General features: G+C 58.5%; 56 protein-coding genes (2 of these 56 only partly in view). 35 read left to right on the forward strand and 21 right to left on the reverse strand.

What is annotated here, in order from left to right; all coding sequences use genetic code 11:
- From rimJ to murJ, 4 genes are all read left to right on the forward strand, one after another.
- Nucleotides 1-273, forward strand: the final stretch of a protein-coding gene (gene rimJ / locus ACYF6X_RS06240) for a ribosomal protein S5-alanine N-acetyltransferase (RefSeq protein ID WP_063990360.1). 312 nt of this gene lie to the left of the window's left edge; the window shows 273 of its 585 coding nt (coding positions 313-585); its start codon lies beyond the left edge, outside the window; it ends in the stop codon at nt 271-273.
- Between the two features lie 9 nt (nt 274-282).
- The gene (locus ACYF6X_RS06245) at nt 283-930 is read left to right on the forward strand and encodes a YceH family protein (RefSeq protein ID WP_063990167.1); all 648 of its coding nucleotides are present in this window, start codon (nt 283-285) and stop codon (nt 928-930) included.
- Nucleotides 923-1,843: a Gfo/Idh/MocA family protein gene (locus ACYF6X_RS06250; protein WP_130017589.1), complete on the forward strand. Its 921-nt coding sequence runs from the start codon at nt 923-925 to the stop codon at nt 1,841-1,843. The genes ACYF6X_RS06245 and ACYF6X_RS06250 overlap by 8 nt, the downstream gene beginning before the upstream one ends.
- A 106-nt stretch (nt 1,844-1,949) precedes the next feature.
- Nucleotides 1,950-3,485, forward strand: a complete 1,536-nt coding sequence (gene murJ / locus ACYF6X_RS06255) for a murein biosynthesis integral membrane protein MurJ (RefSeq protein WP_063990165.1) — start codon at nt 1,950-1,952, stop codon at nt 3,483-3,485.
- Between the two features lie 62 nt (nt 3,486-3,547).
- Here murJ and argS read toward each other — a convergent pair whose 3' ends face one another.
- On the reverse strand, nt 3,548-5,278 hold the full coding sequence (argS, locus tag ACYF6X_RS06260) for an arginine--tRNA ligase (RefSeq protein WP_107226334.1): 1,731 nt from the start codon (nt 5,276-5,278) through the stop codon (nt 3,548-3,550).
- Between the two features lie 828 nt (nt 5,279-6,106).
- Here argS and ACYF6X_RS06265 point away from each other — a divergent pair.
- The gene (locus ACYF6X_RS06265; protein WP_130017590.1) at nt 6,107-6,673 is read left to right on the forward strand and encodes a VOC family protein; all 567 of its coding nucleotides are present in this window, start codon (nt 6,107-6,109) and stop codon (nt 6,671-6,673) included.
- Here the strand turns inward: ACYF6X_RS06265 and ACYF6X_RS06270 are convergent.
- A complete protein-coding gene (locus ACYF6X_RS06270; protein WP_130017591.1) occupies nt 6,670-7,818 on the reverse strand; it encodes a MalY/PatB family protein in 1,149 nt (382 codons plus the stop codon). The two genes, ACYF6X_RS06265 and ACYF6X_RS06270, sit on opposite strands and share 4 nt — an antisense overlap.
- Before the next feature lie 101 nt (nt 7,819-7,919).
- Here ACYF6X_RS06270 and cutC point away from each other — a divergent pair, with 101 nt between their 5' ends.
- The 3 genes from cutC to ACYF6X_RS06285 all read left to right on the forward strand — a co-directional run bounded on the left by cutC (nt 7,920) and on the right by ACYF6X_RS06285 (nt 11,611).
- Nucleotides 7,920-8,678: a copper homeostasis protein CutC gene (gene cutC / locus ACYF6X_RS06275; protein WP_063990161.1), complete on the forward strand. Its 759-nt coding sequence runs from the start codon at nt 7,920-7,922 to the stop codon at nt 8,676-8,678.
- Between the two features lie 429 nt (nt 8,679-9,107).
- Complete coding sequence (locus tag ACYF6X_RS06280; protein ID WP_130017592.1) at nt 9,108-9,512, forward strand: hypothetical protein; 405 nt, start codon at nt 9,108-9,110, stop codon at nt 9,510-9,512.
- A complete protein-coding gene (locus ACYF6X_RS06285) occupies nt 9,509-11,611 on the forward strand; it encodes an FKBP-type peptidyl-prolyl cis-trans isomerase N-terminal domain-containing protein (RefSeq protein ID WP_406879979.1) in 2,103 nt (700 codons plus the stop codon). The genes ACYF6X_RS06280 and ACYF6X_RS06285 overlap by 4 nt, the downstream gene beginning before the upstream one ends.
- A 37-nt stretch (nt 11,612-11,648) precedes the next feature.
- Here the strand turns inward: ACYF6X_RS06285 and cmoB are convergent, their stop codons facing one another.
- The 5 genes from cmoB to ACYF6X_RS06310 all read right to left on the reverse strand — a co-directional run bounded on the left by cmoB (nt 11,649) and on the right by ACYF6X_RS06310 (nt 15,409).
- Complete coding sequence (gene cmoB, locus ACYF6X_RS06290; RefSeq protein ID WP_130018102.1) at nt 11,649-12,620, reverse strand: tRNA 5-methoxyuridine(34)/uridine 5-oxyacetic acid(34) synthase CmoB; 972 nt, start codon at nt 12,618-12,620, stop codon at nt 11,649-11,651.
- Entirely contained in the window at nt 12,617-13,360 is a 744-nt protein-coding gene (cmoA, locus tag ACYF6X_RS06295) for a carboxy-S-adenosyl-L-methionine synthase CmoA (RefSeq protein WP_063990156.1), read from the reverse strand. The genes cmoB and cmoA overlap by 4 nt, the downstream gene beginning before the upstream one ends.
- Before the next feature lie 103 nt (nt 13,361-13,463).
- Nucleotides 13,464-13,859, reverse strand: a complete 396-nt coding sequence (locus ACYF6X_RS06300) for an MAPEG family protein (RefSeq protein WP_004932387.1) — start codon at nt 13,857-13,859, stop codon at nt 13,464-13,466.
- 102 nt (nt 13,860-13,961) lie between these two features.
- Nucleotides 13,962-14,777, reverse strand: a complete 816-nt coding sequence (locus ACYF6X_RS06305) for a DUF72 domain-containing protein (protein WP_107226584.1) — start codon at nt 14,775-14,777, stop codon at nt 13,962-13,964.
- 53 nt (nt 14,778-14,830) lie between these two features.
- Complete coding sequence (locus tag ACYF6X_RS06310) at nt 14,831-15,409, reverse strand: hydrolase (RefSeq protein ID WP_063990359.1); 579 nt, start codon at nt 15,407-15,409, stop codon at nt 14,831-14,833.
- A gap of 254 nt (nt 15,410-15,663) precedes the next feature.
- Here ACYF6X_RS06310 and ACYF6X_RS06315 point away from each other — a divergent pair, with 254 nt between their 5' ends.
- The 7 genes from ACYF6X_RS06315 (at nt 15,664) to ruvB (ending at nt 21,254) form a co-directional block, all read left to right on the forward strand.
- A complete protein-coding gene (locus ACYF6X_RS06315) occupies nt 15,664-15,855 on the forward strand; it encodes an FmdB family zinc ribbon protein (protein ID WP_033632845.1) in 192 nt (63 codons plus the stop codon).
- Between the two features lie 74 nt (nt 15,856-15,929).
- Entirely contained in the window at nt 15,930-17,714 is a 1,785-nt protein-coding gene (aspS, locus tag ACYF6X_RS06320; RefSeq protein ID WP_063990154.1) for an aspartate--tRNA ligase, read from the forward strand.
- Nucleotides 17,714-18,160, forward strand: a complete 447-nt coding sequence (nudB, locus tag ACYF6X_RS06325) for a dihydroneopterin triphosphate diphosphatase (RefSeq protein ID WP_019452808.1) — start codon at nt 17,714-17,716, stop codon at nt 18,158-18,160. The genes aspS and nudB overlap by 1 nt, the downstream gene beginning before the upstream one ends.
- A gap of 20 nt (nt 18,161-18,180) precedes the next feature.
- Nucleotides 18,181-18,924, forward strand: coding sequence for a YebC/PmpR family DNA-binding transcriptional regulator (locus tag ACYF6X_RS06330; RefSeq protein ID WP_033647638.1), 744 nt, complete (start codon nt 18,181-18,183; stop codon nt 18,922-18,924).
- A 57-nt stretch (nt 18,925-18,981) separates the two neighbouring features.
- Entirely contained in the window at nt 18,982-19,503 is a 522-nt protein-coding gene (ruvC, locus tag ACYF6X_RS06335; protein WP_004932367.1) for a crossover junction endodeoxyribonuclease RuvC, read from the forward strand.
- A gap of 112 nt (nt 19,504-19,615) precedes the next feature.
- Nucleotides 19,616-20,230, forward strand: coding sequence for a Holliday junction branch migration protein RuvA (gene ruvA, locus ACYF6X_RS06340; protein ID WP_063990153.1), 615 nt, complete (start codon nt 19,616-19,618; stop codon nt 20,228-20,230).
- 19 nt (nt 20,231-20,249) lie between these two features.
- Nucleotides 20,250-21,254 (forward strand): Holliday junction branch migration DNA helicase RuvB, encoded by a 1,005-nt coding sequence (gene ruvB, locus ACYF6X_RS06345; protein ID WP_063990152.1) that lies wholly within the window; start codon nt 20,250-20,252, stop codon nt 21,252-21,254.
- Between the two features lie 59 nt (nt 21,255-21,313).
- On the opposite strand, the gene znuB is transcribed toward ruvB, so the two are convergent.
- Nucleotides 21,314-22,099, reverse strand: coding sequence for a zinc ABC transporter permease subunit ZnuB (gene znuB / locus ACYF6X_RS06350; protein ID WP_063990151.1), 786 nt, complete (start codon nt 22,097-22,099; stop codon nt 21,314-21,316).
- Entirely contained in the window at nt 22,096-22,854 is a 759-nt protein-coding gene (gene znuC, locus ACYF6X_RS06355) for a zinc ABC transporter ATP-binding protein ZnuC (protein WP_063990150.1), read from the reverse strand. Before znuC ends, znuB begins: the two co-directional genes overlap by 4 nt.
- A 78-nt stretch (nt 22,855-22,932) precedes the next feature.
- On the opposite strand from znuC, the gene znuA reads away from it, so the two are divergent.
- The 3 genes from znuA to lpxM all read left to right on the forward strand — a co-directional run bounded on the left by znuA (nt 22,933) and on the right by lpxM (nt 26,340).
- Nucleotides 22,933-23,877, forward strand: coding sequence for a zinc ABC transporter substrate-binding protein ZnuA (gene znuA, locus ACYF6X_RS06360; RefSeq protein ID WP_107226583.1), 945 nt, complete (start codon nt 22,933-22,935; stop codon nt 23,875-23,877).
- Between the two features lie 21 nt (nt 23,878-23,898).
- Complete coding sequence (gene mepM, locus ACYF6X_RS06365) at nt 23,899-25,221, forward strand: murein DD-endopeptidase MepM (protein WP_028127477.1); 1,323 nt, start codon at nt 23,899-23,901, stop codon at nt 25,219-25,221.
- A 150-nt stretch (nt 25,222-25,371) separates the two neighbouring features.
- Nucleotides 25,372-26,340 (forward strand): lauroyl-Kdo(2)-lipid IV(A) myristoyltransferase, encoded by a 969-nt coding sequence (lpxM, locus tag ACYF6X_RS06370; RefSeq protein ID WP_130018101.1) that lies wholly within the window; start codon nt 25,372-25,374, stop codon nt 26,338-26,340.
- A gap of 49 nt (nt 26,341-26,389) precedes the next feature.
- Here the strand turns inward: lpxM and ACYF6X_RS06375 are convergent, their stop codons facing one another.
- The 3 genes from ACYF6X_RS06375 to ACYF6X_RS06385 form a co-directional block, all read right to left on the reverse strand.
- On the reverse strand, nt 26,390-27,271 hold the full coding sequence (locus ACYF6X_RS06375; RefSeq protein WP_130018100.1) for a leucine-rich repeat domain-containing protein: 882 nt from the start codon (nt 27,269-27,271) through the stop codon (nt 26,390-26,392).
- Between the two features lie 85 nt (nt 27,272-27,356).
- Nucleotides 27,357-28,799: a pyruvate kinase gene (pyk, locus tag ACYF6X_RS06380; protein WP_019452801.1), complete on the reverse strand. Its 1,443-nt coding sequence runs from the start codon at nt 28,797-28,799 to the stop codon at nt 27,357-27,359.
- Between the two features lie 190 nt (nt 28,800-28,989).
- Nucleotides 28,990-29,862: a MurR/RpiR family transcriptional regulator gene (locus ACYF6X_RS06385; protein WP_016927443.1), complete on the reverse strand. Its 873-nt coding sequence runs from the start codon at nt 29,860-29,862 to the stop codon at nt 28,990-28,992.
- Nucleotides 29,863-30,308: 446 nt separating this feature from the next.
- Here ACYF6X_RS06385 and zwf point away from each other — a divergent pair, with 446 nt between their 5' ends.
- The 4 genes from zwf (at nt 30,309) to mdtI (ending at nt 33,816) form a co-directional block, all read left to right on the forward strand.
- Nucleotides 30,309-31,784: a glucose-6-phosphate dehydrogenase gene (zwf, locus tag ACYF6X_RS06390; RefSeq protein ID WP_063990147.1), complete on the forward strand. Its 1,476-nt coding sequence runs from the start codon at nt 30,309-30,311 to the stop codon at nt 31,782-31,784.
- Nucleotides 31,785-31,938: 154 nt separating this feature from the next.
- Nucleotides 31,939-32,580, forward strand: coding sequence for a bifunctional 4-hydroxy-2-oxoglutarate aldolase/2-dehydro-3-deoxy-phosphogluconate aldolase (locus ACYF6X_RS06395; RefSeq protein ID WP_063990146.1), 642 nt, complete (start codon nt 31,939-31,941; stop codon nt 32,578-32,580).
- Nucleotides 32,581-33,131: 551 nt separating this feature from the next.
- Nucleotides 33,132-33,500 carry a multidrug/spermidine efflux SMR transporter subunit MdtJ gene (gene mdtJ, locus ACYF6X_RS06400; RefSeq protein WP_004932327.1) on the forward strand — a complete coding sequence of 123 codons (369 nt, stop codon included), beginning with the start codon at nt 33,132-33,134 and terminating at the stop codon, nt 33,498-33,500.
- Nucleotides 33,487-33,816 carry a multidrug/spermidine efflux SMR transporter subunit MdtI gene (mdtI, locus tag ACYF6X_RS06405; protein WP_046687242.1) on the forward strand — a complete coding sequence of 110 codons (330 nt, stop codon included), beginning with the start codon at nt 33,487-33,489 and terminating at the stop codon, nt 33,814-33,816. Before mdtJ ends, mdtI begins: the two co-directional genes overlap by 14 nt.
- A gap of 62 nt (nt 33,817-33,878) precedes the next feature.
- On the opposite strand, the gene ACYF6X_RS06410 is transcribed toward mdtI, so the two are convergent.
- The gene (locus tag ACYF6X_RS06410) at nt 33,879-34,223 is read right to left on the reverse strand and encodes a RidA family protein (RefSeq protein WP_033634838.1); all 345 of its coding nucleotides are present in this window, start codon (nt 34,221-34,223) and stop codon (nt 33,879-33,881) included.
- 133 nt (nt 34,224-34,356) lie between these two features.
- Here ACYF6X_RS06410 and ACYF6X_RS06415 point away from each other — a divergent pair, with 133 nt between their 5' ends.
- The 5 genes from ACYF6X_RS06415 (at nt 34,357) to rnd (ending at nt 40,846) form a co-directional block, all read left to right on the forward strand.
- The gene (locus ACYF6X_RS06415; RefSeq protein WP_130018098.1) at nt 34,357-36,273 is read left to right on the forward strand and encodes an ATP-dependent DNA helicase; all 1,917 of its coding nucleotides are present in this window, start codon (nt 34,357-34,359) and stop codon (nt 36,271-36,273) included.
- A gap of 79 nt (nt 36,274-36,352) precedes the next feature.
- Nucleotides 36,353-37,054, forward strand: a complete 702-nt coding sequence (tsaB, locus tag ACYF6X_RS06420; protein ID WP_063990144.1) for a tRNA (adenosine(37)-N6)-threonylcarbamoyltransferase complex dimerization subunit type 1 TsaB — start codon at nt 36,353-36,355, stop codon at nt 37,052-37,054.
- Between the two features lie 100 nt (nt 37,055-37,154).
- Nucleotides 37,155-37,745: a Slp family lipoprotein gene (locus ACYF6X_RS06425; protein WP_063990358.1), complete on the forward strand. Its 591-nt coding sequence runs from the start codon at nt 37,155-37,157 to the stop codon at nt 37,743-37,745.
- A gap of 209 nt (nt 37,746-37,954) precedes the next feature.
- Nucleotides 37,955-39,643 (forward strand): long-chain-fatty-acid--CoA ligase FadD, encoded by a 1,689-nt coding sequence (fadD, locus tag ACYF6X_RS06430; protein ID WP_063990143.1) that lies wholly within the window; start codon nt 37,955-37,957, stop codon nt 39,641-39,643.
- Nucleotides 39,644-39,724: 81 nt separating this feature from the next.
- The gene (gene rnd, locus ACYF6X_RS06435) at nt 39,725-40,846 is read left to right on the forward strand and encodes a ribonuclease D (RefSeq protein WP_130018097.1); all 1,122 of its coding nucleotides are present in this window, start codon (nt 39,725-39,727) and stop codon (nt 40,844-40,846) included.
- 237 nt (nt 40,847-41,083) lie between these two features.
- On the opposite strand, the gene minE is transcribed toward rnd, so the two are convergent.
- From minE to minC, 3 genes are read right to left on the reverse strand one after another with little or no spacing between them, the layout of a single operon-like run.
- Nucleotides 41,084-41,353: a cell division topological specificity factor MinE gene (minE, locus tag ACYF6X_RS06440; RefSeq protein WP_004932303.1), complete on the reverse strand. Its 270-nt coding sequence runs from the start codon at nt 41,351-41,353 to the stop codon at nt 41,084-41,086.
- 3 nt (nt 41,354-41,356) lie between these two features.
- The gene (minD, locus tag ACYF6X_RS06445) at nt 41,357-42,169 is read right to left on the reverse strand and encodes a septum site-determining protein MinD (protein WP_016927452.1); all 813 of its coding nucleotides are present in this window, start codon (nt 42,167-42,169) and stop codon (nt 41,357-41,359) included.
- 25 nt (nt 42,170-42,194) lie between these two features.
- Complete coding sequence (gene minC, locus ACYF6X_RS06450; protein WP_025303113.1) at nt 42,195-42,890, reverse strand: septum site-determining protein MinC; 696 nt, start codon at nt 42,888-42,890, stop codon at nt 42,195-42,197.
- A 136-nt stretch (nt 42,891-43,026) separates the two neighbouring features.
- Here minC and ACYF6X_RS06455 point away from each other — a divergent pair, with 136 nt between their 5' ends.
- From ACYF6X_RS06455 to ACYF6X_RS06470, 4 genes are all read left to right on the forward strand, one after another.
- Nucleotides 43,027-43,299 carry a YcgL domain-containing protein gene (locus ACYF6X_RS06455; RefSeq protein WP_033643340.1) on the forward strand — a complete coding sequence of 91 codons (273 nt, stop codon included), beginning with the start codon at nt 43,027-43,029 and terminating at the stop codon, nt 43,297-43,299.
- 28 nt (nt 43,300-43,327) lie between these two features.
- Entirely contained in the window at nt 43,328-44,350 is a 1,023-nt protein-coding gene (locus tag ACYF6X_RS06460) for a lytic murein transglycosylase (protein ID WP_130018096.1), read from the forward strand.
- Between the two features lie 58 nt (nt 44,351-44,408).
- A complete protein-coding gene (locus ACYF6X_RS06465; protein ID WP_063990140.1) occupies nt 44,409-45,065 on the forward strand; it encodes a fumarylacetoacetate hydrolase family protein in 657 nt (218 codons plus the stop codon).
- A gap of 121 nt (nt 45,066-45,186) precedes the next feature.
- The gene (locus ACYF6X_RS06470) at nt 45,187-45,633 is read left to right on the forward strand and encodes a YcgN family cysteine cluster protein (RefSeq protein WP_025159803.1); all 447 of its coding nucleotides are present in this window, start codon (nt 45,187-45,189) and stop codon (nt 45,631-45,633) included.
- Between the two features lie 677 nt (nt 45,634-46,310).
- Here ACYF6X_RS06470 and dsbB read toward each other — a convergent pair.
- Nucleotides 46,311-46,841, reverse strand: coding sequence for a disulfide bond formation protein DsbB (gene dsbB, locus ACYF6X_RS06475; RefSeq protein WP_033643335.1), 531 nt, complete (start codon nt 46,839-46,841; stop codon nt 46,311-46,313).
- Between the two features lie 120 nt (nt 46,842-46,961).
- Nucleotides 46,962-48,527: a sodium/proton antiporter NhaB gene (nhaB, locus tag ACYF6X_RS06480; protein WP_107226328.1), complete on the reverse strand. Its 1,566-nt coding sequence runs from the start codon at nt 48,525-48,527 to the stop codon at nt 46,962-46,964.
- 243 nt (nt 48,528-48,770) lie between these two features.
- Here nhaB and fadR point away from each other — a divergent pair, with 243 nt between their 5' ends.
- Nucleotides 48,771-49,490 (forward strand): fatty acid metabolism transcriptional regulator FadR, encoded by a 720-nt coding sequence (fadR, locus tag ACYF6X_RS06485; RefSeq protein WP_025303107.1) that lies wholly within the window; start codon nt 48,771-48,773, stop codon nt 49,488-49,490.
- 56 nt (nt 49,491-49,546) lie between these two features.
- On the opposite strand, the gene ACYF6X_RS06490 is transcribed toward fadR, so the two are convergent.
- The gene (locus tag ACYF6X_RS06490; protein WP_063990138.1) at nt 49,547-51,082 is read right to left on the reverse strand and encodes a SpoVR family protein; all 1,536 of its coding nucleotides are present in this window, start codon (nt 51,080-51,082) and stop codon (nt 49,547-49,549) included.
- Between the two features lie 296 nt (nt 51,083-51,378).
- Between ACYF6X_RS06490 and zinT the strand changes: the two genes are divergently transcribed.
- The gene (zinT, locus tag ACYF6X_RS06495) at nt 51,379-52,029 is read left to right on the forward strand and encodes a metal-binding protein ZinT (RefSeq protein WP_063990137.1); all 651 of its coding nucleotides are present in this window, start codon (nt 51,379-51,381) and stop codon (nt 52,027-52,029) included.
- Between the two features lie 47 nt (nt 52,030-52,076).
- Here zinT and ACYF6X_RS06500 read toward each other — a convergent pair whose 3' ends face one another.
- Nucleotides 52,077-52,394 carry an antibiotic biosynthesis monooxygenase family protein gene (locus tag ACYF6X_RS06500; RefSeq protein WP_063990136.1) on the reverse strand — a complete coding sequence of 106 codons (318 nt, stop codon included), beginning with the start codon at nt 52,392-52,394 and terminating at the stop codon, nt 52,077-52,079.
- 540 nt (nt 52,395-52,934) lie between these two features.
- On the opposite strand from ACYF6X_RS06500, the gene ACYF6X_RS06505 reads away from it, so the two are divergent.
- Together ACYF6X_RS06505 and dadX are read left to right on the forward strand one after the other, a co-directional pair.
- Entirely contained in the window at nt 52,935-54,239 is a 1,305-nt protein-coding gene (locus tag ACYF6X_RS06505; RefSeq protein ID WP_107226327.1) for a D-amino acid dehydrogenase, read from the forward strand.
- Nucleotides 54,240-54,315: 76 nt separating this feature from the next.
- Nucleotides 54,316-55,389, forward strand: a complete 1,074-nt coding sequence (dadX, locus tag ACYF6X_RS06510; protein ID WP_063990134.1) for a catabolic alanine racemase DadX — start codon at nt 54,316-54,318, stop codon at nt 55,387-55,389.
- Between the two features lie 8 nt (nt 55,390-55,397).
- Here dadX and ACYF6X_RS06515 read toward each other — a convergent pair whose 3' ends face one another.
- Nucleotides 55,398-55,570 carry the end of a multidrug effflux MFS transporter gene (locus ACYF6X_RS06515; protein WP_063990133.1) on the reverse strand. It continues 1,021 nt past the right edge of the window, so the window shows 173 of its 1,194 coding nt (coding positions 1,022-1,194); its start codon lies beyond the right edge, outside the window — the gene reads right to left on this strand; its stop codon occupies nt 55,398-55,400.

Raw genomic sequence — 55,570 nt, forward strand, 5'->3', positions numbered from 1 at the left:
TGTTTCCTCGGCTATTCGCTGGGGGAGAAATGGCAGGGGCAAGGGCTGATGTTCGAAGCCCTGCAGTCCGCCATGCGCTATATGCTACGCCAACAGCGCATGCACCGCATCATGGCCAACTATATGCCGCACAACCAGCGCAGCGGCGCACTGCTGACGCGTCTGGGATTCGAACGCGAAGGTTACGCCAAGGATTACCTGCTGATCGACGGCCAGTGGCAAGACCACGTTTTGACGGCATACACCAATAAAGAGTGGCTACCCCCACGTTGAGGCCAAACGATGAAATATGAATTGAACGCCAGAGAGGCGCGGGTCATCGGCTGCCTGTTGGAAAAACAGGTCACGACCCCGGACCAATACCCACTTTCGCTTAACGCCATTACCCTGGCATGCAATCAAAAAACCAACCGCGAGCCGGTGATGGATCTGAGCGAAAGCGAGGTGCAGCAACTGCTCGATCTGTTGCTGCGCAAACATTTCCTGCGCACCCTCAGCGGGTTTGGCAACCGGGTGGTGAAGTACGAACAGCGGTTTTGCAACTCCGAGTTCGGCCAACTGAAACTCTCGCCCGCCGAACTGGCGGTGATCGCCACCTTATTGCTGCGCGGCGCGCAAACGCCGGGCGAGCTGCGCACCCGCACCAACCGGATGCACGAGTTCAACGATGTCAGCGAGGTCGAACAGGTGCTGCAGCAGCTGGCCACGCGCGAAGATGGCCCGTTCGTGGTGCGCCTGGCGCGTGAACCGGGCAAGCGTGAAAGCCGGTTCATGCATCTGTTCAGCGGCCAGATTGATGAAGCGCCGCCGGCGGCGTTCGAATCTGAGGACGACGGCGAACTGAGCGCCAGGGTTAGCGCATTGGAAAGCGAAGTGGCGGAGCTGAAACGGCAGTTGCAACACTTGTTGGTGAGGGATGCGAATGACTAAATTGCGTGTGGGCGTGGTGGGATTGGGCAGTATTGCGCAGAAGGCTTACCTGCCAATACTCGGCCAGGCGGCGGATTGGACGCTGGTGGGCGGTTTTTCGCCCAATCAGCAAAAAGCGCAACCGCTGTGCGACAGCTATCGCATGGCCTGTTTCTCCCGTCTGGACAGCCTGGCCGAACAGTGTGACGCGGTCTTTGTTCACAGCAGCACCGCCAGCCATTTCTCGGTAATCGGCGAGCTGCTGAACCGCGGCGTGCACGTTTACGTCGATAAACCGCTGGCGGAAACGCTGGAGCAGGGCGAGCAGTTGCTTGAGTTGGCCGAGCGGCGAGGCAAAACGCTGATGGTGGGGTTCAACCGCCGTTTCGCGCCGCTTTACCGGCAGCTCAAACAGCAAATGAATCAGCCGGCCTCCATTCGCATGGATAAACATCGGGCGGACAGCGTCGGCCCGCACGATCTGCGTTTTACCCTGTTGGATGATTACCTGCACGTGGTGGACACTGCGCTGTGGCTGGCGGGCGGAAGCGAACAACTGCTGAGCGGCAGCTTGTGCGCCAACGCCGCAGGCGAAATGCTGTACGCCGAGCACCACTTCGCCTGCGGGGGCACGCAGGTGACGACCAGCATGCATCGCCGCGGCGGCAGCCAGCGCGAAAGCGTGCTGGCGGTGACCGACGGCGCGCTGTATCAGTTGACCGACATGCGCCACTGGCGGCGTGAAGATGCGCAGGGCGAGTTGGAACAGCCGGTGCCGGGCTGGCAAAGCACGCTGGTGCAACGCGGCTTCGACGGTGCGGTGCGGCATTTCCTTAATGCCGTTGCCAATCAGAGCGCGCCGGAAACCGGCGGCGAACAGGCGCTGCTTGCCCAGCGGGTGGTCGAGCGTCTGCTGCGGGATAACTCTATGTAACATATGGCGGTAGCTATTCTTTTCCGGATGCGTAAACTGAGCCGATTGTTTCACTGACGCCTGCTGTTGCAGGCGTTGATATTTACGGTACCTATCAGACAACCACATGAACCTACTCAAATCCTTGGCTGCCGTCAGCTCGATGACGATGTTTTCGCGGGTGTTGGGCTTTGCCCGTGATGCGATCGTCGCGCGCGTGTTCGGGGCCGGCATGGCAACGGACGCCTTTTTCGTGGCGTTCAAACTCCCTAATCTGTTACGCCGTATCTTTGCCGAAGGGGCATTTTCGCAGGCCTTCGTGCCGATCCTGGCCGAGTACAAGAGCCAACAGGGTGAAGAGGCGACGCGCACCTTTATCGCCTATGTCTCCGGGCTGTTGACGCTGGTGCTGGCGGTGGTGACGGTGCTGGGCATGCTGGCCGCGCCCTGGGTGATTTACATTACTGCGCCGGGCTTTACCGATACGCCCGACAAGTTTGCTCTGACGTCGGCGCTGCTGCGCATCACATTCCCCTATATTCTGTTGATCTCACTGGCGTCACTGGTGGGGGCGATCCTCAATACCTGGAACCGCTTCTCGATCCCGGCCTTTGCGCCCACGTTGCTTAACGTCAGCATGATCGGCTTCGCGCTGTTTGCCGCCCCGTATTTCCACCCGCCGGTGCTGGCGTTGGCCTGGGCGGTGGTGGTGGGCGGCGTGCTGCAGCTGGGGTATCAGCTGCCGCACCTGCGCAAGATAGGCATGCTGGTATTGCCGCGCCTCAAGCTGGGCGATGCCGGGGTTTGGCGCGTGATGCGCCAGATGGGGCCGGCGATCCTCGGGGTGTCGGTCAGCCAAATCTCGCTGATCATCAACACCATTTTCGCTTCGTTCCTGGTGTCCGGCTCGGTGTCTTGGATGTACTACGCCGACCGCCTGATGGAGTTTCCTTCCGGCGTGCTGGGCGTGGCCTTGGGCACCATCCTGCTGCCGTCGCTGGCCAAAAGCTTCTCGAGCGGCAACCACGACGAGTATTCGCGCCTGATGGATTGGGGGCTGCGCCTGTGCTTCTTGCTGGCGTTGCCGAGCGCCATTGCGCTGGGCATTTTGGCCAAGCCGTTGACCGTTTCGCTGTTCCAGTACGGCAAGTTCAGCGCCTTTGACGCGGCGATGACGCAACGCGCGCTGGTGGCTTACTCGGTAGGGCTGATGGGGCTGATCGTGGTTAAAGTGCTGGCGCCGGGCTTCTATTCACGGCAGGACATCAAAACGCCGGTCAAGATCGCCATCATCACGCTGATCATGACGCAGGTGATGAACCTGGCGTTTATTGGTCCGCTGAAGCATGCCGGCCTGGCACTGTCGATCGGTTTGGCGGCCTGCCTGAACGCCGCGCTGCTGTATTGGCAGCTGCGCAAGCAGAAGATCTTCCAGCCACAGCCGGGTTGGGCGTTGTTCCTCACCAAGCTGGTGATCGCCGTGCTGGTGATGTCGGCAGTGTTGATTGGCGCGATGTGGCTGATGCCGGCCTGGGATCAGGGCAATATGCTGGAACGTTTGCTGCGCTTGGCGGCGGTGGTCGTGGCCGGTGTGGTGGCGTACTTTGGCGTGCTGGCCGGGTTGGGCTTCCGCCCGCGCGATTTTGCGCGCCGCGTCGCCTGAGCCGAAGGCAAGAACAAAAAAAGGTCGCCTGGGCGACCTTTTTACTTTCTGCGCGGTGCGGCTTACATACGTTCGACGGTTTCGATGCCCAGCGTATCCAGACCGGTTTTCAGCGTTTTCGAGGTCAGCAGCGCCAGCTTCAGGCGGCTCTGACGCGCTTCTTCGCTGTCGGCGTTCAGGATCTGGCAGTGCTCGTAGAAACCGGAGAACAAGCCGGCCAGATCGTACAGGTAGCTGCACATGACGTGAGGTGTGCCTTCACGCGCGACGGTGGTGAGCACCTCTTCGAACTGCAGCAGGCGGGTGGCCAGCGCAATTTCACGCTCTTCAGTCAGCGTCAGCGGCAGCGTCAGGCTGCTTTCGTCGATCCCGGCGCGTTTGAATACCGATGCCACACGGGTATAGGCGTATTGCATGTAAGGCGCGGTATTGCCTTCGAAGGCCAACATGTTATCCCAGTCGAAAACATAGTCGGTGGTGCGGCTTTTCGACAGATCGGCGTATTTCACCGCGCCGATGCCGACCACGCGGGCCACGGTCTTCATTTCGTCTTGCGGCATGTCCGGGTTTTTGCCGGCGATCAGCTGTTCGGCGCGTTCGATGGCCTCATCCAGCAGATCGGAGAGCTTCACCGTACCGCCCGAGCGGGTTTTGAACGGCTTACCGTCTTTGCCCAGCATCATGCCGAACATGTGGTGTTCCAGCGAGACGGACTCCGGCACGTAACCGGCCTTGCGCACGATGGTCCAGGCCTGCATCAGGTGCTGATGCTGACGGGAGTCGATGTAATACAGGACGCGATTGGCACCCAGGGTTTCGTAGCGATACTTGGCGCAGGCGATGTCGGTGGTGGTGTAGAGGTAGCCGCCATCCTTTTTCTGGATGATGACGCCCATCGGGTCGCCGTCCTTGTTCTTGTATTCGTCGAGGAACACCACGGTGGCGCCTTCGCTTTCCACCGCTAGCCCCTTGGTTTTCAGATCGGCGACGATGCCCGGCAGCATCGCGTTATACAGGCTTTCGCCCATCACGTCGTCTTCGGTCAGCGTGACGTTCAGGCGGTTATAGGTCAGCTGGTTTTGCGCCATGGTGATATCGACCAGCTTACGCCACATTTTCAGGCAGTACTGATCGCCGCCCTGCAGCTTCACGACGTACGCGCGCGCGCGCTCGGCGAACTCGGCGTCTTCGTCGTAATGTTTCTTGGCTTCGCGGTAAAACTGCTCGAGATCGGACAGGCCCATATCGCTGGCGTTTTCGTTCTGCATTTTTTCCAGGTAGGCAATCAGCATGCCGAACTGGGTGCCCCAGTCGCCGACGTGGTTGGCGCGGATCACTTTATGGCCCAGAAACGCCTGGGTACGCGCCGCGGCGTCGCCGATGATGGTGGAACGCAGGTGGCCGACGTGCATCTCTTTCGCCACGTTCGGCGCGGAGTAGTCGATAACGATGGTTTGCGGCTCAACCGGCGCAATGCCCAGCTTCGGTGCGTTCAGCACCTGATCGGCCTGGCGGGCGACCCAGTCGCTGTTCAGGAAAATGTTGATAAAGCCGGGACCGGCGATTTCCACTTTGCCGGCGACGTCGCCGAGATCCAGCAGTTGCACCACTTTTTCCGCCAACTGACGGGGCGGCATGCCCAGCTTTTTGGCGACGGACATCACGCCGTTGGCCTGGTAATCACCAAACTGCGCCTTGGCGGAAGGGCGGACCTGCGCTTCGCAATCGGCTGGCGCGCCAGCGGCGATCAGCGCCTGGCTGACTTTATCTGAAAGAAGAACCTGAATATTCACCGGGTTACCTTAATGACGAACGAGGGGCTGAAGCCAGCCCCTGCGGGATTCAACGGTGGCGGGCGCGATGGGCGGCCTCCACAAAACAGCCTGCAATTGTAACCGATCTGACGGAGCCCGTCAGCAGTTGGCGCGGCCGCTGCGATGAAACAGTTGTCGGAGGCGGCGCGTTGATTACCGGAAAGTGAACGCAGAATGGCCTGAACAGAATGTACGAAGGGGAGAGTGGCGAAACTAGCGCTTTTTGTTGCGGCGACCGGCATCCAGCGTGTTGGTGCGGCGTGATTTGAAATGACGGTAGATGGCGTATACGGCGATAATTATCAACACCAAGGATATCGTCAGCAATAACATAATGATCATCTCGAATTGAAATTTCCTCCAAAGTAGCCGAGTTGTCTTGGTGAATCAATTGCCCGGGACTAAATTAAGATAATCCTTAGTTTTTCATTAATTATTGAATTTTATTATCTTTGTTTACAATGAGTTGATTGTTTCCTTTTTGTGACTTTGATAAGTGAGTAAAGTGTGATTAAGTGAAAAGATTCAATCGGTTTAACCCTTGAATCGCGAATGGTTTTGTGCAAAATAACTTAAATCATAGCGTCATGAAAAAAAGGCATAATGGCATGCGAAAAATCTTATTTTTTATTTTTTCGTTGATTTAATAAGCTGTCATCTTAATAAAAATCTGGTTTTTTATTCTGCCTGTCCGCAACCAAAAATCATTCTGAACGGCCGCCGAAAAACCTCGCAACGGTGGCGAGCGCTGCCGCCAGCGTGTAAATTACGGCGTTTAACTTTGCGCTCCGTTGTTTTGAGGTTTCTATGACCACTCCCTTGCAGGCCATTGCCGAGCTTGACGATCTGAAGCTCGACCTGCCGCGTTTTGAGCAGGCGTTGCATCAATTTGCCGCCAAATTACGGCTTGATCTGGCCGCGTTTAGCGCCGATCACATCTCCCTGCGCTGTCACCAGAATGCCACCGCCGAACGCTGGCGCCAGGGGCTGATGCAGTGCGGGACACTGCTGTCCGAATCGATGATCAACGGGCGACCTATCTGTCTGTTCGATTTGTCTCAGCCGCTGGCCGTAGGGCCGTGGCGGATAGACTGCATCGAATTGCCGTATCCCGGGGAGAAGCGCTATCCGCACGAAGGCTGGGAACACGTTGAATTAGTGCTCGGTGGCGATCCGCAGACGCTGCACGCCCGGGCGTTGAGCCACCTTGCCGATGAAGCGTTGCTGGCACCGGGGATCAAGCTGAAGCAAAGCTCGCCAAAGGGCGAGGGCGAACGGCTGCCGAACCCGACGCTGGCCATCACTGACGGAACGGTGACGATCAAGTTTCATCCTTATTCCATTCGAGACATCGTCGCCAGCGAACAAGGTTAGCCACGCAGTGCCGCACAGGCTCGCGCCATGCGATCGAGCGCTTCATCGAGCAGGGCCCATCGGCAACCAAAGTTAAGCCGCACAAAGCGCCGATCGCCAAAGTCCAAACCGGCGCTTAGCCCAACGCCCGCACGTTCGAAGAACTGATGCGGGTTATCTACCGGCAACGCGCTGCAGTCTATCCAGGCCAGGTAGGTGGCCTCGATAGGCAGCAACGTCAATCCCGGCATGGCGTTGATACGCTCTGCCAGCCGATCGCGATTGGCGCGCAGGTAAATCAGCTGCTCATCCAGCCAGGGTTGCCCGTATTGATAAGCCGCCTGCGCCGCCACCAGCGCCAACAGATTGACCTCCGGCACGATACCGCTGCGCGCGCGTTTCAGCCTTTGTCGCAGCGCTTCGTTGGGGACGATCGCCATTGACGCGCCCAGTCCGGCGAGATTAAACGTCTTTGACGGGGACATCAGCGTCACGCTGCGTTGGGCCGCATCGTCATTCAGGGTGGCGAAAGGGATATGCCGCACGCCGGGTTCAAGCAGCAGCTCGCAGTGGATTTCATCGGAACAGACGATTAAATCGTGCTCGCGAGCGAACTGATGGTGCTGCAACAGTTCGTCCCGGCGATAAACGGTGCCACCGGGGTTCTGCGGGTTGCACAGCAACAGGAGTTTCTCGTTGCCGTTGAGCCGATCAGGCATCGAGGAAAAATCCAGCCCCCAACGTTGGTCGGCCACCGTTAGCGGCACCGCAAGGTGTTCACGCCCGGCGAATTTGGCCGCCTTGCGAAACGGCGGATAAATGAGCGACGGGGTCAGCGTGCTCTGATGTTCTTCGGTGCAGGCACGCACGCACAGGTTCAGGCCGCACACCAGGCCAGGCAGGAAAATGATCCATTCAGGCTTGATGTGCCAGCCGTAGCGCTCTACCATGCGGCGGGTAAAAACCTCAATAAGATCAGGGGATGGGTGGCTGTAGCCGAATACGCCGTGTGCTACGCGGCGCTGCAAGGCTTCTATCACCGCCGGCGGTGAGGTGAAATCGCTGTCGGCGACCCAAAGCGGGATGATGTCGCTGCCGCGATATTTATCCCACTTAACGCTGTCACTGTGACTGCGGTCTACCCATTGATCAAAATTGAATGCCATAGTTACAACCCTGAGCCGGTTTATGCCTATGCATGAGCCTACGTGAGAAATGAAGAAATGAACAATTGCCGCCGTATGTTGGCCGTTATCTGGGGGTGACAATGATAAAACTGGAAGTTTGTTGCTTTAGCGTCGACTGTGCGCTGACGGCCGAACGGGCAGGCGCCGATCGCATCGAGTTGTGCGCCAGCCAGAGCGAGGGGGGATTGACGCCGAGCTATGGCACGCTGCGTCTGGCGCGCGAGCGGGTTGCGATCCCGGTGCATCCGATTGTTCGTCCTCGCGGTGGCGATTTCTGCTACGGCGCGGTGGATTTCGAGGTGATCAAACAGGATCTCCGCCAGATCCGCGAGATGGGGTTCCCCGGCGTAGTCGTCGGCATGCTGGACGAAGAAGGGCATATCGATCTGCCGCGCATGCGTGAAGTGATGACGCTGTGCGAAGGCATGGCGGTGACGTTCCATCGCGCGTTCGACATGTGCCAGAATCCGATGGTAGCGTTGGAGCAACTGACCGAGCTGGGCGTGGCGCGCATTCTGACCTCCGGTCAACAGCAGAGCGCTGAACTGGGCCTGCCGTTGCTGCGCGATTTGCGCCAGGCCAGTCAGGGCCCGGTGATCATGGCGGGTGCCGGCGTGCGCCTCAGTAATCTGCACAAGTTTGTCGATATCGGCCTGCATGAACTGCACAGCTCTTCCGGCCATCTGGTGCCGTCGACCATGCGTTATCGCAAGGCGGGCGTCACCATGTGCTCCGATAACGAGTTTGACGAATTTAGCCATTATTGCGTGGATGGCGAAATGGTGGAGGCGATGAAAAACGCGCTGGCCTTGGTTGATCCCCTGGCGCAAAGCGCATAAACACGCAGCTAACCGCGTTTGACAACCGGTTTCCGGGCCGTAAGACCCCTTTGCGTGTCACTGAGCCCTCGGCGATCACGCAAGTACCAGGCCCCGGCGTTTTGCCGGGGCTTTTTTTATGCCTTGCAAAGACGTGATGTCCGTTTCAAGGTTGTTTCTCGGTCGAATTGCCCCCCATCTCTTCTTGCGCTCGCCATGCCCTGCTGATAAGTTTGTGAGTTAAAATCCTTTAAATATCATAATATTAAATGATTTTTTGGTATGTATTGTCACGGTGAATGATTTGCGTTCTGCAGCTCATCACCGCGTCTGTATTTTTACCTGTTCTTCGCCGGCCATATGGCCGGAACATCACAGCATCAATTGAGGAGAGCCGTCGACGCAGCCGAGGAGCACGTTGGTGGCGAACTTAACAAGGAGATAACGATAATGACCCGAACGGCACACTGTTTGACCGCTGCGCTTTTGCTGACATTGGCCCTGAGCGGCTGCCAGACCGCCAAGCGGCCCGTTTCTACATTAAGTAAGCCGCCCAGCGCAGAGGACATTGCGGAACAAGACAAACGGCAGCGTGAGGCCGAGCGTATGCAGCAGTGCCAGCGCGAGTTGGATGCCATGCGCGGCATGGATAACGAAAAATACCAAAAATTCAAACGCGAGTTCGATACCTTGATGGGCGGCGCCGCGCAGTATGCCGGGGTACGCCAGCGGGTCAACACGGGCACGCAGGAAACCGTCGACGCCCTGTATCGTTATCGCACCAGCCGCCTCTGCGCAGACATCAGTTCTGCCATGATGACCGGCCTGGCTGAGCGCGGAGAACGCGCCCAATGACCCCCCGTGCAAGAAAGGCATTTCTGAGCCTGATGATACCGCTGGCGTTTGCGCCAGCGGTGGCCGCGGCGGATAACGATGTGCCGGCGTTATTGCAGTTTGCCGAGCGTTATCAGCGGCAGGACGCGCTGGCGGCGGATACCGTGGTGACCCCATCCCAAGAAACCCAAAAGCCGGCGTCCCGGCCGGTTCAAACTCGTGAAACGAGCCCGCAGAGAAAGCAACTGGCGCAGTTGCAAAAGACGCTGCGCGAGAAAGAGGCTCGATTGGAGCAACAGCAAACCGCTATTCAATCACTGCAGCAGGAGCTGACCGCGTTGCGGGTGGCGTCGTCCCTGGCCGCTGCCGATAAACCGGCACCGGCGCCTGATTTGAGCGCGTTGAGCGACTTCGCCAGCGGCGTTCGGCAGGCGCTAAACCTGACCCCGCAGGAGCGCAAGGCTCAGGCGCAGATCGCCGAAGCGCAGGCGGCGTTAGCGCGGCAAAAGCAGCAAACCGAGGAGCGCGATCGGCGCATCGCCTTGCTGGAACAACGGCTGGCGGCGCTGCCTAAACAGCCTGATAACGCTCGGCAACAGGTCTGGCAGGAGAAACTGGCGGCGGCCCAGACCGCCAACGATACAGCGCGCCAGCGTTATGAGCAGGGAAAAAAAACAGCCGCCGCTGAGCTGGAACAGCAGAAGGCCGAGGCTGCCAGGCTGACGGGCGAACTGCAGCAGCAGCTGGCGCAGCTGCAAAAGGAGCAGGAGGGCCAACGGCAGCAGGGTGGGCAGCAAGAGAAAAGCCTGAAGGCCGCGCTGGCGCAGCAAAAGGCCGAAGCTGCCAAGGCGACGGGCGAGCTTCAACAGCAGCTGGCGCAGCGGCAGAAAGAGCAGGAGGACCAACGCCAACAGGCCGAGCGGCAAGAGAAAAACCTGAAGGCCGCGCTGGCGCAGCAAAAGGCTGAAGCCGCCAAGGCGACGGGCGAGCTTCAACAGCAGCTGGCGCAGCGGCAGAAAGAGCAGGATGACCAACGCCAACAGGCCGAGCGGCAAGAGAACAACCTGAAGATTGCGCTGGAACAGCAAAAGGCCGAAGCCGCCAAGATGATGGGCGAGCTTCAGCAGCAGCTGGCGCAGCGGCAGAAAGAGCAGGAGGACCAACGCCAACAGGCCGAGCGGCAAGAGAACAACCTGAAGATTGCGCTGGAACAGCAAAAGGCTGAAGCCGCCAAGGCGACGGGCGAACTTCAGCAACAGCTGGCGCAGTTACAGGAAAAAAACAAGACGCAAACCGAGCAGGCGAAGGCATTGGAGCAGCGGCTGGCAATGGCGATGGCGGAAAGCGATAAATCAACACTGCAACTGGCGAAAACGACGGAGCAGGCGAAAAAAACTGCAACGGAGCTGGTGGACGCCAATCAAGCGCAGCAAGCTTTGCAAGACGAGCTGAGCGGGCTGAGATCGCGGGCCAAATGGCTGCCGGATGCGCAGGCGCTCAAGAAACAGCCGGCGCAGCAGAGCTATGCTGCCGGTGTTGCTTTGGGGCGCGATATTCAAACAATGCTGGCGGAGCGTAAAAATTGGGGCATCAATCCCGATAAAACCGTGCTGCTGGCGGGCGTGATCGATACCTTTAACGGCCATTACCAGTTGAGCGATGCACAGTTGACCCGCGCGCTGGCGGAGTCGGAAAAAGCGGTGAACGATGCCAGAAACCAGGTGGCAAAGACGCAGACCGGCAAGGGCGAGGCGTTCGTCGCCGAGTTTAAAAAGAAGAAGGGCACGCAGAAGTCGCCTGCCGGTTTTTGGTATCGCATCGATTATGCGGGTGATGAAGCCATTAAGGAAAACGCGCGGGTAGACATCGTGGTGAAAGAGAGTTTAACCGACGGCAGCGTGATTCAGGATATGGATCGCAGTGGGAAGGTGATGTCACAGCCGCTCTCCGCCTATCCGCCGTTGTTCCGCGAGGCGATCGGCCATCTGAAAAACCACGGTTCGCTGACGATGGTGGTGCCGCCGGCGTTGGCGTACGGTGAAACGGGCTATGCGCCGCAGATCCCGCCGAATGCGACAATGGTGTATGAGCTGCGGATTGTCGATGTCAGTAACGGGTAAGGTCGGGCCGGCGCAGGCCGGCCCGAATTAGCGAGCGCTAGGGTTTTCTGGCGGTAAGCACGGCGCGCAGCGGCGCCGGATAGCCTTCGATCGTTTTGCTGCGATCGTTCGGATCAAGGAATTCGGCCAGCGACTCGCTGGTCATCCAGTCGGTGCGGCGCTGCTCGTCGAGGCTGGTGACGCACAGGTCGGCGATCTTCACGTCGACGAAGCCGCACTTCTCCAGCCAGCATTTCAGCGCCTCGGCGGAAGGGATGAAATACACGTTGCGCATCTGCGCATAACGATCGCCCGGCACCAGCACCTGGTGGCGATCGCCTTCCACCACCAGCGTTTCCAACACCAGTTCACCTTCAGCCACCAGCTGATTTTTCAGCTGATACAGATGATCGAGCGGCGAGCGGCGGTGATACAGCACCCCCATCGAGAACACGGTGTCGAACGCTGCCAACTCCGGCAATTGCTCGATGCCGAGCGGCAGCAGGTGGGCACGCTGATCGCCGCCCAACAGTTTGCGCACGGCTTCAAATTGGCACAGGAACAGTTGCATCGGATCGATGCCGACGGCGAAGTGTGCGCCGGCGCCGATCATGCGCCACAGGTGATAACCGCTGCCGCAGCCGACGTCGAGAATGGTGCGGCCGGCCAACGGAGAAATGTGTGGCAGCACGCGATCCCACTTCCAGTCGGAATGCCATTCGGTATCGATATCAATGCCATACAGCGAGAACGGCCCTTTACGCCACGGCATCAGGGTGCGCAGCATTTTCTCGATGCCTTCAAGCTGGCCCGGCGACAGGTCCGGTTCCATCTCGGCGCGCACGCCGTGCAGCAGCTCGAGACGGGTGGGAGTCAGCGTCGGCAAATGCTCGACCGAGTTGAACCACTGTTTGAATTTACCGTGCAGCGATTCGCGTTGCCAGGCGCTCAACTGTGCAGGCAGGGTGTCCAGCCAATGGCTGAGGGGGCTTTTGGCGATGCGCTGGTAGAAATCACCGAACTCGATCATTGCGCATCCCCCGCTTTCAGGGCGATCAGCGAACCGAAGTTGAAGCATTGGAACCACACTTCGGCATGCTCGAACCCGGCCTGATGCAGACGTGTCTTGTGCGCTTCCACCGAGTCGGTGAGCATCACGTTTTCCAGCATGCTGCGTTTTTGGCTGATCTCCAACTCGCTGTACCCGTTGGCGCGTTTGAAATCGTGATGCATGTTGAACAGCAGCTCGCCGACTTCGGCGTCTTCAAAGCTGAATTTCTCCGACAGCACCAGCGCGCCGCCCGGACGTAGGCCGCGATAGATTTTCTCCAGCAGGCGCAGGCGGTCGGCCGGTTCGAGGAACTGCAGCGTAAAGTTCAGCACCACCATCGAGGCGTTCTCGATGTCGATATCGCGAATGTCGGCTTCGATGACGTCAACGGGCGTCTCGGCGCGGAAGGCATCGATATGGCGGCGGCAACGTTCCACCATCGCCGGCGAATTGTCGACGGCGACGATATCGCAGCCGGGCACCTTGATATTCCGCCGCATCGACAGCGTCGCCGCGCCCAGTGAGCAGCCCAGGTCATACACCCGGCTGTCGGGTTGCACAAAGCGTTCGGCCAGCATGCCGATCATCGAGATGATGTTGGAATAGCCGGGAACGGAGCGTTGGATCATGTCGGGGAACACTTCGGCAACGCGTTCGTCGAAGGTCCAGTCGCCCAATTTGGCGATGGGGGCGGAGAAAAGGGTATCGCGGTTTGGCATAGCGGCAAATCAGTTCAGAATTCGAAGCTGCGTAGTCTAACAGAAAAGCGTAAAAAAGCGGAGCGGAAGCAGGCGGCGCGGCCGCCTGATGATAAAAACGGGATCAATGCAGGCTGAAAATCAGATCCCAAGGCAGATAGAAGATATTTGCCAGAACCATCAACAACAAAGAAATGTAGGTCGCGGCCATGCCTGAACGGCGCCAGCGAACCTCGCGGTTGCGCAAACCATAGTAATGCACCAGTCGCCCGGCCATCAGCATCAGGCCGCAAAGGTGAATCATCCAGATTTCCGCGCCGTTCATTTCCATGATCACCAGCAATACGGCAGCGATAGGAATGTATTCAACGGCGTTGCCATGCACGCGGATGGCAGTCTGCAATTCGTAAAAACCGCCGTCACCGTAGGCTACGCGGTACTGCATCCTTAATCTGACGACGTCATAAGAGAGTTTGATCAACAACAATGCGCCGAGCACCACATAAAGCGCGCTTACCATTTTTAACTCCGTTCCCTAACCAAAACTGGCAGCCAGCATCATAGCCGTCATTGTATTCACTGTCGCGGGGAAATATTTGATGTTATTGGTCAGATTAATAGGTCAAAACAGTGCATCTTGCTCTGGCCAGTCAGGTGGCGCAGGCAAATCGGGGATCGCCAGGCGCAGCTGCTGCCAAATTTTTTGCGCCTGTTGGGGCGAATCGCCGTTGTCCGGCGTATGAATAAACAGATAGGGCTGATGCTGCTGCTGCCACAGCGGCAGTTTTTGCTGCCAGGCGTCGAACCAGCGCAGGTTATCGGCCAGCTGGTCGCCGCCGATAAAGCGCACCAGCGGTTGGCCGGCGGTGACCAGAGCGTGTACCGGCAGCTTCGGTTTTTTCTGCTGGGCATCGCGTACGGCGGCGGTGTTGGGGGCGGCGTGATGCACCGGGCGGCTGTCGAGGATCACCCGATTGATGCCGCGCTGATGCAACCCTTGATTCAGCGCACGCTCTGCCTCGCCCTTGGCGAAAAACGCCGGATGACGCACTTCTACGCCGTAGGTGAATTCCTTCGGCAGGTTTTCGAAAAACTGCCACATGCGCGGCAGCTCGTCTGGGCCGAAGGCGGCGGGCAGCTGCAGCCACAGTTGGCCGATGCGCTGATGCACCGGGCTCAGGCAGTGGTAAAACGCCTGCAGTTCGGCGGCACAGTTGCGCAGGGCGGCCTTGTGGCTGATGTCCGACGGGAATTTGAAGCAGAAGCGAAAATCGTCACCGGTCATGTCGCGCCAGCGTTGCACGATTTCCAGCTTCGGCAGCGCGTAGAAGGTGGTGTTGCCTTCCACGCAGTTGAAGTAGCGGCTGTAATCCGCCAAGTCACGCAGCCCGATACGGTTCCAGGCTGAATGTTGCCACTGTGGCAGTCCGATGTAGATCACGGCGTCGTCTTCCTTTACTTATCCTTGGCTTATCAGGCTACAACTTAACGTTACCGGTCGAGCGCGGCAAGAATTTCGCCGGTGTCGCGCACCCGCGCCAAACGCGGGAAGATGTGTTCGAACGCGAAACGATGCATTTCCGCGTTCTGTGCGCTGCAGACGTCCTCGGCGATCACCAGCTCATAGCCGTGTTCCCAGGCGGCGCGGGCGGTGGATTCCACGCCGATATTGGTGGAAATGCCGCCCAGCACCACGGATTTGATGCCGCGGCGGCGCAGCTGTAAATCCAGATCGGTGCCGTAGAAGGCGCCCCATTGGCGCTTGGTCACCCGAATATCGCTGTCATTGACCGCCAGCGGTGCGGGGAACTCCCACCAACTGGCCGGCAAGCCGCCGGCGGGCGCGGGAGCCGGTTTGTCCACCGGCTGTTTCAGCGCTTCGGCGAAGGAGTCGGACCAGCCGACGCGCACCAGCAGCACCGGCGCGCCCAGCAGGCGAAAACGGGCGGCCAGCAGGGCGGCGTTCGCCACCACCTGGTCGGCGCTGTGCGGGCCGCCGGCGTAGGGCAGAATGCCGTTTTGCAAATCGATCAGCACCAGAGCGGTGGTTTGGGCGTCAAGTTTCAGCATGGATTTCATCTCGTTGCGAAGTGGATAAAAACTGTTCGGTTCGCCAGGCGAGCAGCGTACGGCGCAAAACCGGAGGAGAATCAGGCTACGTGAAAAAACTGTCGCAGGTTAATGGGAAATTTGTTAACCGATGTGTTGATTCGAGCAAAAACGCGCCATTTAGTGCAGTAACAATGCTGTGTTCGCACTTATCGGGCGGATGAATTTCCTTTATAATGACTCCCTTTTTTCAACACTCTTTAATCCAACGACCTATGCCGATTTATGAATATGCATGTGGTGCTTGCAACCATCGGTTAGAGAAATTGCAAAAATTTTCCGATGCGCCGCTGGCAGACTGCCCGGCGTGTGGGCAGCCCGCGTTGACCAAGTTGATCTCGTCCTCCGGTTTCCAGCTTAAGGGCACCGGCTGGTATGCGACGGATTTTAAACCGGGTAACAAGTAGAATTTATCAGATAACAGCCGCGCGACAGGGGCACAGTAGCCCGGCGCGGCATCGGCTGTGTAAAAGGATAGCGTATGCGTACTGAATATTGCGGGCAGTTGAATCTGTCCCACGTGGGCCAGGAAGTCACTCTGTGTGGTTGGGTCAATCGTCGTCGCGATCTCGGCGGCCTGATCTTTATTGATATGCGCGACCGCGAAGGCATCGTGCAGGTGTTCTTTGATCCGGACCAGAAAGTGGCGTTCGACAAGGCCTACGACCTGCGCAATGAGTTCTGCATCCAGATCGTCGGCACCGTGCGTGCGCGTCCGGACAGCCAGATCAATAAAGATATGGCCACCGGCGAAGTGGAAGTATTCGCCCACGCGCTGGAAATCATCAACCGCTCCGAGCCGCTGCCGCTGGACTCCAACCAGGTCAACAGCGAAGAAGCGCGCCTGAAATACCGCTACCTGGATCTGCGTCGCCCGGAAATGGCCGAGCGTCTGAAGACCCGCGCCAAAATCACCAGCTTCGTGCGCCGCTTTATGGACAGCCACGGCTTCCTCGATATCGAAACGCCGATGCTGACCAAGGCGACGCCGGAAGGTGCCCGCGATTACCTGGTGCCGAGCCGCGTGCACAAGGGCAAATTCTACGCGCTGCCGCAGTCCCCGCAGCTGTTCAAACAGCTGCTGATGATGTCCGGCTTCGATCGTTACTACCAGATCGTCAAATGCTTCCGTGACGAAGACCTGCGTGCGGACCGTCAGCCTGAATTCACCCAGATCGACGTCGAAACCTCTTTCATGACCGCCGATCAGGTACGTGAAGTGATGGAGAAGCTGGCGCGCGAGCTGTGGCTGGACGTGAAGGGCGTGGATCTGGGCGATTTCCCGGTCATGACCTTCGCCGAAGCGATGCGTCGCTTTGGCTCCGATAAGCCGGACCTGCGTAACCCGCTGGAGCTGGTGGACGTGGCTGACCTGGTCAAGGACGTCGAGTTTAAGGTGTTCTCCGGCCCGGCCAACGACGCCAAAGGCCGCGTGGCGGCGATCCGCGTACCGGGCGGCGCACAGCTGACCCGCAAGCAGATCGACGAGTACGGCGCTTTCGTCAACATCTACGGCGCCAAAGGCCTGGCGTGGCTGAAGGTCAACGACCGTGCCGCCGGCATGGAAGGCGTGCAGAGCCCGATCGCCAAATTCCTCAGCGCGGACGTGCTGGAAAGCATCCTGACGCGCACCGATGCGCAGACCGGCGATATCCTGTTCTTTGGCGCTGACAGCTTCAAGATTGTCACCGATGCGATGGGCGCGCTGCGTCTGAAGCTGGGTCGCGATCTGGCGCTGACGCAACTCGACAGCTGGGCACCGCTGTGGGTGGTTGACTTCCCGATGTTCGAAGAAGACGAAGAGGGTGGCCTGGCGGCCATGCACCACCCGTTCACCTCGCCGCGCGACATGAGCCCGGAAGAGCTGGCGGCAGCGCCGGTCAACGCCATCGCCAACGCCTATGACATGGTGATCAACGGTTACGAAGTGGGCGGCGGTTCGGTGCGTATTCACCGCAGCGAAATGCAGCAGACGGTATTCAGCATTCTGGGCATTAACGAACACGAACAGCGCGAGAAGTTCGGCTTCCTGCTGGACGCGTTGAAGTACGGTACGCCGCCGCACGCCGGCCTGGCTTTCGGCCTGGATCGTCTGGTGATGCTGCTGACCGGCACCGACAACATCCGCGACGTCATCGCCTTCCCGAAAACCACCGCGGCGGCCTGTCTGATGACCGACGCACCGAGCTTCGCCAACCCGGCGTCGCTGCAGGAGCTGGCGATCAGCGTGGTAAAGAAAGCCGGTGCGGAACAAGAGAGCGAGTGATGAGTTACAAGCGCCCTGAATCTATCCTGGTAGTGATTTACGCGAAATCCAGTGGTCGGGTGCTGATGTTACAGCGGCGCGACGATACCGAGTTCTGGCAGTCGGTCACCGGCAGCCTGGAACAGGATGAGTCGCCGCCGCATGCCGCGCAGCGTGAAGTCATGGAAGAAGTCGGTATCGATATCGAAGCAGAGCACCTGCCGTTGTTCGATTGCCAGCGCTGCGTGGAGTTTGAACTCTTTGTCCATTTGCGACATCGCTATGCGCCGGGAACCACGCGCAATAAAGAGCACTGGTTCTGTCTGGCGTTGCCCGAGGAGCGCGATCCGGTGATTACCGAGCATCACGCTTACCAATGGCTTGAGGCGGCCGAGGCCGTGAAGTTGACCAAGTCATGGAGCAATCAGCAGGCGATTGAAGAGTTCGTGATCAATTCAGTCCAGTAGTTTTTTTCGGAGATTTTTTTATGGCAGGTCATAGTAAGTGGGCCAACACAAAGCACCGTAAAGCGGCGCAGGACGCCAAGCGCGGTAAAATTTTCACCAAGATTATTCGTGAGCTGGTCACGGCCGCCAAGCTGGGCGGCGGCGATCCGGATTCCAACCCGCGTCTGCGCGCGGCGATGGACAAGGCGCTGTCGAACAACATGACGCGCGACACCATGAACCGTGCCATCGCGCGCGGCGTGGGCGGTGATGATGATACCAATATGGAAACCATCATCTATGAAGGTTACGGCCCTGGCGGCACCGCCGTCATGATCGAATGCCTGAGCGACAACCGCAACCGCACCGTGGCGGAAGTGCGCCACGCCTTCACCAAATGCGGCGGCAACCTCGGCACCGACGGTTCCGTGGCTTACCTGTTCACCAAGAAGGGCGTGATCACCTACGCACCGGGCCTGGATGAAGACACCGTGATGGAAGCGGCGCTGGAAGCCGGTGCGGAAGACATCGTGACCTATGACGATGGCGCCATCGACGTGTTCACCGCCTGGGAAAGTCTGGGCGCGGTGAAAGACGCGCTGACCGCGGCGGGCTTCGAAGCCGAAGCGGCGGAAGTGTCGATGATCCCATCGACCAAGGCCGACATGGACGCGGAAACCGCGCCTAAGCTGCTGCGCCTGATCGATATGCTGGAAGACTGCGACGACGTGCAGGAAGTTTACCATAACGGTGAAATCTCCGACGAAGTGGCGGCGACGCTGTAATCCGGTAAAACGGGCGCCGCCGTACGGCGGCGCCGTGCATGCAAGGTGGATGTAGATATGGCGATCATACTCGGTATCGATCCCGGCTCACGCGTCACCGGCTATGGCCTTATCCGCCAGCAGGGGCGTCAGTTGAGCTATATCGCCAGCGGCTGCATCCGCACGGTGGTGGACGACATGCCGACGCGGCTGAAGCTGATTTACGCCGGCGTCAGTGAGATCATCACCCAGTTTCAGCCCGACTTCTTCGCCATCGAACAGGTGTTTATGGCCAAGAACCCGGATTCGGCGCTCAAGCTCGGTCAGGCGCGCGGCGTCGCGATCGTGGCGGCGGTGAATCAGAATCTGGAAGTGTTCGAGTATGCGGCGCGGCAGGTCAAACAGACCGTGGTCGGCACCGGCGCGGCCGAAAAGGCGCAGGTACAGCACATGGTGCGCTCGCTGCTCAAACTCTCGGCCAACCCGCAGGCGGACGCCGCCGATGCCCTGGCCATCGCCATTACCCACTGCCACCTCAGCCAGAACGTGCTGCGGATGAGCGAAGGGCGGCTGAACCTGGCGCGCGGGCGTTTGCGCTGACGCAAAGCGATGATTGCTCAGGCTGGATATTCATCCAGCCTTTTTTATGTTATAAGCTTTACCAGCAACGGCATGGCAGGGCGCCATGCCCGGTCATTCTGCAGGAGGGTAAATGATAGGTCGTCTCAGAGGAAATATTCTGGAAAAGCAGCCGCCGCTGGTGTTACTGGAGGCGAACGGCGTGGGCTATGAGGTACACATGCCGATGACCTGCTTTTACGAGCTGCCGGAACTGGGGCAAGAGGCTATCGTGTTTACCCACTTCGTGGTGCGTGAAGACGCGCAGCTGCTGTACGGTTTTAACGACAAGCAGGAGCGTGCGCTGTTCCGCGAGCTGATCAAGGTCAACGGCGTCGGGCCAAAACTGGCGCTGGCGATCCTGTCCGGCATGTCCGCGCAGCAGTTCGTCAGCGCGGTGGAGCGTGAAGAGATCACTGCACTGGTCAAGCTGCCGGGCGTAGGCAAGAAAACTGCCGAGCGCCTGGTGGTGGAGATGAAAGACCGCTTCAAAGGGCTGAACGGCGACCTGTTCAACAGCAGCAGCGAGATCAGTCTGCCGTCCGCCGCCGCCAAAGCGCCTGAAGCGGACGCCGAAGCCGAAGCTGTTTCGGCGCTGGTGGCGCTGGGCTATAAGCCGCAGGAAGCCAGCCGCATGATCAGCAAAATTGCCAAACCGGGCGCCGACTGCGAGACGCTGATCCGCGACGCGCTGCGCGCTGCTTTGTAAGGCCGCTAAGAGGTAGATAATGATTGAAGCCGATCGTCTGATCTCCGCCGAACCGATCAACGAGGAAGAAGTCCTCGATCGCGCCATTCGTCCCAAGCTGTTGACCGAATACGTTGGCCAGCCGCACGTACGCGAGCAGATGGAGATCTTCATCCAGGCGGCCAAGCAGCGCGGCGACGCGCTCGACCATCTGCTGATCTTCGGCCCGCCGGGCCTGGGGAAAACCACCCTGGCCAACATCGTGGCCAACGAAATGGGCGTGAATCTGCGCACCACCTCCGGCCCGGTGCTGGAGAAGGCGGGCGATTTGGCGGCGATGCTGACCAACCTTGAACCGCACGACGTGTTGTTCATTGACGAAATCCACCGTTTGTCACCGGTGGTGGAAGAAGTGCTGTATCCGGCGATGGAAGACTATCAGCTGGATATCATGATCGGCGAAGGGCCGGCGGCGCGTTCGATTAAGCTCGATCTGCCGCCGTTTACCTTGGTGGGCGCTACCACCCGCGCCGGCTCGCTGACCTCGCCGCTGCGCGATCGCTTCGGCATTGTTCAGCGGCTGGAGTTTTATCAGGTGGCGGATCTGCAGCACATCGTCTCGCGCAGTGCCGGCTGTCTGGGGCTGGAGCTGTCCGACGAGGGTGCCCATGAAGTGGCCCGCCGCGCGCGGGGGACGCCGCGTATCGCTAACCGCCTGTTGCGCCGGGTGCGCGACTTTGCCGAGGTGCGCGCCAACGGCGTGATCAGCGGTTCGGTGGCGGCGCAGGCGCTCGATATGCTCAACGTCGATGCCGAAGGTTTCGACTATATGGATCGCAAGCTGCTGTTAGCGATTATCGACAAGTTTACCGGCGGCCCGGTCGGACTGGACAACCTGGCGGCGGCGATCGGCGAAGAGCGTGAGACTATCGAAGACGTGATTGAGCCGTTCCTGATCCAGCAGGGCTTTATCCAGCGCACGCCGCGCGGCCGTCTGGCGACGCAGCACGCCTACCGGCACTTTGGGCTCGAGCGAGAAGGGTAAGGCTTCAATCCGCCATAAAAAGGGCCGCAGATGCGGCCCTTGTCATATCCCGGCGTTAATTAAGCCTGCTGTTTTTTGAACAAGCTCAGCACGAACAGCACGGCGGCGCAGAGCACCACCGAAGGGCCGGCCGGCGTATCGTAAAATGCCGAGAAGGCCAGGCCGCCGGTGACGGCTACCATGCCGAGCAGCACTGCGACGCCGGCCATTTGTTCCGGCGTGCGCGCGAAGCGGCGAGCGGTGGCTGCCGGAATGATCAGCAGCGAGGTGATGATCAGCGCGCCGACGAATTTCATCGCCAGACCGATGGTCAACGCGGTAACCAGCATCAACACGGTGCGTGCGCGCACCAGGTTAACGCCGTCGACGTGCGCCAGCTCCGGGCTGATGGTCATCGACAGCAGATCGCGCCACTGCCACCACAGCACCAGCAGCACCACGGCGACGCCGCCGGCGATCATCACGATATCGCTCAGCGTGACCGACAGCAGATCGCCGAACAGGTAGGCCATCAGATCGACCCGCACGTTAGACATCAACGCCACCACTACCAGGCCCAGCGACAGGGCGCTGTGGGCCAGAATGCCGAGCAGGGTATCCACTGAAAGCTGCGGGCGGCGTTCCAGCCACACCAGGGCCAGGGCCAGCAGCAGCGTAATGGCGATCACCGCATAGAAGGGATTGATGTCCAGCAGCAGGCCAAAGGCGACGCCGAGCAACGAGGCATGCGCCAGGGTATCGCCAAAGTAGGACATGCGGCGCCAGACTACGAAGGAACCCAGTGGCCCGGCGGCGCCAGCCAACAACACGCCGGCCAGCCAGCCGGGAAGTAACAGTTCAATCATGCTTCGCGGCTCCCGGTTTTCTTCAAAACAATTCTTCCCTGCAGGTCGTGGCGGTGGTTGTGATGGTGGCGATACACCGCCAGTTGCTCTGCGCCGCGGTTGCCGAACATGGCGATAAATTCGGGATGCATCGATACCACCTCCGGTGCCCCGGAGCAGCAGATGTGCTGATTGAGGCACAAGACCTCGTCGGTTTTCGCCATCACCAGATGCAGATCGTGCGACACCATCAGCACGGCGCAGCCCAGCTCTTTACGCAGCTGATCGATGAGATCGTACAGCGCCAGCTGGCCGTTGACGTCCACTCCCTGCGTGGGTTCGTCCAGCACCAGCAACTGCGGTTTGTTCAGCAGCGCTCGTGCCAGCAGCACGCGTTGGTTTTCGCCCCCGGAGAGCTTTTGCATCGGCTGGTCGAGCAGGTGGGCGGCGTGCACGCGCTTGAGCGCCGGCAGAATGTCGGCTTTCTTTACGCCGGGCTTGAGACGCATAAAGCGGTTGACGGTCAGCGGCAGGGTGGCGTCGAGGTGCAGCTTTTGCGGCACGTAGCCAATGCGCAGATCGGGCTCACGCTCCAGCGTGCCGGCAGTCGGTTTGACCAATCCCAGCACCACGCGCACCAGCGTAGACTTGCCCGCGCCGTTCGGGCCCAGCAGCGTGAGAATACGGCCGGGTTGCAGGCTGAGGGAAATGTTCGACAGCACCTTGCGGCTGCCGAAGGCGACGGAGATATTTTTTAGCGTTATCAGTGTAGACATCTCGAGATTACAGGTTGCAGAACGAAGCGAATGTTATAATATCACGCCTTGTTGATGAAAACGATGGGATTACTGATGATGGCAACGAAAAATAAATGGCTGCAGCGCACGCTGTTGGCCAGCGCACTGTTGATGGCCGGCCCGCTGAGCAGCGCTTCCGCTGCGGTGGTGACCTCGATTCGTCCGTTAGGCTTTATCGCATCGGCGATCGCCGACGGCGTGACGCCGACCGAGGTGTTGCTGCCGGACGGCGCTTCGCCGCACGATTTTGCGCTGCGTCCTTCCGATATTCAGCGTTTGCGCTCTGCGGACCTGGTGCTGTGGGTCGGGCCGGACATGGAAGCGTTCCTGAACAAGGCGCTGGTGCCGATCTCGGCAACCCGCAAGCTGGCCATCAGCGAACTGCCTGCGGTGAAGCCGTTGCTGATGAAAGGCGAAGATGACGACGATCATGAACATGCAGGCGAAGCGCATAACCATGCCGATGACGATCATGGGCATCATCACGGCGAGTACAATATGCACGTTTGGCTGTCGCCGGAGATAGCAAAAGTGACCGCGATCGCGATTCACGACAGATTGTTGGAACTTATGCCGCAAAATAAGGACAAATTAGACGCAAACCTGCGCCAGTTCGAGAATCTGCTGACGCAAACTGACAAAAATGTTGGTAACATGCTTACGCCTGTGCAAGGTAAGGGTTATTTTGTTTTTCATGATGCTTACGGCTACTTTGAGAAACACTACGGTTTGAGTCCGCTGGGCCATTTCACCGTCAATCCCGAAATTCAGCCTGGAGCACAGCGCCTACACCAAATTCGAACACAGTTGGTTGAGCAGAAAGCGGTATGCGTTTTTGCTGAGCCACAATTCAGGCCGGCCGTAATCAATGCCGTTGCCAAGGGTACCAAAGTGCGTTCCGGAACGCTGGACCCGCTGGGCATCGGCATCGCGCTGGGGAAGGACAGCTATGGGAAATTCCTGACTCAGCTGTCAAACCAGTACGTGAGCTGCCTGAAGTAAAGCTTATGAGGATAATATCGAGTGCAGCAGATAGTCCGAACTATCGCTCTGGCGTATAACAACCTGCCACGGCCCCACCGCGTCATGCTGGGGTCGCTGACAGTCGTCACATTGGCCGTCGCTGTTTGGCGGCCTTTTGTTTACCACCCAGAACACAATCCCATCGCCAAGAGCGTCGAGTTAGAATCCAGCCAGATGCGGTCATTGCTCCCCGAAGCCAGTGAGCCGATTGATGCCGACCAACCCACCCCCGATGACGAAATCCCGCAGGATGAGCTGGATCAGAAAGATGCCGGCGACGATGGCGTGCATGAATATGTGGTTTCCACCGGCGACACCCTCGGCAGCATTCTGACGCAGTACGGCATCGATATGTCGGATGTCACCTTGCTGGCTTCGCAAAACCGCGATCTGCGTAATCTGAAGATCGGCCAACAGCTGTCGTGGACCGTCAATGATGCGGGCGATCTGCAGCAGTTGACCTGGGAAGTTTCTCGCCGCGAAACCCGCACCTATGACCGCGTCGGCAATAGCTTCAAAGAGTCGAAAGAGGCACAGCAGGGTGAATGGCGCAACAACGTGATCAGCGGCCGGGTCAACGGCAGTTTCGTCAGCAGCGCCGGCGACGCCGGGCTGAGCCGAAACGAAATCAATGCGGTGATCAAGGCGCTGCAGTGGCAGCTCGATTTCCGCAAGCTGCGCAAAGGCGACCAGTTCTCCGTACTGATGTCGCGCGAACATTTCGACGGTAAGAAATCGCAAAGCCAGCTGCTGGGCGTGCGTCTGCGCACCGGCGGCAAAGACTACTATGCGATCCGCGCCGAAGACGGCAAATTCTACGATCGTCAGGGCTCTGGCCTGGCGCGTGGCTTCATGCGTTTCCCGACCATGAAACAGTTCCGCATCTCCTCCAACTTCAACCCGCGCCGCGTGAACCCGGTGACCGGCCGCGTGGCGCCGCACAAGGGCGTCGATTTCGCCATGCCTGTCGGCACGCCGGTGCTGGCGGTCGGCGACGGTGAGGTGGTGATCGCCAAGCGCAGCGGCGCGGCGGGCAACTATGTGGCGATCCGCCACGGTCGCCAGTACACCACACGTTATATGCACCTGAAAAAACTGCTGGTGAAACCGGGCCAGAAGGTGAAACGCGGCGATCGCATTGCGCTCTCCGGCAACACCGGCCGTTCCACCGGGCCACACCTGCACTTTGAACTGTGGACCGGCCAACAGGCGGTGAACCCGCTGACGGCCAAGCTGCCGCGTTCCGAAGGGTTGGGCGGCAAAGACCGCAGCGATTATCTGGCACAGGTGAAGGAAGTGGTTCCTCAACTGCAGTTGGATTAACGTCCCCCTTTTTCCGGCGCTCCGGCGCCGTTAATTTCATCGGCCTGATTGCGGGCCGATGCTGTTTTATCTGGGTGGTTCGCGGTTGTTAATTGCAAAATCGGTGATGGCAATTATGATTAGCCGAATCGCTAAGCGAAGAGCATGTGCATGCAAAACGAGAAGAAATCGAACGTAGAGTTCATTCCGCAGTTTCAAAAAGCCTTTTTATATCCGCGCTACTGGGGCGTGTGGTTGGGAACCGGCCTGATGGCCGGCATTTCGCTGGTGCCTGCGCGCCTGCGCGATCCGGTGCTGGGTGCGGTCGGCAAACTGGCCGGCAAGCTGGCGAAGGGCGCGCGACGTCGTGCCCGCATCAATTTGCTGTATTGCCTGCCGGAGCTGCCGGAAAGCGAACGCGAGCACATCATCGACCAGATGTTCGCCTGCGCGCCGCAGTCGATGGTGCTGATGGCGGAACTGGCCTGCACCAAGCCCGAGAAAGTGCTCAAGCGCGTGCGTTGGCACGGTGAAGAGGTGTTGGACAGGATCCGGGCGGAAGGGCGCAACGTGATTTTCCTGGTGCCTCACGGCTGGGCTGTCGATGTGCCGGCGATGTTGATGGCCGCGCGCGGCCAACCGATGGCCGCGATGTTCCACAATCAGCGCAATCAGCTGATCGACTACCTCTGGAACGCCGTACGTCGTAAATTCGGCGGCCGCATGCACGCGCGCAACGACGGTATCAAACCGTTTATCAGTTCGGTGCGGCAGGGGTATTGGGGCTACTATCTGCCCGATCAGGATCACGGCGCCGAGCACAGCGAGTTCGTCGATTTCTTCGCGACCTATAAGGCGACGCTGCCGGCGGTAGGCCGGTTGATGAAGGTGTGTCGTGCGGCGATCGTGCCTTTGTTCCCGGTGTACGACGGCAAAACCAGCATGCTGGATATTTATATTCGCGAGCCGATGGACGATCTGGCCGAAGCCGACGATCCGCGCATTGCCCGCCGCATGAACGAAGAGGTGGAAAATCTGGTGGGCCCGAACCCGGAACAGTACACCTGGATCCTCAAACTGCTGAAGACGCGTAAAGAGGGGGAGATTGAACCTTACTCGCGCGACGATCTGTATCGTTAATCCTGTCTAACGCTAACGCCGGCTGGGCCACAACCCGGCCGGCGTCTCTTCAGATGTGCACCATACAGCCGCGAGCCCGCAGGATGTCGACGACTTTAGGCGTGCGGGTGAAATCATTCCAGCGCAGGTCCAGCTTGCGCAGGCGGCTCAGTTCGCCGAGGCTTTCCGGCAGGTCGCTCAGGCGGTTGGCGCGCAGATCCAGACTTCTCAGCGCCGTCAGCTCACCGATATTTTCTGGCAGGCGCGTTAGCTGATTGAAACGCAGGTTCAGCTCGCTCAACCGCGGCAACCGACAGAAGGTCTGCGGCAGCTCGGCGATGGCATTGTTAGCCGCGTCGAGTATCTCCAGCTCACCGAGCTGAGCCATTTTCGCCGGCAGCGAGGTCAGGGCATTTTTCATGATATGCAGTTCGCGTAGCGCGCGCAGTTGCCCGATTTCGATGGGCAGGCTGCTGATGCGGTTGTTGTATAAACGCAGCTCCTGCAATGCCGCAAGCCCCGGTATTGCCTGTGGCAAAGCGGTTAAATGGTTGTCGGTCGCGTTGAGGTAAACCAACTGCTGCAGCTGCGCCAGCGAGCGCGGCAGCTCGCTAAAGCCGTTATCGCTCAGATAGAGGTATTTCAACCGATGCAGCTGCCCCAGTTCTTCGGGGAGTTCGCTTGCGCGATTGTGGCCAAAGTCGAACATCTCGAGCTGTTGCAACTGGCCAATCTCCGGCGGCAGGTGGCCGAGCTGGTTGCAGGAGATATTCAGCACCCGCAGATTTCGGTGCCGGAAGATCGAGGCGGGGAAGACCGTCAGCTGATTGTTGTACAGGCTAATCTTGCGCAGCGCATGGCCGGCTAACGGCGACTCGTCGAGCTGCGTCAGGCCGTGGCCGTCGAGATCGAGCTCATCACCGCTCGCTGCGGGAGTGTGTTGGTGGAGCATGGCGTTCTCCGTCGTTTATGGCGGTGTCAGGGCAAAAAAAATGCCGGCCTGCGAGAGCCGGCCGGCATTTCGTCTGCGGCGTGAATTACTCGACGCGCAGGATACGGCTGGTATTGGTGGTGCCGACGGTTTCCATCACGTCGCCCTGGGTGACGATCACCAGATCGCCGGAGACCAGGAAGCCTTTGTCGCGCAGGCGATTGACGGCTTCATTGGCGGCGATCACGCCGTCTTTGTGGCTGTCGAAATACACCGGCGTCACGCCGCGATACAGCGCGGTCAGGTTCAGCGTGTGCTCATGGCGCGACATGGCGAAGATCGGCAGGCCGGAGCTGATGCGCGACATCATCAGCGCGGTGCGGCCGGATTCGGTCATGGCGATCAGTGCGGTAACGCCTTTCAGGTGGTTGGCGGCATACATCGAAGACATGGCGATCGCCTCTTCGATGTTGTCGAACTGTACGTCCAGGCGGTGCTTGGAGACGTTGATGCTTGGGATTTTCTCGGCGCCCAGACAAACGCGCGCCATCGCCGCCACGGTTTCCGCCGGGTATTGGCCGGCGGCGGTTTCCGCCGACAGCATAACGGCGTCGGTGCCGTCCAGCACGGCGTTGGCCACGTCCATGACTTCGGCGCGGGTCGGCATCGGGTTGGTGATCATCGACTCCATCATCTGGGTCGCGGTGATCACCGCGCGGTTCAGGGTGCGGGCGCGGCGGATCAGTTTCTTCTGAATGCCGACCAGTTCCGGATCGCCGATTTCGACGCCGAGGTCGCCACGAGCAACCATCACCACGTCGGAGGCCAGAATAATGTCGTCCATCGCTTCGTCGCTGCAGACTGCTTCGGCGCGCTCAACCTTGGACACGATCTTGGCGTTGCAGCCGGCGTCGCGCGCCAGGCGGCGAGCATAGTTCAGGTCTTCACCGGTACGCGGGAAGGAGACCGCCAGGTAGTCGACGCCAATCTTGGCGGCGGTCACGATGTCTGCCTTGTCTTTCTCGGTCAGCGCTTCGGCCGACAGGCCGCCGCCGAGCTTGTTGATGCCCTTGTTGTTGGACAGCGGGCCGCCGACGGTGACTTCGGTAAACACTTTCATGCCCTGAACTTCGAGCACTTTCAACTGAACGCGGCCGTCGTCGAGCAGCAGGACATCGCCCGGCACCACGTCGGCAGGCAGGCCTTTGTAGTCGATACCGACTTTTTCTTTATCGCCTTCGCCTTTTGACAGGTTGGCGTCCAGCAGGAATTTATCGCCCACGTTGAGGAAGATTTTGCCTTCCTTGAAGGTGGAAACGCGGATTTTCGGCCCTTGCAGATCGCCGAGGATAGCGACGTGACGTCCCAGCTTGGCGGCGATTTCGCGCACTTTGTCAGCGCGAGCCTGGTGATCTTCCGGGCTGCCGTGGGAGAAGTTAAGCCGAACTACGTTGGCGCCGGCGGCAATGATCTTTTCCAGATTATTGTCGCGGTCTGTAGCCGGACCCAGGGTGGTAACGATTTTGGTTCTTCTGAGCCGTCTGGACATGTATTACTCCGTTGACTGGTGAAGCAAATATTGGTGTTGCGATAACGTCGGATAACGAAACCAGGCGTGAAATGTAATTTTACAACACTGATATTTCACCCGGGTTACCCGCATGAGCATATTAACAGGGTACAGCCTCTGATGCCGTCATTCAAATGTCTGTTGAACGGCGATTTTTTTCTTCGTCAGGTCACGAGTCAAAACTGTTGGGAATGACCACCCCTTTATCAAAGCGCGATTCTTTGAGCGCTTCTTTGACCCGCTTCAAGTTATCTCTGAATTTAGCCCCTCGGCGCAAGGTAAATCCGGTGGCGAGCACGTCAATGAGCGTTAATTGCGCGATCCGCGACACCATCGGCATGTAAACGTCGGTGTCTTCGGGCACGTCGAGCAGCAAAGCGAGAGTCGCCGCTTGGGCGAGCGGGGTGTCGCGGGAGGTGATAGCCAGTACCGTGGCGTCGTTTTCTCGCGCCAGGTGGGCCATCTCCACCAGATTTTTGGTGCGGCCGGTGTGTGAGATCAACACCACCACGTCGCCTTCGCCGGAGTTCATGCAGCTCATGCGCTGCATGACGATGTCATCGAAGTAGACCACCGGGATATTGAAGCGGAAAAATTTGTTCATCGCGTCGTGCGCCACCGCCGCGGAGGCGCCGAGGCCGAAGAAAGAGATCTTTTTTGCCTGGGTGAGCAGGTCAACCGCACGATTGATTGCGGCAATATCCAAATTTGCCTTTACTGTATCCAGGCTGGCCATGACCGATTCGAAGATCTTGCTGGTATAGGAATCGACGCTGTCGTCTTCCTCTACGTTACGGTTTACGTAGGGCGTGCCGTTAGCCAGGCTTTGGGCGAGATGCAGTTTGAAGTCGGGAAAGCCTTTGGTATCAAGGCGGCGGCAAAAACGGTTGACGGTGGGTTCGCTGACGTCTGCCATGCGGGCCAGCGTGGCAATGCTGGAGTGAATGGCGGTCTGTGGGGAGGCCAGGATCACCTCGGCGACTTTCCTTTCAGATTTGCTCAGGCGTTCCAGATGGCTCTGGATTTTGTCCAGCGTATTCATATAACGAGAGTCACTCATGGTTTTATCCCTGTGGCTTTCAAGCAACAGCGTCGAATTTCGCCCGTGTTCGCCGTGCAAGCTGACGCCAAACGAGCGGCTGTAACCTGGAATCGATAGGGTATGTCGATTTCAAACAAAGGAGAAATCAATGCCGGTTTAGTGAAAATATACTACGTGCTGGTAACCGTTGGCAGTCTCGACAGGGCGTATGCAGGCTTTTTTCACCAGAATATGACCTGTGTCTAACTTTCATAATGGTAACAGAGCGTCAAAAAAGACGAAAAGTTACAGTTTTGCCCGCTGTGAGGGCGCTGGCGCGCATTGGCGCTACCACTGGAATCTTGAGGTCTTTTTCCTGCTTTTGCACCGGGTTTGCTGGCCGTAGTCAAACAGAGTACATTAGTAATGTAAGAAAATTACAAATATCCTGCAACGAGGAGATGAACATGGCGGTAACCTCTACAGCCCAGGCGTGTGACCTGGTTATTTTCGGCGCGAAAGGTGATTTGGCGCGCCGTAAGCTGCTGCCTTCCCTGTACCAGTTAGAGAAAGCCGGACACATCCACCCGGATACGCGGATCATCGGCGTTGGCCGCGCGGAGTGGGATAAAAAAGCTTATACCGAAGTGGTCAAGGAAGCGCTTGGCACCTTCATGAAGGAAAAACTGGATGACGAACTCTGGGCCACGCTGAGCGCGCGCCTGGACTTCTGCAACCTGGACGTCAACGACAGCAAGAACTTTACCAAACTGGGTAAAATGCTGGATCAGAAACACCGCACCACCATCAACTACTTCGCCATGCCGCCAAGCACCTTCGGCGCCATCTGCAAAGGGTTGGGCGAAGCCAAGCTGAACCATGAGCCGGCACGCGTGGTGATGGAAAAACCGCTGGGCACCGATCTGGCGTCTTCCCGCGTGATCAACGATCAGGTGGCGGAGTACTTCAACGAATCCCAGGTTTACCGTATCGACCACTATCTCGGCAAAGAGACGGTGCTGAACCTGTTGGCGCTGCGTTTCGCCAACTCGCTGTTCGCCTCCAACTGGGATAACCGCACCATCGATTCGGTGCAGATCACCGTGGCGGAAGAGGTGGGCATCGAAGGACGCTGGGGTTACTTCGACCAGGCCGGCCAGATGCGCGACATGATCCAGAACCACCTGCTGCAGATCCTGACCATGATCGCCATGTCGCCGCCGGCGGATCTGACCACCGACCGTATCCGCGACGAGAAGGTGAAGGTACTGCGTTCGCTGCGCCGTATCAATCAGACCAATGTACGGGAAACCACCGTGCGCGGTCAGTACACCGCCGGTTTCGTCCAGGGCAAGAAAGTGCCGGGTTATCTGGAGGAGGAAGGGGCGAACAAGAGCAGCAGCACCGAAACTTTCGTCTCCATCCGCGTGGATATCGACAACTGGCAGTGGGCCGGGGTGCCGTTCTACCTGCGTACCGGTAAACGCCTGCCGACCAAATGCTCGGAAGTGGTGGTGTACTTCAAAAACCCGCCGCTTAACCTGTTCAGCGATTCTTACCAGCAGCTGCCGCAGAACAAGCTGACCATCCGCCTGCAGCCGGACGAAGGCATCGAAATTCAGGTGCTGAACAAGGTGCCGGGGCTGGATCACAAGCACCGTCTGCAGACCACCAAGCTGGACCTGAGCTTCTCGGAAACCTTCAACCAGGAGCACGTGGCGGACGCCTACGAGCGCCTGCTGCTGGAGACCATGCGCGGCATTCAGGCGCTGTTCGTGCGCCGCGATGAAGTGGAAGAAGCCTGGAAGTGGGTCGACTCCATCATGGACGCATGGAAAGCCGACAACGAGGCACCGAAGCCTTATCAGGCGGGCACCTGGGGGCCGGTGGCCTCGGTGGCGATGATCACCCGCGACGGTCGTTCCTGGAACGAGTTCGAGTAATGCGCAATGCCGGCAGCCTGTCTGCCGGCTTTTTTTTGCCTGCGATCTGCGCGTGGGCCACATCACTTACGGTACGGCCGGACGTCCGCGCATTTGCGCGGAGCCCTGTGGCAGGGGCGTGCCATTGTTAACCGCGAGTAATGGAGAAATAACGATGAAAAACTGGAAAACCAGCGCCGAGCAGATCCTGACGGCGGGACCGGTGGTGCCTGTTATCGTGATCAACAAGCTGGAGCAGGCGGTGCCGCTGGCGAAAGCGCTGGTTGCCGGCGGCGTGCGGGTATTGGAGGTGACGCTGCGCACCGCCTGCGGGCTGGAGGCTATCCGCGCTATCGCCAAAGAGGTGCCGGAGGCCATTATCGGCGCCGGTACGGTGATCAATCCGCAGCAGCTGCGGGAGGTGACCGAGGCGGGGGCGCAGTTCGCCATCAGCCCGGGGCTGACCGAAGCCTTGCTGCAGGCGGCGACGGCGGGGCCAATCCCGCTGATCCCGGGCATCAGCACCGTTTCGGAGCTGATGCAGGGTATGGATCACGGCCTGCGCGAATTCAAATTCTTCCCGGCGGAAGCCAACGGTGGCGTGAAGGCACTGCAAGCGATCGGCGGCCCGTTCCCGCAGGTGCGTTTTTGCCCGACCGGCGGCATTACGCCGAACAACTACCGCGACTATCTGGCGCTGAAAAGCGTGCTTTGCATCGGCGGTTCCTGGCTGGTGCCGGCGGATGCGCTCGAAAGCGGCGACTATGCGCGCATCACTGAACTGGCGCGCAGCGCCGTCAGCGGCGCCGCGTTGTAACCCGCGCCGCGCCTGAGGTTGGCGCTTATTTGCGCACCCGCGAATATCGCAAGGCTCAACGCTTCGTTGAGCCTTTTTTGATTTTTATCGTGATTAACTTTCTTATTTTTAACCCATTTTTTTCCGCTTTTTATGAAAACGGCAGTTTGCTTTCTTATTTTGGCTGTGGTAAAAATATCTCAGTCAAAAATTTTACTTTTATGAGGATATTGGGCAAATCGCACGGTGTGCGGCTGATAATAGAGAACTATTATGATGACTATTAACGGAACTACCCTCAGAACCTCTACGTGCCAACTCTTCCTGTCTGCGATCCTTGCCAGTGAGCATCACTGGTGCAGCGAGCTATAGCGTCTTTCTCCCTTAACCGGTGCGGGTGGCGGGCTTAGGCCTTCACGCTACCGTTCAGCCGGGCAAACATTCTTTTTGCGTTTGGGTCAGTTTATCCCCAGGGATCTCTGCGTCTTGCGCGCCGCACTGCGGCCGTTCGACGAGATAAATCGGGATAAATATGCCTTGGCGCGCGTTATTCGCCGTTTGGGAGAAAAATTATGATTTATTGGATCTTTTTAGGCTTGGCCATCATGACCGAAATCATCGGCACCTTGTCGATGAAATACGCCAGCGTCAATGGCGGCATGATCGGCCACATCGTGATGTACGTGATGATCACCGCGTCTTATGTGTTGCTGTCGGTGGCGGTAAAACGCGTGGCGCTGGGCGTAGCTTATGCGCTGTGGGAAGGCATCGGCATTCTGTTCATTACCCTGTTCAGCGTGCTGTGGTTCGACGAGCCGATCTCGGCGCTGAAGGTGCTGGGCCTGGCGACGCTGATCGCCGGCATCATGCTGGTGAAATCCGGCACCCGCAAAGAGCGAAAACAGGTCAGCCCGCGAGGTGACAACCATGCAACAGTTTGAGTTGTACCACATTGGGTTCCTGGGACTGGCGATCGTGCTGGAAATTATCGCCAACATCTTCCTGAAGATGTCGGACGGCTTCCGTAAAGTTTGGCTGGGGCTGTTGTCGCTGCTGTCGGTGCTCGGCGCGTTCAGCGCCCTGGCACAGGCGGTGAAGGGCATCGATCTGTCGATCGCTTATGCACTGTGGGGCGGTTTCGGTATCGCCGCCACCATCGCCGCAGGCTGGATCATGTTCGGCCAGCGGCTGAACGCCAAAGGCTGGATTGGCTTGGCGCTGCTGCTGACGGGGATGGTGATCCTCAAACTGTCCTGATAGCGGGCAATAAAAAACCGCAGGCGTCGCCGTCTGCGGTTTTTTTTCGTCTGCGCTCAGGCTTACAGCGCGGCGATGATTTTGATTTCCACCTTGTACTTCGGATTCATCAACTGCGCCTGCACGGTGCAGCGCACCGGCGCGCTGCCGGCGACCACCCAGGCGTCCCAGGCGGCGTTCATCGCGGCGAAGTCGGCGCTGTTGGCCAGGAAAATGGTGGCATCCAGAATACGGCTTTTATCCGAACCGACGCGCGCCAGCAGGACGTCGATGGCGGCGAGGGCGTTGGCGGTCTGCGCGGTCGCGTCGTCATCCAGGTTTTCCGGCACGCTGGTGTAGTAAACGGTCTCGTTGTGCACTACGGCTTCGGACCAGCGCTGATCGGGATCAATTCTTTCGATATTCATTTGCTTATCTCCATATCATAGTCGCGCTAAGGGTAGCACAGCCGACGATGAAAAAGCGCGGCGATAAAGTGGGTGGTAGCCGGGCGGCAGGCTTGGCATAATCACCGCTGAATGACACCGGCAGAGAGACAGCGTGACAGACGATTTTGCAACAGACGGCGCCTTGGCGCAGGCTATCAGGGGATTCAAACCGCGTGAGCCGCAGCGGCAGATGGCGCAAGCCGTCACCGAGGCGATCAATTTCAAGCAGGAGCTGGTGGTGGAAGCCGGTACCGGCACCGGCAAAACCTTCGCTTATCTGGCGCCGGCGCTGCGCGCCGATCGCAAAGTGATCATCTCTACCGGTTCGAAAGCGCTGCAAGATCAGCTGTATGCGCGCGATCTGCCCACCGTCGCCAAGGCGTTGAAGTACAAAGGCAAGCTGGCGCTGCTCAAGGGGCGCTCCAACTATTTGTGTCTCGAGCGGCTGGAGCAGCAGTCGATGGCCGGCGGGGAGCTGGCGGGGCAGACGCTGATCGATCTGGTGCAGCTGCGCAAGTGGTCGTCGCAGACCAAAGAGGGCGATATCAGCACCTGCAGCGAAGTGGCGGAAGACAGCTTCGTCTGGCCATTGGTGACCAGCACCAATGACAACTGCCTGGGCAGCGACTGCCCGCTGTATCAGGATTGCTTCGTGGTCAAGGCGCGCCGCCGTGCGATGGATGCGGATGTGGTGGTGGTGAACCATCACCTGTTCCTGGCAGATATGGTGGTGAAAGAGGGTGGTTTCGCTGAGTTGATCCCGGAAGCCGAGGTGATGATTTTCGACGAGGCGCACCAAATCCCCGACATCGCCAGCCAGTATTTCGGCCAGCAGCTCACCAGCCGCCAACTGTTGGATCTGGCGAAGGACATCACCATCGCCTACCGCACCGAGGTGCGCGACTCCGCTCAACTGCAAAAAAGCGCCGACCGTCTCAGCCTGAGTACGCAAGATTTTCGCCTGAACCTGGGGGAACCGGGTTTTCGCGGCAATCTGCGTGACGTGCTCGGCGAACCCAACGTGCAGCGCGCTCTGTTGCTGCTCGATGATGCGCTGGAGCTGTGTTATGACGTGATGAAGCTGTCGCTGGGGCGTTCGGCGCTGTTGGATGCCGCCTTTGAGCGCGCCACGCTGTACCGCGCGCGGCTCAAACGGCTGAAGGCGGTGACGGAGCCGGGCTACAGCTATTGGTATGAATGCAACTCGCGTCACTTCGTGCTGGCGCTGACGCCGCTGACGGTGGCCGATCGGTTCCGCGAAATGCTGGACGACAAGCCGGGCAGTTGGATCTTTACCTCGGCCACGCTGTCGGTCAACGATCAGTTGGGCCACTTCACCGAACGGCTGGGGCTGACCAAGGCCAAAACGCTGCTGTTGCCGAGCCCGTTCGACTATGCCAAACAGGCGTTGCTGTGCGTGCCGCGCTTTTTGCCTTCGCCGAACCAGCGCGGCGGGGCGCGCCAGCTGGCGCGCATGCTGCGGCCATTAATCGAAGCCAACAACGGCCGCTGCTTCTTCTTATGCACCTCACACCAGATGATGCGAGAGTTGGCGGAAGAGTTCCGCGCCACGATGACGCTGCCGGTGCTATTGCAAGGGGAAACCAGCAAAGGGCAGCTGCTCGCGCAGTTCGTCGCCGCCGGTAACGCGCTGCTGGTGGCGACCAGCAGCTTCTGGGAAGGGGTGGACGTGCGCGGCGATGCGCTGTCCTGCGTCATCATCGATAAACTGCCGTTTACGTCACCGGACGATCCGTTGCTGAAGGCGCGCATTGAAGATTGCCGCCTGCGCGGCGGCGATCCGTTCAATGATGTGCAGTTGCCGGATGCGGTCATCACCCTGAAACAGGGCGTCGGCCGCTTGATCCGCGATACCGACGACCGCGGCGTGCTGGTGATTTGCGATAACCGTCTGGTTATGCGGCCTTACGGCGAGGTGTTCCTCAATAGCCTGCCGCCCACGCCGCGCACCCGCGATCTGAAGCAGGCCATCGCCTTCCTGCAGGCCGCCGATACGTCGGCCACGTGAAAGATGAAGGGCTTACGGGGCTGTGCTACAATGCGCGCCCTGTATGAAAAACCCAGTTTTATTCCCGCCAGAGGTTGGCATGTCCACGCGAATTTTAGCGATCGATACCGCGACGGAAGCCTGTTCCGTCGCCGTCTGGAATCAAGGCGAAATCCACGCCCTGTTTGAGCTGTGCCCACGCGAGCATACGCAACGTATTTTACCTATGGTGCAGCAGGTGCTGGCGGAATCCGGTCTGGCGCTCAACCAGCTCGATGCGCTGGCCTTCGGTCGCGGCCCCGGCAGCTTTACCGGGGTGCGCATCGGCATCGGCATCGCTCAGGGCCTGGCGCTGGGCGCCGATCTGCCGATGATTGGCGTTTCCACGCTGCGAACCATGGCGCAGGGCGCTTGGCGCGTCAGCGGTGCAGAGCGCGTGCTGGCGGCGATCGATGCGCGCATGGGCGAGGTCTACTGGGGGCAGTTCGAACGCCAGGTGGACGGCAACTGGTTGGAAAGCGAAGGCGAGGCGGTGCTGTCGCCGGCGCAGGCGCTGGAGCGTGCGCAGCGCCTGCAGGGCGAATGGGCCCACGTCGGCACCGGCTGGCAAACCTATCCCGATCTGGTCAAGGGTTCTACGCTGAGCGTGCGTGACGGGCAGATGCTGTTGCCGCAAGCGCAAGACATGCTGCCGCTGGCGCTGCACGCCTGGCAACAGGGGTTGGCAGTGGCGGTAGAAAACGCTGAGCCGACCTATTTGCGCAATGAAGTCACCTGGAAAAAACTGCCGGGCCGCGAGTAAGCGCGGCGTATTGTGCTGTTGTTGATGCCGGGCGATGAAAGCCTGCAACTTGAACGATGAAACGCGGTCAAAGTTACAGGCATTTCAGGAGATTGCGACCATGTTAATCCGCACTGCAAGTAAAAAGCTGTCGCTGCTGGCCGTCGCCTGCGGCACGCTGGTTCTGTCCGGGTGCGTCACCGTACCTGATGCGATCAAGGGGTCAAGCCCCTCACCGGTGACTCAGCTTTCCTCGGTACAAAATGCGCCCAACCTGTTTACCGGCGCGGAAGCCCGCTTCGGCGGCACCGTGGTGAACGTCGCCAACGAGCAAGGGCGCACGGTGCTGGAGATTGCGGCGGTGCCGCTCGACAGCGGTGCGCGGCCGATATTGGGCGAACCGTCGCGCGGCCGCTTGCTGGCCACGGTGAACGGCTTCCTCGAACCGGTCGATTTCAAAGGCCAGTTGGTGACCGTCGTCGGCCCCATTACCGGCCTGAAGGAAGGGCGGATCGGCATGACGCCGTATCGTTTCGTAACGATGAACGTGACCGGTTTCAAACGTTGGCATCTGGTGCAGCAGGTAGTGATGCCGCCGGCGCCGATGGGGCCCTGGGGCTGGCGCGGTGGCCCGTGGGGACCCGGTTGGGGCGCAGGCTATGGTTGGTACAACCCCGGCCCGGCACAGGTGCAAACCATCGTAACCGAGTAACATACGCTTGATGTGAACAAATTTGACAGGGCGGCTCAGGCCGCCCTTTTGCTTTTTTGGATAAGGAATATCCGACAATTAGTGACGTACATCGCAACCTGAATAATGTTTAAAACCCGAACTGGTCCGCTGAGTTAAAATATTGTTATGGTTAGGCTGCGAGTTTGAGGGCTGCGATGATAATTAGTAATGATTTCAGGAGTAATACCTTGGATAAGGTCTGGTTAAAACGGTATCCGGCAGATGTGCCCGCAGAGATTGATGCCGATCGCTATTCGTCGTTGATTGAAATGTTTGAGCATGCCGTGCAGCGCTATGCCGATCAGCCCGCCTTTATCAACATGGGCGAGGTGATGACCTTCCGCAAACTGGAAGAACGCAGCCGGGCTTTCGCGGCTTACCTGCAAAATGAACTGGGCCTGAAGAAGGGCGACCGCGTCGCGCTGATGATGCCTAACCTGTTGCAATACCCTATCGCCCTGTTCGGCATTCTGCGCGCCGGTATGGTGGTGGTCAACGTCAACCCGCTGTACACCCCGCGCGAGCTGGAGCACCAGTTGAACGACAGCGGCGCCAGCGCCATCGTCATCGTCTCCAACTTTGCCCATACGTTGGAAAAAGTGGTGTTCAACACCCAGGTCAAGCACGTGATCCTGACGCGCATGGGCGATCAGCTTTCTGCCGCCAAAGGCACGCTGGTCAACTTCGTGGTCAAGTACGTTAAGCGCCTGGTACCGAAATACAACCTACCGGATGCCATTTCATTCCGCAGCGCGCTGCAGCGCGGCCGGCGCCTGCAATATGTAAAACCGGACATCATTAATGCCGATTTAGCCTTCCTGCAATACACCGGCGGTACCACCGGCGTGGCGAAGGGCGCGATGCTGACGCACCGCAACATGCAGGCCAACCTCGAGCAGGCCAAGGCCGCCTATTCGCCGCTGTTCCGCGAAGGGCAGGAACTGGTGGTGACGGCGTTGCCGCTGTACCACATTTTTGCGCTGACGGTGAACTGCCTGCTGTTTATCGATCTGGGCGGGCGCAATTTGTTGATCACCAACCCGCGCGATATTCCAGGGCTGGTGAAGGAACTGGGCAAATACCCGTTCACCGCCATGAGCGGGGTGAATACGTTGTTCAACGCATTGCTGAACAACGAAGAGTTCCACAAACTCGATTTCTCTACGCTGCGTTTCTCGGTCGGCGGCGGCATGTCGGTGCAAAAAGCGGTGGCCGAGAAGTGGGAGAAAACCACCGGCAAACACCTGCTGGAAGGCTATGGCCTGACGGAGTGCGCGCCGCTGGTGGCCGGTAACCCTTACGATCTGAAACACTACAGCGGCAGTATCGGTTTGCCGGTGCCGTCGACGGACATTCGGCTGGTGGACGACAACGGTCACGATGTGCCGCCGGGCGAGCCGGGCGAACTGTGGGTCAAAGGGCCGCAAGTTATGTTAGGCTATTGGCAGCGCCCGGACGCTACCGACGAAGTGCTGAAAGACGGCTGGCTGGCGACCGGTGATGTGGTGACCGTAGACGAGCAGGGGTTTGTGCGCATCGTCGACCGTAAGAAAGACATGATCCTGGTCTCCGGTTTCAACGTTTACCCGAACGAAATCGAGGACGTGGTCAGCCAGCATCCGAAAGTGCTGGAATGTGCGGCGATCGGCGTGCCCAGCGAGGCCTCCGGCGAAACGGTGAAGATCTGCGTGGTGAAGAAAGACGCCTCGCTGACCAAGGAAGAGCTGTTGACCCATTGCCGCCGCCACCTGACCGGGTATAAAGTGCCTAAAATTGTTGAGTTCCGCGATGAACTGCCGAAGTCGAACGTCGGCAAGATTTTGCGGCGAGAACTGCGCGATGAGCTAAAAACACCGAAGCCGGCCGATGCCGCCTAGGTCTGGCTTTCGCGCCTGACTATCAACAACGCCGGTGAATGCCGGCGTTGTTGTGTTTGAATCCTACAAGAGAATGATGTTTTGAATTATCAGTTGATCACTACCGATGCCGGATTGCAGCAGGTCTGCGAGCAGGCGGGAAAGCATGCTCAGATTGCGCTGGACACCGAGTTTGTCAGAACGCGCACCTACTATCCGCAGCTGGGCCTGATCCAGCTCTACGACGGTGAACAACTCTCCCTCATCGATCCTCTGCCGATCAAGGAATGGCAGCCGTTTGTCGACCTGCTGGCCGACACCGCCGTGGTGAAGTTCCTGCATGCCGGCAGTGAAGATCTCGAAGTGTTTCTCAACGCCTTTAAAACGCTGCCGACGCCGATGGTCGATACTCAGATCCTGGCGGCCTTTACCGGCCGGCCGCTCTCCTGTGGCTTCGCGACGCTGGTGGCGGAGTACATGAAGGTTGAGCTGGACAAGAGCGAGTCGCGCACCGACTGGCTGGCGCGTCCGCTGACCGAAAGGCAGTGCGTGTACGCGGCCGCCGACGTGTTCTATCTGCTGCCGATGGCCAAACAGCTGGTGCAGGAGACCGAAGAGGCCGGTTGGACCGCGGCAGCCAATAACGAGTGCCTGCTGCTGTGCCAGCGCCGTAGCGAGACGCTGGCGCCGGAATTGGCCTACCGCGAAATCAACAACGCGTGGCAGCTGCGCCCGCGTCAGCTCGGTTGTCTGCAGAAGTTGGCGGAATGGCGGCTGCGCCAGGCACGCGAGCGCGATCTGGCGGTGAACTTCGTGGTGCGAGAGGAAAATCTGTGGCAGGTGGCGCGCTATATGCCGTCTTCGCTGGGAGAACTGGATTCGCTTGGTCTGAGCGGGCCGGAGATCCGTTATCACGGTAAAACGCTGTTGGCGCTGGTGGCGGAAGCCGAAGCGCTGGAGGAATCCGAGTTGCCGGCGCCGCTGGCCAACCTTATCGATCAGCCGGGTTACAAGAAGGTGTTCAAAGACATCAAGGCGGCGATCGCTACCGTCAGTGAGCAAAGTGGGTTGAGTAGCGAGCTGCTGGCATCCCGTCGCCAAATTAACCAATTGCTGAACTGGCATTGGAAACTGAAGGACGGCGAAAATCGCCCTGAATTAATCAGTGGCTGGCGCGGCGATTTATTAATGGCACCGTTGCAGGACATCCTGAAAGATTATTAATCGCTGATTATCACCAGGGCAGGGTAGGGAAACTCTGCTCGGGTGAATATAGGCAGGAAATAATGCGTTGAAGGTAAATCTGGCCAGAATTTACTTTAAACGAGGCGGCGGCAAAGTTAATTGGGAATAGTCCCAAAGGAAAAAATGGCTTTTTTGCTGCCGATAAAGCTTAATAACTGGATGCACATACAGTTACCCCCTGCATAAAATATACAGGGGGTAATTAATGCGTCGCAATCATTTAGCTGCTTCTTCCGATTCCGGTAATGTCACGTTAAGTTCAAGTACCGAAATGTCGTCCCCTTTCTGCTCGAACTGCACGTGCAGCATTTCAGGATCGATCTGAATGTATTTGCAAATAACCGCCAGAATATCGCGTTTCAGATCAGGCAGATACGGGGGCTCACTGTCCCCGCGACGACGCTCTGCGACGATAATCTGCAGCCGTTCCTTGGCTATATTGGCTGTCTGTTTTTTGCGGGACAGAAAGAAGTCTAATAAGGCCATGGTTTATCCCCCAAAAAGGCGTTTCAGGAAACCCTTCTTCTCTTCTTCAATGAAGCGGAATGGGCGTTCTTCCCCCAACAAGCGGCAAACGGTATCGTCGTACGCCTTACCGGCGTCTGACTCGGCATCCAGAATGACAGGCTCACCCTGGTTGGAAGCGCGCAGCACGGACTGGTCTTCCGGAATCACACCCACCAGTGGAATACGCAGGATTTCCAGCACGTCTTCCATGCTCAGCATGTCGCCACGGCTGACGCGGCCCGGGTTGTAACGGGTCAGCAGCAGGTGTTCCTTGATTGGCGATTCGCCTTTCTCGGCGCGGCGTGACTTGGAGGAGAGGATGCCCAGGATACGGTCGGAGTCACGTACCGAAGACACTTCCGGGTTGGTGGTGATGATAGCTTCGTCGGCGAAATACAGCGCCATCAGCGCACCGGTTTCGATACCGGCCGGTGAATCGCACACCACGAAGTCAAAATCCATCTCGCCGAGATCGTTGAGAATTTTTTCAACGCCTTCGCGGGTCAACGCGTCTTTGTCGCGCGTCTGCGAAGCAGGCAGGATATAGAGGTTTTCAGTGCGTTTGTCTTTGATCAACGCCTGATTCAGCGTGGCATCGCCCTGAATCACGTTCACGAAATCATACACTACCCGACGTTCGCAGCCCATGATCAGGTCAAGATTACGCAGACCGATATCGAAATCGATCACGACGGTTTTCTTGCCTTTCTGGGCCAGGCCGGTAGCGATGGCCGCGCTCGAAGTGGTCTTGCCAACGCCCCCTTTACCCGATGTAACAACAATAATGCGTGCCATGAAATGGATTCCTTGTCAAAAGGGCTTAATTTAAAGGTTGTATGGTTAAAGCGTTATCCAACAGGCTGAGTCGTACGGCCTGCCCGACGTAATCGGACGGGATTTGGTCGCTCAACCAGTACTGCCCTGCGATAGAGACTAGCTCAGCCGCCAGGTGGGTGCAAAAAATCTGACATTGCGTGTCGCCTGACGCGCCTGCCAGTGCGCGACCGCGCATCATGCCGTAGACATGAATATTGCCGTCGGCAATCAATTCGGCGCCGGCGCTGACGCTGCTGGTCACGATAAGATCGCAGTTGCGGGCGTAAATCTGTTGGCCGGAACGGACAGGCGTACTGATGATGCGCGTTTTGGCGGGGGCGTTATCCGCCACCACGGGCGCAGGCGCAGGCTCCGGCGCCGCCATTTTCTGGCCTTTGCCTTCGCTCAGCAGCGGCAGCCCGGCACGGGCTATCGCGCGCTTTTGACGCTCATCTCTGCAACCGCTGATACCCACAACGCGCAGACCTGCTGCCGCGACAGCCTGTTGAAGTTCTTTCCAGTTCGCATCGCCTTCCAGCGTTGCGACGTTGATAACAACAGGGGCGTTTTTCAGAAAAGCGGGCGCTTGCTCAACTTTTTCCTGTAACGCCTGACGTATTACCTCGGGCTGCGAATTATGCAAATGAACAACCGATAGGGTAAAACTGCTGCCTTTTAGCTCAATTGGCGATTGTGACATCTATCCTGACTCAGTCTCAGCAACTTTAAATCCCCGGAATACCACTCGGGGTGCGATATTCCGATGTACTATAAGCATGTTATAGTCAGAGTTATATCCAGGCAAGACGCTCCCTCAATTAAATAGAGTTAAAAAAATGCTTTGTGTGATCTATAGAAGCCCGAAACGCGATCAAACTTATCTTTATGTCGAAAAAAAAGACGATTTCTCTCGTGTGCCGGAAGCGCTGATGAAAAGTTTCGGCGTGCCGCAATTCGCCATGATGCTTTCGCTCGATGAGCGCAAGAAATTGGCCTCGGCGGATATCGAAAAGGTGAAGCAGGCGTTGAAAGATGAAGGCTATTACCTGCAGTTCCCGCCGCCGGTCGAAAACCTGCTCAATCAGCATCTGGCCGGCGACAAGGCCTGAGACAGTCGCCACGGCCAGGGGAGGCGCGATGACACGTTCGGCGAGAAGAACCGTATTGGCCGCTTGGCTGGCGCTGGGCGGAGTGCTGATGCCGGGCTCACCGCAGGCGGCACAGGAGACGACGCTGGCGGCGAGCGGCCGGGATCCGGCGCAGTTCCCGGCGTATGTCGAGCAACTCAAGCGCCGGGCTCGGGAGCAGGGCATCAGCCAGAGCACCCTTGACCGCGCTTTTGCGCAAATCCATTTCGTTGATCGGGTGATCAAGGCCGATCGGAATCAGCCGGAGCAGAAGGTCACCCTGGATGACTACCTGCGGCGTGTGATGTCGCCCGCCAAGGTGCGCCAAGGGCGCGAGCTGTACCGGCAGCGCCAGGCGCAATGGACGCGCGCCAGCGAGCGCTACCGGGTGCCGGGGCGCTATATCATCGCGCTATGGGGCATGGAGAGCGCCTACGGCAAGATCCAGGGGCGGGAAGACGTGGTGTCTGCGCTGGCGACGCTGGCGTTTGAAGGACGCCGCGAGGCCTTTTTCAGCCATGAGCTGATGGCGGCGTTGCAGATAGTCGAGCAGGGGCACGTCGGCGATACGCCGCTGAAAGGCTCCTGGGCCGGCGCGATGGGGCAGTGCCAGTTTATGCCGAGCTCCTTCTTGCGCTACGCGGCGGACGGCGACGGTGACGGGCGCATCGATATCTGGAACAACATTGATGATGTCTTCGCGTCTACGGCCAGTTATTTGTCCAAAGAAGGCTGGCAGCCCGGCATCGGCTGGGGGCGCGAGGTTAAACTGCCCGCCGGTTTCAATCGGGCCGAGCTGGGCTTGAAAGACGCGCAGGCGCGCAGCGTCAACGCCTGGCAGCAACGCGGGGTGCGTCGTGCGGATGGCCGTGCGTTGCCGCATGCCGTTCAGCGTGGTTGGATCATTGCGCCGGATGATCTGCAGGGGCGGACGTTCCTGGTCTATGATAATTTTCGCACCCTCATGCACTGGAATCGCTCTTACTATTTCGCCCTCGCCGTGGGTATGATGGCGGACGCGATCGGGCATTGATCCGGAACACCAATAATCGGCTTGGCGCGCCAAGCCTCTACAGTTTGGGAGAAGCGGTATGTATCAACATAGAGACTGGCAGGGTTCGCTGCTCGATTTCCCAGTGAACAAGGTGGTCTGCGTCGGCAGCAACTACGCCGATCACATCAAGGAAATGGGCAGTGCGGTTTCCGTCGAGCCGGTGGTGTTCATCAAACCGGAAACGGCGCTGTGCGATATTCGCCAGCCGGTGGCCATCCCCAAAGAGTTCGGCTCGGTGCACCATGAGGTGGAGCTGGCGGTGCTGATCGGCACGCCGTTGAAACAGGCCAACGAAGACCGCGTTGCGCGGGCGATCGCCGGCTACGGTGTGGCGCTCGATCTGACGCTGCGCGATCTGCAGGCGGGCTTTAAAAAAGCCGGTCAGCCGTGGGAAAAGGCCAAGGCTTTCGACGGCTCCTGCCCGATGTCGGGGTTTATCCCGGTGGCGGAATTCGGCGATCCGCAAAACGCCGAGCTGTCGTTGACCGTCAACGATCAACTGCGTCAGCAGGGCAATACGCGTGACATGATCACGCCGATCCTGCCGCTTATCAGCTACATGAGCCGTTTCTTCACGCTGCGCGCCGGCGACATCATCCTGACCGGCACGCCGCAGGGCGTGGGCCCGATGACCTCCGGCGACATGCTGAAAATCAGTCTGAACGGCAAAACGCTCAGCACCCGCGTGATCTGATCTCTCTTGCCGCCGGCGCCGTCGGCGGCAAAGCTTGCATCTTGTGGCTAAAATGTCTATATAGTCCCCCCTCGAACCTGTGCGCAGGTGACTTATCCATTTACCGAAACCGGACGCTAACATGTCACAACTCGCTTTTTGGCAACAGAAAACGCTGGCGGAAATGTCAGAACAAGAGTGGGAATCGCTGTGCGACGGGTGCGGGCAATGCTGTTTGAATAAGCTGATCGACGAAGATACCGACGAGATTTATTTTACCAACGTAGCCTGCAACCAGCTCAACATCAAATCCTGCCAATGCCGTAACTATGAGCGGCGCTTCGAGCTGGAAGAGGACTGCATCAAACTGACGCGCGAGAACCTCACCACCTTCGATTGGTTGCCGCCGACCTGCGCCTATCGCCTGATCGGTGAAGGCAAACCGCTGTTCCCCTGGCACCCGCTGCTGAGTGGCTCCAAGGCGGCGATGCACGGCGAGCGCATCACGGTGCGGCATATCGCGGTGCGCGAGAGCGAAGTGGTGGACTGGCAGGACCATATCCTCAACAAGCCGGACTGGGCCAGATAAAGGCGGGCGCCTGCAGGGCAAGACGGGTTCTAATGCAAGAGGGCGGCGTGTTCAGACACGCCGCCCTCTGCGTTATTGAGCTAACGATTTTAATCATTAGTGCACGAATGGCGTTGATACTTGGTGCCGGATAGAGGGAAATTCCAACAATTTATTTAAGGATGGTAAGGGGGGGGCGTGATGGGGGATAGGAGAAAAAAGCCCCTGCAAAGATGAGGGGCAAGACACACAACAACACCAGGGAAATCGGTAGTACTTACTTTGCCGATACTATAAGGATTTTATGGGTAAACTTCACCAAAATATTGTGCTCTGAATGTGACAAAGGTGCCGTCATTCATGAGTAACGGTAATTTATTGATGCCTGAAGGTTGGGAGGGCAGTGCCGGCGCAGCCTGTTTTTACCCGCCGGCACCGCAGAAGTTTAATGTTATGTAAATTACGCGCTTAACCGAGCCGGGATGCTTCTTTTTAAACGACAAGTTGGGTAATTTGGCCGCTCTCCCGCAAGTTCGAGAGTATAACAATGAAAATGATCCGTCTGTTTGCCGTGGCTGGAGCGCTGATCGTGCTCGTTTACTTCCTTACACATACCTGAGAAGGCTTTATCTCGGAATGTGACAGCAATACCTAAAAAAAACGGCGCCGGAAGGCGCCGTTCCTTGTTTGTCTGCCGATCAGCGGCCGAACAGATCGCGGCGTCGTGGGCGAACAAATTGTGCGATCAGCACAATCAGCGCCACCAGCAGATAGGCACCGAAGATGCCGACCAGCCACTGTGGCATTTCCAGCGTCAGGAATTGCCATTGGCGCACGGAGCAGTCGCCGGAAGCGTGGAACACTGCAGGCAGCCATTTGTCCAGCGGCAGCCACGAAGGGAAGCTGACGAAGAAGTCACAGGTATTGAACGGCGAAGGATGCAACTGGATCATGGTGTGCTTCCACGCCAGCTGTACGCCTTCCCAGGCGCTGTAGATCCACAGCAAGATCGCCACATAGCGCAGCGGGGTTTTCGGCGCGATGGCGCCCACCAGCGAGGCACCGAGGATGCCGAACAGCGCGCAACGCTCGTAAATGCACATCACGCACGGCTGCAGCAGCATAACGTGCTGGAAATAGAGCGCGACCAGTTCCAACACCAACGCTGTCAGGGCCATCAGCAGCCAGGCGCCGCGTCCTTGTGAACAGCGGTTAAAGAATTGCAACATATCTAGATTCTTCCATGCAGTAAGCAATTGAACCGGCAGTGTAAACCAATTCACCCTCGCTGCCAGCCACCTGGGCCGGATTCAGCGTAAAAATAGTCGGTTCACCCTGCCGGCGCCGTCTCAGTGGCCGACGGCGTCGATGGGCGGCAGCGTCAGCCAATGCCACTGCGTCAACAGCTCGGTCGCCGGCTCCAGGGTGAGCTGGACGCACAGCAGGCCAACTACCGTCAGCACCACCGTATAAGGCAGGGCCATCCACACCATGCGTCCATACGACAGACGTACCAGCGGCGCCAATGCCGACGTCAGCAGGAACAGAAACGCCGCCTGGCCGTTAGGGGTGGCGACCGAAGGCAGGTTAGTGCCGGTATTGATGGCGACCGCCAGCAGCTCGAACTGCTTCAGCCCGATAGCGCCGGTTTCCAGCGCGGTGCGCGCCTCGTTGATGTAAACCGTACCGACGAACACGTTGTCGGAAACCGACGACAGCAGGCCGTTGAACAGGTAGAACAGCGAAAGCTGAGAAGCGGGGTCGGCGCGCAGCACAAACTGGATCACCGGGCTGAACAGGTGCTGTTCGATGATCACCGCGACCACGGTGAAAAATACCGTCAGCAGGGCGGTGAACGGCAGCGCTTCCTGGAACGCTTTGCCGATGGCGTGCTCGTCGTTCACGCCGCACAGGGAGGTGGCGAGGACGATGACCGACAGGCCGATCAGCCCCACTTCTGCCAGGTGGAAGGCCAGCGCCAGCACCAGCCAAACGCCGATCAGCGCCTGCATCACCAGTTTGAGCCGTTCTTGCTTGCTACGGCCTGCGGTGGCCTTGCGGTCATACTCTTTCAGCACGTCGCGCACCGCTCCCGGCAATTGCGCGCCGTAGCCAAACAGGCGAAAACGTTCTACCAGCCAACAAACCAGCAGGCCACACACCAACACCGGCAGCGTGACCGGCGCCATACGCAGGAAGAAATCGATAAAGCCCCAGCCTGCGTTTTTGGCGATGATCAGGTTTTGCGGCTCGCCCACCATGGTCATGACCCCGCCGAGCGCGGTGCCGACGCCGGCGTGCATCAGCAGGCTGCGCAGAAAGGCACGGAATTGCTCCAGCGTCTGTTTACGCTCTTCACCGGCGAAATCGCTGTCATCGCCGATGTCGCCATCGGGGCGATTTGAGGTCACGTTGTGATAGATGGAATAAAAGCCGGTGGCCACGCTGATCACTACCGCCACGACCGTCAGCGCATCGAGGAAGGCGGAAAGGAAGGCGGCGGCCAGGCAGAACGCCAGCGACAGCAGCGTTTTCGAACGGATATTGAGCAGCAGCTTGGTGAACACGAACAGCAGCAGCTGCTTCATAAAGTAGATGCCGGCCACCATAAAGATCAGCAGCAGTAACACTTCCAGATTATGTTCGATTTCCTGCGAAACTTGCGCCGGGCTGGTCATGCCGATGGCCACGGCTTCCAGCGCCAGCAGGCCGCCCGGCAGCAGCGGGTAGCATTTCAAAGCCATCGCCAGGGTAAAGATGAACTCGACCACCAGCAGCCAACCCGCGATAAACGGGCTGGCGAAAAAGAACACCAGGGGGTTGATCGCCAGAAAAATGAGAATGGTCAGTTTGTACCAGTCGGGAGATTGCCCCAGAAAATTTTTGAGCAGGGCGCTGCGCAGGGTTGTTTCCATTGTCCTTTATGCATCCTTAAATCAGTCGTAGCACGTACCCTAACAATGCGGCGGGGGCGTGCGCAACCTGAGCTTGTTTTACGGTGGGAAAATTCCTCCGACCGGTATTTTTGCTCGTTTTTTGCCACGTTATGCACACTTTCGTTTATTGTTTTTCGCTCACGCTATGTCATGTCAGCACGATCTGGTATGATGAGCTGATTACTTTTACTGATTTTATCGTCGCAACGGAACGTCAAACACATGGTCATAAAGGCGCAGAGTCCTGCCGGTTTCGCGGAAGAGTACATTATTGAGAGTATTTGGAATAATCGCTTCCCCCCTGGCTCTATTTTGCCCGCGGAGCGTGAGCTTTCGGAGTTGATTGGCGTCACGCGCACCACGTTACGTGAAGTGTTGCAACGTCTGGCCCGCGATGGCTGGTTGACCATTCAACATGGCAAACCGACCAAAGTGAACAATTTCTGGGAAACGTCCGGCCTCAATATTCTTGAGACCGTAGCCCGTCTCGATCACAAAAGCGTCCCGCAGTTGATCGATAACCTGTTGTCCGTGCGCACCAATATCGCGTCGATCTTTATTCGCGCCGCGGTGCGCAATCATCCGGAACAGGCCCAGGAAGTGCTGGCGAAGGCCGCCGAGGTAGAAGATCAGGCGGATGCTTTCAACCTGCTCGATTATGAGATCTTCCGCGGCCTGGCGTTCGCTTCCGGCAACCCGATCTACGGCCTGATTTTCAACGGTCTGAAAGGGCTGTACACCCGCGTGGGCCGTTACTACTTCTCTAACCCGGAAGCGCGCAAGCTGGCGCTGACCTTCTACAGCAAGCTGTCCACGCTGTGCCATGAGAAGCTGTACGACCAGGTGATGGATACCGTGCGCAACTACGGTAAAGACAGCGGGGCGATTTGGCAGAGCATGCAGGGCACTATGCCAAGCGATCTGACCGAAGCGCGCCGCTGATCGCGTGTAATGAAATAAGAAAGGGCGCCATGCGGCGCCCTTTTTCGTTGTGGTAATTACAGCGGCGTCGGCCGCGGCGGGCAACGGTCGAGCAACTCCACGCTGCCGTCTTCGTTTTGCTGCTCGAGGATCACGTCGAAGCCCCACAGGCGATGCAGGTGCTTCAACACGTCGCGGCGGCTCTTGTCCAGCGGCGCGCGCTCCTGCGGGATGTAGCGCAACGTCAGCGAGCGGTCGCCGCGCAGGTCCACGTTCCAGATCTGAATGTTCGGCTCATGGTTGCTCAGGTTGTATTGTGCCGACAGTTCCTGGCGGATTGCCCGGTAACCGGCTTCGTTATGGATCGCGGCAATCTCCAGATAGTTGTTGCGATCGTCGTCCAGCACGGTGAACAACCGGAAATCGCGCATCACTTTGGGCGACAGGAACTGGCTGATAAAGCTCTCGTCCTTGAAATCGCGCATGGCGAAGTGCAAGGTGTCCAGCCAGTCTTTGCCGGCGATGTCCGGGAACCAGTAGCGGTCTTCTTCGGTCGGCGATTGGCAGATGCGCTTGATGTCCTGGAACATGGCGAAGCCCAGCGCATAAGGGTTGATGCCGTTATAGTACGGGCTGTTGTATGGCGGCTGATACACCACGTTGGTGTGACTGTGCAAAAACTCCAGCATAAACCGCTCGGTCACGCGGCCCTCGTCGTACAAATGGTTGAGGATGGTGTAGTGCCAGAAGGTGGCCCAACCCTCGTTCATCACCTGAGTCTGTTTTTGCGGGTAGAAATACTGGCTGACTTTGCGCACGATGCGCAGCACCTCACGCTGCCAGGGTTCCAGCAACGGCGCATTCTTCTCGATAAAATAGAGGATATTTTCCTGCGGTTCGCTCGGATAGCGACGCGCCTGCTCCGGCGACTCTTCGCGCTCGACGCGCGGCAAGGTCTTCCATAGCGTGTTCACTTGGCTTTGCAGATACTCTTCGCGGCTTTTCTGGCGCGCTTTCTCTTCCACCAGTGAGATCTTCTGTGGGCGTTTGTACCTGTCGACCCCATAGCTCATCAGCGCGTGGCAGGAGTCCAGCAACCGCTCCACTTCATCGACGCCGTAGCGTTCTTCGCACTGGCTGATGTAGTGGCGGGCGAACAGCAGATAATCGACGATGGAGCTGGCGTCGGTCCAGCTGCGGAACAGGTAGTTATTCTTGAAGAACGAGTTGTGGCCATAGCAGGCGTGCGCCATCACCAGCGCCTGCATGGTGATGGTGTTCTCCTCCATCAGGTAGGCAATGCAGGGATTGGAGTTGATGACGATTTCATACGCCAGCCCTTGCTGGCCCTGTTTGTAGCGCTGTTCGGTTTCGATGAACTTCTTACCGAAGGACCAATGGGTATAGTTGATCGGCATGCCGACGCTCGAATAGGCGTCCATCATCTGCTCGGAGGTGATCACCTCGATCTGATGGGGGTAGGTGTCGAGCCGGTAATGCTTGGCGACGCGGTCGATCTGCTCCAAATACACCTGCAGCAGTTCGAACGTCCAGTCCGGTCCATCGCTCAGACGTTTATCATCCTTAACCTTTTCATGTGTTGAAGTAGTCATCAGCGCACCCTCATTATTCACGGGTCTTGCTCGAACGGCAGACCCTGTAACAAGCATAGTTCAAGTCATAATTAACCATTGCAAATCAGTGAAATAAAAATGCCGGCACGCAAAGGAGCAAACGGCGGTCAATTCGACGCCCGTCCCGGCAGAGGGCGGCACAGCACCGCGCGTCTTCTCCGAGTATAGCCCTGCGGCAAGGGCGTGCAACACATGCCTGTTGTACGACAGGGATTGAAAATTGTTATGTTATATTGTAACTTTTAATTTTCTCAATAACAGACAAGGAGCGCATTTTGGCGAGGCATTTGGGTAAAGTGGCGGTGGCGCTGGCCGCGTTGTTTATCAGCGGGCAGGCTTTTGCCCACGGGCATCATTCACATGGCAAACCACTGACGGAAGTGGAAAAAAAGGCCGAGGCGGGCGTGTTCGACGATAAAGACGTCAAAGATCGCAACCTGGCGGATTGGGAGGGCGTGTGGCAATCCGTGTACCCTTACCTGCTCAATGGGGAGCTCGACCCGGTGTTCAAGAAGAAAGCGGCGCAGGATAAGAGCAAGACCTTCGCAGAAGTGAAGGCGTATTACCGCAAAGGGTACGCCACCGATGTGGATACCATCGGCATTGAAAACGGCGTCATGGAGTTTCACCGCGGCGACCAATCCAGCGCTTGTCAGTATAAGTACGCCGGGCATAAGATCCTGACGTATGTCTCTGGTAAGAAGGGCGTGCGTTATCTGTTCGAATGCCAGGATGCCGGCAGCCTGGCGCCGAAATTCGTGCAGTTCAGCGATCACATTATCGGCCCGCGCAAATCGGCGCATTTCCATATCTTTATGGGCAACACGTCGCAGGAAGCGTTGCTGAAAGAAATGGATAACTGGCCGACTTACTACCCATTCCAACTGCAGACCAAAGAAGTCGTGGACGAGATGCTGCATCATTGATGCCGCTCCCTCCCGTCCACCACAAGCCCGCTTATGTGGGCTTGTGCTCAGTCAAACGCTCTGATTTGCAGGTAATCATCCGTCACTGCCATTTCAAACAGCGTTTCATCCGCCAACAGGGTCGCACGCATTCGTTCCCGGGCTTGCCGGTAGCGTTCATCCAACTGAATATCACCGGCGTTTTCCCATGCGGCTCGGCTTGGCCACTGCGCATAGCCGATAAACTTCCCGCTCATATCTCGATGCAGGCGCGAGCCAAGGCTGCCGCGCTGCAGATAGATCCCTTGGGTCAACTCAAGCCAGGCCAGGCGAAAGGCGTGTTCGTGTCCGGTTTTGACTGAGAACTGGTAGATGGCGATGAACATAAAGGGTTCTCCAGAAAAGCGACAATATGAACTTTAGGATCGGCTTCTGGCTTCAACGTTCATATCGTGCTGCAGCGTTCAACTTAAACGGGCGGGGCTAAGGGCTCGGCTGTTTTAATCCAGTAGTGAAAATAAGGTTAACGGCAGCTGAAATTTTGCGCGATTTTTCTGCTGCGGAGGGAGGAGGCTCTCTTTGTTTGTTATGTTGGTATTTTTTAATTTATTGGGTTTTTATTCTGTCTATGCGATGGCTGGTATTTTTATATTCTGTTAAATCAATGTTGCTTATTACGCCTTTTTTGAGTGCCGTCATTGATAGCGTTGCTATCAATTCAGTGGCGGTATGACATCATAATCCCCTCTAAACCGCATCTTATCGCTATTTTCGGGCGACTATTGCAAATGCACGCCCCATCGACGATAAATTAATTGTGAATATTGTCACGTTTGATGACGAAGTTGTTGGACGGATTTTTTCACTGAGTTAATTTCCTGTGAGCAGAAGATTATGCTTTGTGAAGCCTTGGGCTGGAGTCAGCGATGCGAGTGGTAATTTTAGGTAGTGGAGTGGTGGGCGTAGCCAGTGCCTGGTATTTGGCGAAGGCGGGGCATGAGGTGACGGTGATCGATCGTCAGCCAGGTCCTGCATTGGAAACCAGCGCGGCGAACGCCGGGCAGATTTCACCGGGTTATGCCGCACCCTGGGCGGCACCGGGCGTGCCGCTGAAGGCCATCAAGTGGATGTTCCAGCGCCATGCGCCGTTAGCGATCCGCCTCGACGGCAGCAGCTTCCAGTTGAACTGGATGTGGCAGATGCTGAAAAACTGCAACACCGAACACTACATGACCAACAAAGGCCGCATGGTGCGCCTGGCGGAATACAGCCGCGATTGTATCAAGGCGCTGCGTCAGGAAACCGGCATCCAGTACGAAGGTCGCCAGGGCGGCACGCTGCAGCTGTTTCGCACCCAACAACAGTTCGAAAACGCAGCGAAAGACATTGCGGTATTGGAAGATGCCGGTGTGCCTTACAAACTGCTGGAGGCCAGCCAGCTCGGCAGCGTCGAGCCGGCGCTGGCGCAGGTGGCGCACAAGCTGACCGGTGGCCTGCAGCTGCCGAACGACGAAACCGGCGATTGCCAGCTGTTTACGCAACAGTTGGCGAAGATGGCAGAGCAGGCGGGCGTAACCTTCCTGTTCAACCGCAGCGTCGATCGTCTGCTGGTGGAAGGCGACAAGATCGCCGGCGTGCAGTGTGGCGAGGACGTGTTCAAGGCCGACAGCTATGTGGTGGCGTTCGGCTCGTATTCCACGGCGTTGCTACGCGGCCTGGTGTCCATTCCGGTTTACCCGCTGAAAGGCTATTCGTTGACCATACCTATCACCGACGAAGCGGCGGCGCCGTTCTCTACGGTATTGGATGAGACGTATAAAATCGCCATCACGCGCTTCGACCAGCGTATTCGCGTTGGCGGCATGGCGGAGATCGTCGGTTTCAATACGCAGCTGGAGCAAAAACGGCGCGAAACGCTGGAGATGGTGGTGCGCGATCTCTACCCGAACGGTGGCAGAGTGGAAGAGGCGACGTTCTGGACCGGCCTGCGGCCGATGACGCCGGACGGCACGCCAATTGTCGGCCGCACTTCGCTGAAGAATCTGTATCTCAATACCGGGCATGGCACGTTGGGCTGGACGATGGCCTGCGGTTCCGGGCAGTTGTTGTCCGATCTGATGTCCGGCATTACGCCGGCGATCCCTTCCGATGATCTGGCGGTGGCGCGTTACAGCGCCGGGTTTCGCCAGCAACACGCGGTTCCGCTGAACGACGTGCATCCCGCACGTTAATCGTCGACGCTGTCATAGACTTTACCGGCCACGCGCAGGCGCGCGTGGCCGCTGTACGCTGCCCCAAGGAGAAGCGATGCCCCGTCCCATAACCGCCACGATGCATCTCGGCGCGATTGAAAATAACCTGCAGGTGGTGCGCCGTTTCGCCGCCGGCGCCAAAGTCTGGGCGGTGGTCAAGGCCAACGCCTATGGCCACGGCATCAAACACGTTTGGCGCAGCATGGCGCAAACCGACGGCTTCGCCATGCTGGATCTGGCCGAAGCGGTGCTGTTGCGCGAGTCGGGTTGGCAAGGGCCGATTCTACTGCTGGAGGGTTTTTTCCAGCCGCAGGATCTGGCGTTGCTCGACCGTTATCGCCTGACGACGGCGGTGCACAGCGACTGGCAACTGGCGGCGATCGCCGACGCCACGCTGAACGCGCCGCTCAATGTCTATCTGAAAGTGAACAGCGGCATGAATCGGTTAGGGTTCGCACCCGATCGGCTGCATGAGGTGTGGCACAGGGCGCAGGCGGTTGCCAATATCGGCGAGCTTACGCTGATGAGCCATTTCGCCACCGCCGACGGCCCGGAAGGCGTGACCCAGCAGATGGCCACTATCGAGGCGGCGGCAGCCGATATACCGTTGCCGCGCTGCCTGGCCAACTCGGCCGCCACGCTGTGGCACCCTTCGACCCACGGTAGCTGGGTCCGCCCTGGGATCATTCTGTATGGCGCTTCGCCGAGCGGTTGCTGGGAGGATGTTGCGACGACGGGGCTGCAGCCGGCGATGACGCTGAGCAGCGAGATCATTGGCATTCAGCAGCTGAAGTCTGGCGATCGCGTGGGGTACGGCGGCCGTTACAGCGCCGCCGGCGCGCAGCGCATCGGCGTGGTGGCCTGCGGTTACGCCGACGGCTATCCGCGTCATGCGCCGACCGGTACGCCGGTATGGGTTGACGGCGTGCTGACGCGCACCCTGGGAACGGTATCGATGGATATGCTGGCGGTGGATCTGACGCCCTGTCCGCAAGTCGACCTGGGCGCCGAAGTGGAGCTGTGGGGGAAACGCCTGCCGGTGGACGAGGTGGCCACGGCGGCAGGAACGTTAGGCTATGAGCTGCTGTCAGCGTTAGCGGCGCGGGTGCCGGTTGCCATTGAAGCCTGAGCCGCGGCTCAGGCGACTTTTTTTATCTGCCCTTTAATCTGCTTGCTGAGCCGCCGCGCGTGCAGCGCCAGCAGGCAGCCTGCCAGCATCACCAGCGCCAGCGACAGCTTCGGTTGCAGCGGCAACGCCATTGCCACCAGACCCAACGCGGCACCGCCCGCCATCTGCACGAAACCGACCA

It is taken from the genome of Serratia sp. ID 25-353, assembly GCF_054792795.1.

What these genes read in the sequence shown, in the direction of transcription:
- znuB (WP_063990151.1), bottom strand. Translation starts at nt 22,099, where the DNA reads ATGATTGAACTGTTACTTCCCGGCTGGCTGGCCGGCGTGTTGTTGGCT.
- ACYF6X_RS06385 (WP_016927443.1), bottom strand. Translation starts at nt 29,862, where the DNA reads ATGAATACGCTGGACAAAATCCAGAGCCATCTGGAACGCCTGAGCAAA.
- ruvA (WP_063990153.1), top strand. Translation starts at nt 19,616, where the DNA reads ATGATAGGTCGTCTCAGAGGAAATATTCTGGAAAAGCAGCCGCCGCTG.
- ACYF6X_RS06285 (WP_406879979.1), top strand. Translation starts at nt 9,509, where the DNA reads ATGACCCCCCGTGCAAGAAAGGCATTTCTGAGCCTGATGATACCGCTG.
- ruvB (WP_063990152.1), top strand. Translation starts at nt 20,250, where the DNA reads ATGATTGAAGCCGATCGTCTGATCTCCGCCGAACCGATCAACGAGGAA.
- mdtJ (WP_004932327.1), top strand. Translation starts at nt 33,132, where the DNA reads ATGATTTATTGGATCTTTTTAGGCTTGGCCATCATGACCGAAATCATC.
- ACYF6X_RS06330 (WP_033647638.1), top strand. Translation starts at nt 18,181, where the DNA reads ATGGCAGGTCATAGTAAGTGGGCCAACACAAAGCACCGTAAAGCGGCG.
- ACYF6X_RS06505 (WP_107226327.1), top strand. Translation starts at nt 52,935, where the DNA reads ATGCGAGTGGTAATTTTAGGTAGTGGAGTGGTGGGCGTAGCCAGTGCC.
- ACYF6X_RS06310 (WP_063990359.1), bottom strand. Translation starts at nt 15,409, where the DNA reads ATGCTGAAACTTGACGCCCAAACCACCGCTCTGGTGCTGATCGATTTG.
- pyk (WP_019452801.1), bottom strand. Translation starts at nt 28,799, where the DNA reads ATGTCCAGACGGCTCAGAAGAACCAAAATCGTTACCACCCTGGGTCCG.
- ACYF6X_RS06270 (WP_130017591.1), bottom strand. Translation starts at nt 7,818, where the DNA reads ATGGCATTCAATTTTGATCAATGGGTAGACCGCAGTCACAGTGACAGC.
- ACYF6X_RS06465 (WP_063990140.1), top strand. Translation starts at nt 44,409, where the DNA reads ATGTATCAACATAGAGACTGGCAGGGTTCGCTGCTCGATTTCCCAGTG.
- ACYF6X_RS06500 (WP_063990136.1), bottom strand. Translation starts at nt 52,394, where the DNA reads ATGTTCATCGCCATCTACCAGTTCTCAGTCAAAACCGGACACGAACAC.
- lpxM (WP_130018101.1), top strand. Translation starts at nt 25,372, where the DNA reads ATGCAAAACGAGAAGAAATCGAACGTAGAGTTCATTCCGCAGTTTCAA.
- cmoA (WP_063990156.1), bottom strand. Translation starts at nt 13,360, where the DNA reads ATGCCAAACCGCGATACCCTTTTCTCCGCCCCCATCGCCAAATTGGGC.
- ACYF6X_RS06490 (WP_063990138.1), bottom strand. Translation starts at nt 51,082, where the DNA reads ATGACTACTTCAACACATGAAAAGGTTAAGGATGATAAACGTCTGAGC.
- ACYF6X_RS06425 (WP_063990358.1), top strand. Translation starts at nt 37,155, where the DNA reads ATGTTAATCCGCACTGCAAGTAAAAAGCTGTCGCTGCTGGCCGTCGCC.
- murJ (WP_063990165.1), top strand. Translation starts at nt 1,950, where the DNA reads ATGAACCTACTCAAATCCTTGGCTGCCGTCAGCTCGATGACGATGTTT.
- ACYF6X_RS06470 (WP_025159803.1), top strand. Translation starts at nt 45,187, where the DNA reads ATGTCACAACTCGCTTTTTGGCAACAGAAAACGCTGGCGGAAATGTCA.
- ACYF6X_RS06375 (WP_130018100.1), bottom strand. Translation starts at nt 27,271, where the DNA reads ATGCTCCACCAACACACTCCCGCAGCGAGCGGTGATGAGCTCGATCTC.
- mdtI (WP_046687242.1), top strand. Translation starts at nt 33,487, where the DNA reads ATGCAACAGTTTGAGTTGTACCACATTGGGTTCCTGGGACTGGCGATC.
- ACYF6X_RS06300 (WP_004932387.1), bottom strand. Translation starts at nt 13,859, where the DNA reads ATGGTAAGCGCGCTTTATGTGGTGCTCGGCGCATTGTTGTTGATCAAA.
- minC (WP_025303113.1), bottom strand. Translation starts at nt 42,890, where the DNA reads ATGTCACAATCGCCAATTGAGCTAAAAGGCAGCAGTTTTACCCTATCG.
- ACYF6X_RS06395 (WP_063990146.1), top strand. Translation starts at nt 31,939, where the DNA reads ATGAAAAACTGGAAAACCAGCGCCGAGCAGATCCTGACGGCGGGACCG.
- znuA (WP_107226583.1), top strand. Translation starts at nt 22,933, where the DNA reads ATGGCAACGAAAAATAAATGGCTGCAGCGCACGCTGTTGGCCAGCGCA.
- ACYF6X_RS06455 (WP_033643340.1), top strand. Translation starts at nt 43,027, where the DNA reads ATGCTTTGTGTGATCTATAGAAGCCCGAAACGCGATCAAACTTATCTT.
- ACYF6X_RS06280 (WP_130017592.1), top strand. Translation starts at nt 9,108, where the DNA reads ATGACCCGAACGGCACACTGTTTGACCGCTGCGCTTTTGCTGACATTG.
- cutC (WP_063990161.1), top strand. Translation starts at nt 7,920, where the DNA reads ATGATAAAACTGGAAGTTTGTTGCTTTAGCGTCGACTGTGCGCTGACG.
- minD (WP_016927452.1), bottom strand. Translation starts at nt 42,169, where the DNA reads ATGGCACGCATTATTGTTGTTACATCGGGTAAAGGGGGCGTTGGCAAG.
- cmoB (WP_130018102.1), bottom strand. Translation starts at nt 12,620, where the DNA reads ATGATCGAGTTCGGTGATTTCTACCAGCGCATCGCCAAAAGCCCCCTC.
- dadX (WP_063990134.1), top strand. Translation starts at nt 54,316, where the DNA reads ATGCCCCGTCCCATAACCGCCACGATGCATCTCGGCGCGATTGAAAAT.
- nudB (WP_019452808.1), top strand. Translation starts at nt 17,714, where the DNA reads ATGAGTTACAAGCGCCCTGAATCTATCCTGGTAGTGATTTACGCGAAA.
- ACYF6X_RS06250 (WP_130017589.1), top strand. Translation starts at nt 923, where the DNA reads ATGACTAAATTGCGTGTGGGCGTGGTGGGATTGGGCAGTATTGCGCAG.
- dsbB (WP_033643335.1), bottom strand. Translation starts at nt 46,841, where the DNA reads ATGTTGCAATTCTTTAACCGCTGTTCACAAGGACGCGGCGCCTGGCTG.
- minE (WP_004932303.1), bottom strand. Translation starts at nt 41,353, where the DNA reads ATGGCCTTATTAGACTTCTTTCTGTCCCGCAAAAAACAGACAGCCAAT.
- aspS (WP_063990154.1), top strand. Translation starts at nt 15,930, where the DNA reads ATGCGTACTGAATATTGCGGGCAGTTGAATCTGTCCCACGTGGGCCAG.
- zwf (WP_063990147.1), top strand. Translation starts at nt 30,309, where the DNA reads ATGGCGGTAACCTCTACAGCCCAGGCGTGTGACCTGGTTATTTTCGGC.
- ACYF6X_RS06245 (WP_063990167.1), top strand. Translation starts at nt 283, where the DNA reads ATGAAATATGAATTGAACGCCAGAGAGGCGCGGGTCATCGGCTGCCTG.
- ACYF6X_RS06315 (WP_033632845.1), top strand. Translation starts at nt 15,664, where the DNA reads ATGCCGATTTATGAATATGCATGTGGTGCTTGCAACCATCGGTTAGAG.
- ACYF6X_RS06460 (WP_130018096.1), top strand. Translation starts at nt 43,328, where the DNA reads ATGACACGTTCGGCGAGAAGAACCGTATTGGCCGCTTGGCTGGCGCTG.
- ACYF6X_RS06410 (WP_033634838.1), bottom strand. Translation starts at nt 34,223, where the DNA reads ATGAATATCGAAAGAATTGATCCCGATCAGCGCTGGTCCGAAGCCGTA.
- tsaB (WP_063990144.1), top strand. Translation starts at nt 36,353, where the DNA reads ATGTCCACGCGAATTTTAGCGATCGATACCGCGACGGAAGCCTGTTCC.
- znuC (WP_063990150.1), bottom strand. Translation starts at nt 22,854, where the DNA reads ATGTCTACACTGATAACGCTAAAAAATATCTCCGTCGCCTTCGGCAGC.
- ruvC (WP_004932367.1), top strand. Translation starts at nt 18,982, where the DNA reads ATGGCGATCATACTCGGTATCGATCCCGGCTCACGCGTCACCGGCTAT.
- fadR (WP_025303107.1), top strand. Translation starts at nt 48,771, where the DNA reads ATGGTCATAAAGGCGCAGAGTCCTGCCGGTTTCGCGGAAGAGTACATT.
- nhaB (WP_107226328.1), bottom strand. Translation starts at nt 48,527, where the DNA reads ATGGAAACAACCCTGCGCAGCGCCCTGCTCAAAAATTTTCTGGGGCAA.
- ACYF6X_RS06265 (WP_130017590.1), top strand. Translation starts at nt 6,107, where the DNA reads ATGACCACTCCCTTGCAGGCCATTGCCGAGCTTGACGATCTGAAGCTC.